The sequence below is a fragment of the Amycolatopsis sp. NPDC054798 genome (genome assembly GCF_053611505.1).
The window spans coordinates 1-54921 of sequence record NZ_JBSHAM010000034.1 but is presented as its reverse complement, the minus strand read 5'-3'; the positions used below and the strand labels follow the sequence as shown (position 1 = coordinate 54921).

General features: G+C 71.1%; 56 protein-coding genes (1 of these 56 only partly in view). 17 read left to right on the top strand and 39 right to left on the bottom strand.

Features of this window, described 5'->3' with window-relative positions; genetic code table 11:
* A protein-coding gene (locus ACWGIC_RS21855; RefSeq protein ID WP_452077784.1) for a heavy metal translocating P-type ATPase crosses the window boundary here: on the bottom strand, positions 1–639 show its beginning. Its footprint begins 1635 nt before the window's first position; only the first 639 of its 2274 coding nucleotides appear in the window; its start codon is at positions 637–639; its stop codon lies off the left edge, out of view.
* A gap of 121 nt (positions 640–760) precedes the next feature.
* Positions 761–1756 carry a zinc-binding alcohol dehydrogenase family protein gene (locus ACWGIC_RS21850; RefSeq protein ID WP_452077824.1) on the bottom strand — a complete coding sequence of 332 codons (996 nt, stop codon included), beginning with the start codon at positions 1754–1756 and terminating at the stop codon, positions 761–763.
* Between the two features lie 177 nt (positions 1757–1933).
* Between ACWGIC_RS21850 and ftsH the strand changes: the two genes are divergently transcribed.
* From ftsH to ACWGIC_RS21830, 4 genes are all read left to right on the top strand, one after another.
* Complete coding sequence (gene ftsH / locus ACWGIC_RS21845; RefSeq protein ID WP_452077783.1) at positions 1934–3865, top strand: ATP-dependent zinc metalloprotease FtsH; 1932 nt, start codon at positions 1934–1936, stop codon at positions 3863–3865.
* Between the two features lie 145 nt (positions 3866–4010).
* Positions 4011–4487, top strand: coding sequence for a hypothetical protein (locus tag ACWGIC_RS21840; protein WP_452077782.1), 477 nt, complete (start codon positions 4011–4013; stop codon positions 4485–4487).
* A gap of 50 nt (positions 4488–4537) precedes the next feature.
* Complete coding sequence (locus tag ACWGIC_RS21835) at positions 4538–5176, top strand: ANTAR domain-containing protein (protein ID WP_452077781.1); 639 nt, start codon at positions 4538–4540, stop codon at positions 5174–5176.
* Positions 5177–5463: 287 nt separating this feature from the next.
* A complete protein-coding gene (locus ACWGIC_RS21830) occupies positions 5464–5904 on the top strand; it encodes a DUF6292 family protein (protein ID WP_452077780.1) in 441 nt (146 codons plus the stop codon).
* 33 nt (positions 5905–5937) lie between these two features.
* Here the strand turns inward: ACWGIC_RS21830 and ACWGIC_RS21825 are convergent, their stop codons facing one another.
* The 10 genes from ACWGIC_RS21825 to ACWGIC_RS21780 all read right to left on the bottom strand — a co-directional run bounded on the left by ACWGIC_RS21825 (position 5938) and on the right by ACWGIC_RS21780 (position 14064).
* Entirely contained in the window at positions 5938–6201 is a 264-nt protein-coding gene (locus ACWGIC_RS21825) for a dsRBD fold-containing protein (RefSeq protein WP_452077779.1), read from the bottom strand.
* Positions 6202–6219: 18 nt separating this feature from the next.
* A complete protein-coding gene (locus ACWGIC_RS21820) occupies positions 6220–7845 on the bottom strand; it encodes an NAD(P)-binding protein (protein WP_452077778.1) in 1626 nt (541 codons plus the stop codon).
* 1 nt (position 7846) lies between these two features.
* Complete coding sequence (locus tag ACWGIC_RS21815) at positions 7847–8842, bottom strand: thiamine pyrophosphate-dependent enzyme (protein ID WP_452077777.1); 996 nt, start codon at positions 8840–8842, stop codon at positions 7847–7849.
* Positions 8843–8852: 10 nt separating this feature from the next.
* The gene (locus ACWGIC_RS21810) at positions 8853–10094 is read right to left on the bottom strand and encodes a hypothetical protein (RefSeq protein ID WP_452077776.1); all 1242 of its coding nucleotides are present in this window, start codon (positions 10092–10094) and stop codon (positions 8853–8855) included.
* Positions 10078–10668, bottom strand: coding sequence for a 2-oxoacid:acceptor oxidoreductase family protein (locus ACWGIC_RS21805; RefSeq protein ID WP_452077775.1), 591 nt, complete (start codon positions 10666–10668; stop codon positions 10078–10080). The genes ACWGIC_RS21810 and ACWGIC_RS21805 overlap by 17 nt, the downstream gene beginning before the upstream one ends.
* An 11-nt stretch (positions 10669–10679) precedes the next feature.
* The gene (locus ACWGIC_RS21800; RefSeq protein ID WP_452077774.1) at positions 10680–11573 is read right to left on the bottom strand and encodes a class I fructose-bisphosphate aldolase; all 894 of its coding nucleotides are present in this window, start codon (positions 11571–11573) and stop codon (positions 10680–10682) included.
* Positions 11574–11601: 28 nt separating this feature from the next.
* Positions 11602–12060 (bottom strand): DsrE/DsrF/DrsH-like family protein, encoded by a 459-nt coding sequence (locus tag ACWGIC_RS21795; protein WP_452077773.1) that lies wholly within the window; start codon positions 12058–12060, stop codon positions 11602–11604.
* Between the two features lie 12 nt (positions 12061–12072).
* Positions 12073–12390: a TusE/DsrC/DsvC family sulfur relay protein gene (locus tag ACWGIC_RS21790; RefSeq protein WP_452077772.1), complete on the bottom strand. Its 318-nt coding sequence runs from the start codon at positions 12388–12390 to the stop codon at positions 12073–12075.
* A gap of 15 nt (positions 12391–12405) precedes the next feature.
* Positions 12406–13653: a type III sulfide quinone reductase, selenoprotein subtype gene (gene sqr, locus ACWGIC_RS21785; protein ID WP_452077771.1), complete on the bottom strand. Its 1248-nt coding sequence runs from the start codon at positions 13651–13653 to the stop codon at positions 12406–12408.
* Between the two features lie 75 nt (positions 13654–13728).
* Complete coding sequence (locus tag ACWGIC_RS21780) at positions 13729–14064, bottom strand: hypothetical protein (RefSeq protein WP_452077770.1); 336 nt, start codon at positions 14062–14064, stop codon at positions 13729–13731.
* 318 nt (positions 14065–14382) lie between these two features.
* Between ACWGIC_RS21780 and ACWGIC_RS21775 the strand changes: the two genes are divergently transcribed.
* Entirely contained in the window at positions 14383–15009 is a 627-nt protein-coding gene (locus ACWGIC_RS21775) for a hypothetical protein (protein ID WP_452077769.1), read from the top strand.
* 105 nt (positions 15010–15114) lie between these two features.
* Here the strand turns inward: ACWGIC_RS21775 and ACWGIC_RS21770 are convergent, their stop codons facing one another.
* From ACWGIC_RS21770 to ACWGIC_RS21745, 6 genes are read right to left on the bottom strand one after another with little or no spacing between them, the layout of a single operon-like run.
* Positions 15115–15684, bottom strand: coding sequence for a DUF2231 domain-containing protein (locus ACWGIC_RS21770; RefSeq protein ID WP_452077768.1), 570 nt, complete (start codon positions 15682–15684; stop codon positions 15115–15117).
* 54 nt (positions 15685–15738) lie between these two features.
* Positions 15739–15963, bottom strand: a complete 225-nt coding sequence (locus ACWGIC_RS21765) for a ferredoxin (RefSeq protein WP_452077767.1) — start codon at positions 15961–15963, stop codon at positions 15739–15741.
* Entirely contained in the window at positions 15960–17288 is a 1329-nt protein-coding gene (locus ACWGIC_RS21760; protein WP_452077766.1) for an NADH-ubiquinone oxidoreductase-F iron-sulfur binding region domain-containing protein, read from the bottom strand. The genes ACWGIC_RS21765 and ACWGIC_RS21760 overlap by 4 nt, the downstream gene beginning before the upstream one ends.
* Positions 17288–17848: a ferric reductase-like transmembrane domain-containing protein gene (locus ACWGIC_RS21755; RefSeq protein WP_452077765.1), complete on the bottom strand. Its 561-nt coding sequence runs from the start codon at positions 17846–17848 to the stop codon at positions 17288–17290. Before ACWGIC_RS21755 ends, ACWGIC_RS21760 begins: the two co-directional genes overlap by 1 nt.
* Positions 17845–18789 (bottom strand): FAD:protein FMN transferase, encoded by a 945-nt coding sequence (locus tag ACWGIC_RS21750; RefSeq protein WP_452077764.1) that lies wholly within the window; start codon positions 18787–18789, stop codon positions 17845–17847. The genes ACWGIC_RS21755 and ACWGIC_RS21750 overlap by 4 nt, the downstream gene beginning before the upstream one ends.
* The gene (locus tag ACWGIC_RS21745) at positions 18786–19091 is read right to left on the bottom strand and encodes a hypothetical protein (protein ID WP_452077763.1); all 306 of its coding nucleotides are present in this window, start codon (positions 19089–19091) and stop codon (positions 18786–18788) included. Before ACWGIC_RS21745 ends, ACWGIC_RS21750 begins: the two co-directional genes overlap by 4 nt.
* 119 nt (positions 19092–19210) lie before the next feature.
* Here ACWGIC_RS21745 and ACWGIC_RS21740 point away from each other — a divergent pair, with 119 nt between their 5' ends.
* The 5 genes from ACWGIC_RS21740 to ACWGIC_RS21720 all read left to right on the top strand — a co-directional run bounded on the left by ACWGIC_RS21740 (position 19211) and on the right by ACWGIC_RS21720 (position 22794).
* Positions 19211–19900 (top strand): response regulator transcription factor, encoded by a 690-nt coding sequence (locus ACWGIC_RS21740; protein ID WP_452077762.1) that lies wholly within the window; start codon positions 19211–19213, stop codon positions 19898–19900.
* Complete coding sequence (locus ACWGIC_RS21735) at positions 19897–21132, top strand: sensor histidine kinase (protein WP_452077761.1); 1236 nt, start codon at positions 19897–19899, stop codon at positions 21130–21132. The genes ACWGIC_RS21740 and ACWGIC_RS21735 overlap by 4 nt, the downstream gene beginning before the upstream one ends.
* Positions 21133–21325: 193 nt before the next feature.
* Positions 21326–21721, top strand: coding sequence for a DUF302 domain-containing protein (locus tag ACWGIC_RS21730; RefSeq protein ID WP_452077760.1), 396 nt, complete (start codon positions 21326–21328; stop codon positions 21719–21721).
* On the top strand, positions 21718–22302 hold the full coding sequence (locus ACWGIC_RS21725; RefSeq protein WP_452077759.1) for a mycothiol-dependent nitroreductase Rv2466c family protein: 585 nt from the start codon (positions 21718–21720) through the stop codon (positions 22300–22302). The genes ACWGIC_RS21730 and ACWGIC_RS21725 overlap by 4 nt, the downstream gene beginning before the upstream one ends.
* A gap of 222 nt (positions 22303–22524) precedes the next feature.
* On the top strand, positions 22525–22794 hold the full coding sequence (locus tag ACWGIC_RS21720) for a metal-sensitive transcriptional regulator (protein ID WP_452077758.1): 270 nt from the start codon (positions 22525–22527) through the stop codon (positions 22792–22794).
* 15 nt (positions 22795–22809) lie between these two features.
* On the opposite strand, the gene ACWGIC_RS21715 is transcribed toward ACWGIC_RS21720, so the two are convergent.
* Both ACWGIC_RS21715 and ACWGIC_RS21710 read right to left on the bottom strand, forming a co-directional pair.
* Positions 22810–23358 carry a hypothetical protein gene (locus ACWGIC_RS21715; protein WP_452077823.1) on the bottom strand — a complete coding sequence of 183 codons (549 nt, stop codon included), beginning with the start codon at positions 23356–23358 and terminating at the stop codon, positions 22810–22812.
* Between the two features lie 97 nt (positions 23359–23455).
* Positions 23456–24028, bottom strand: a complete 573-nt coding sequence (locus ACWGIC_RS21710; protein ID WP_452077822.1) for a TetR/AcrR family transcriptional regulator — start codon at positions 24026–24028, stop codon at positions 23456–23458.
* A 329-nt stretch (positions 24029–24357) separates the two neighbouring features.
* On the opposite strand from ACWGIC_RS21710, the gene ACWGIC_RS21705 reads away from it, so the two are divergent.
* Both ACWGIC_RS21705 and ACWGIC_RS21700 read left to right on the top strand, forming a co-directional pair.
* Complete coding sequence (locus ACWGIC_RS21705; protein ID WP_452077757.1) at positions 24358–24789, top strand: nitroreductase/quinone reductase family protein; 432 nt, start codon at positions 24358–24360, stop codon at positions 24787–24789.
* Positions 24790–24864: 75 nt separating this feature from the next.
* On the top strand, positions 24865–25863 hold the full coding sequence (locus tag ACWGIC_RS21700) for a DUF998 domain-containing protein (protein WP_452077756.1): 999 nt from the start codon (positions 24865–24867) through the stop codon (positions 25861–25863).
* A 49-nt stretch (positions 25864–25912) separates the two neighbouring features.
* Here the strand turns inward: ACWGIC_RS21700 and ACWGIC_RS21695 are convergent, their stop codons facing one another.
* Positions 25913–26782 (bottom strand): ATP-binding cassette domain-containing protein, encoded by an 870-nt coding sequence (locus ACWGIC_RS21695; RefSeq protein ID WP_452077755.1) that lies wholly within the window; start codon positions 26780–26782, stop codon positions 25913–25915.
* Positions 26783–27343: 561 nt separating this feature from the next.
* On the opposite strand from ACWGIC_RS21695, the gene ACWGIC_RS21690 reads away from it, so the two are divergent.
* A complete protein-coding gene (locus ACWGIC_RS21690; RefSeq protein ID WP_452077754.1) occupies positions 27344–27811 on the top strand; it encodes a hypothetical protein in 468 nt (155 codons plus the stop codon).
* 32 nt (positions 27812–27843) lie between these two features.
* On the opposite strand, the gene ACWGIC_RS21685 is transcribed toward ACWGIC_RS21690, so the two are convergent.
* The 3 genes from ACWGIC_RS21685 to ACWGIC_RS21675 all read right to left on the bottom strand — a co-directional run bounded on the left by ACWGIC_RS21685 (position 27844) and on the right by ACWGIC_RS21675 (position 29631).
* Positions 27844–28065, bottom strand: a complete 222-nt coding sequence (locus tag ACWGIC_RS21685; RefSeq protein WP_452077753.1) for a hypothetical protein — start codon at positions 28063–28065, stop codon at positions 27844–27846.
* 284 nt (positions 28066–28349) lie between these two features.
* Complete coding sequence (locus ACWGIC_RS21680) at positions 28350–29132, bottom strand: phosphoribosyltransferase (RefSeq protein WP_452077752.1); 783 nt, start codon at positions 29130–29132, stop codon at positions 28350–28352.
* A gap of 163 nt (positions 29133–29295) precedes the next feature.
* Positions 29296–29631 carry a hypothetical protein gene (locus tag ACWGIC_RS21675; RefSeq protein WP_452077751.1) on the bottom strand — a complete coding sequence of 112 codons (336 nt, stop codon included), beginning with the start codon at positions 29629–29631 and terminating at the stop codon, positions 29296–29298.
* 241 nt (positions 29632–29872) lie between these two features.
* Between ACWGIC_RS21675 and ACWGIC_RS21670 the strand changes: the two genes are divergently transcribed.
* Entirely contained in the window at positions 29873–30505 is a 633-nt protein-coding gene (locus ACWGIC_RS21670) for a DUF2267 domain-containing protein (RefSeq protein ID WP_452077750.1), read from the top strand.
* Positions 30506–30842: 337 nt separating this feature from the next.
* On the opposite strand, the gene ACWGIC_RS21665 is transcribed toward ACWGIC_RS21670, so the two are convergent.
* Genes ACWGIC_RS21665 through ACWGIC_RS21650 form a run of 4 tightly spaced genes read right to left on the bottom strand, consistent with a single transcriptional unit; the run spans position 30843 to position 36077 of the window.
* Positions 30843–32015: a serine hydrolase domain-containing protein gene (locus ACWGIC_RS21665; RefSeq protein WP_452077749.1), complete on the bottom strand. Its 1173-nt coding sequence runs from the start codon at positions 32013–32015 to the stop codon at positions 30843–30845.
* Positions 32012–33334: an MFS transporter gene (locus ACWGIC_RS21660; protein ID WP_452077748.1), complete on the bottom strand. Its 1323-nt coding sequence runs from the start codon at positions 33332–33334 to the stop codon at positions 32012–32014. Before ACWGIC_RS21660 ends, ACWGIC_RS21665 begins: the two co-directional genes overlap by 4 nt.
* Complete coding sequence (locus ACWGIC_RS21655) at positions 33331–34521, bottom strand: acyl-CoA dehydrogenase family protein (protein ID WP_452077747.1); 1191 nt, start codon at positions 34519–34521, stop codon at positions 33331–33333. The genes ACWGIC_RS21660 and ACWGIC_RS21655 overlap by 4 nt, the downstream gene beginning before the upstream one ends.
* An 11-nt stretch (positions 34522–34532) precedes the next feature.
* Entirely contained in the window at positions 34533–36077 is a 1545-nt protein-coding gene (locus ACWGIC_RS21650; RefSeq protein ID WP_452077746.1) for an AMP-binding protein, read from the bottom strand.
* A gap of 110 nt (positions 36078–36187) precedes the next feature.
* Here ACWGIC_RS21650 and ACWGIC_RS21645 point away from each other — a divergent pair, with 110 nt between their 5' ends.
* On the top strand, positions 36188–36817 hold the full coding sequence (locus ACWGIC_RS21645) for a TetR/AcrR family transcriptional regulator (protein ID WP_452077745.1): 630 nt from the start codon (positions 36188–36190) through the stop codon (positions 36815–36817).
* A gap of 3 nt (positions 36818–36820) precedes the next feature.
* On the opposite strand, the gene ACWGIC_RS21640 is transcribed toward ACWGIC_RS21645, so the two are convergent.
* A complete protein-coding gene (locus tag ACWGIC_RS21640; protein ID WP_452077744.1) occupies positions 36821–37810 on the bottom strand; it encodes a helix-turn-helix transcriptional regulator in 990 nt (329 codons plus the stop codon).
* Between the two features lie 85 nt (positions 37811–37895).
* Between ACWGIC_RS21640 and ACWGIC_RS21635 the strand changes: the two genes are divergently transcribed.
* Complete coding sequence (locus ACWGIC_RS21635) at positions 37896–39104, top strand: FAD-dependent oxidoreductase (RefSeq protein WP_452077743.1); 1209 nt, start codon at positions 37896–37898, stop codon at positions 39102–39104.
* Between the two features lie 132 nt (positions 39105–39236).
* Here ACWGIC_RS21635 and ACWGIC_RS21630 read toward each other — a convergent pair whose 3' ends face one another.
* The 10 genes from ACWGIC_RS21630 to ACWGIC_RS21585 form a co-directional block, all read right to left on the bottom strand.
* Positions 39237–39740, bottom strand: a complete 504-nt coding sequence (locus ACWGIC_RS21630; protein ID WP_451989418.1) for a hypothetical protein — start codon at positions 39738–39740, stop codon at positions 39237–39239.
* Between the two features lie 36 nt (positions 39741–39776).
* On the bottom strand, positions 39777–40508 hold the full coding sequence (locus tag ACWGIC_RS21625) for an alpha/beta fold hydrolase (RefSeq protein ID WP_452077742.1): 732 nt from the start codon (positions 40506–40508) through the stop codon (positions 39777–39779).
* Positions 40509–40760: 252 nt separating this feature from the next.
* On the bottom strand, positions 40761–45704 hold the full coding sequence (locus tag ACWGIC_RS21620; protein WP_452077741.1) for an RHS repeat-associated core domain-containing protein: 4944 nt from the start codon (positions 45702–45704) through the stop codon (positions 40761–40763).
* Between the two features lie 166 nt (positions 45705–45870).
* Positions 45871–46461, bottom strand: coding sequence for a TetR/AcrR family transcriptional regulator (locus ACWGIC_RS21615; protein ID WP_452077740.1), 591 nt, complete (start codon positions 46459–46461; stop codon positions 45871–45873).
* Positions 46462–46542: 81 nt separating this feature from the next.
* The gene (locus tag ACWGIC_RS21610) at positions 46543–47364 is read right to left on the bottom strand and encodes an ABC transporter ATP-binding protein (protein ID WP_452077739.1); all 822 of its coding nucleotides are present in this window, start codon (positions 47362–47364) and stop codon (positions 46543–46545) included.
* Positions 47361–49187 carry a dipeptide/oligopeptide/nickel ABC transporter permease/ATP-binding protein gene (locus ACWGIC_RS21605; protein ID WP_452077738.1) on the bottom strand — a complete coding sequence of 609 codons (1827 nt, stop codon included), beginning with the start codon at positions 49185–49187 and terminating at the stop codon, positions 47361–47363. The genes ACWGIC_RS21610 and ACWGIC_RS21605 overlap by 4 nt, the downstream gene beginning before the upstream one ends.
* Entirely contained in the window at positions 49184–50125 is a 942-nt protein-coding gene (locus ACWGIC_RS21600; RefSeq protein WP_452077737.1) for an ABC transporter permease, read from the bottom strand. Before ACWGIC_RS21600 ends, ACWGIC_RS21605 begins: the two co-directional genes overlap by 4 nt.
* Positions 50126–50185: 60 nt before the next feature.
* Complete coding sequence (locus tag ACWGIC_RS21595) at positions 50186–51709, bottom strand: ABC transporter substrate-binding protein (protein WP_452077736.1); 1524 nt, start codon at positions 51707–51709, stop codon at positions 50186–50188.
* A gap of 271 nt (positions 51710–51980) precedes the next feature.
* Entirely contained in the window at positions 51981–52958 is a 978-nt protein-coding gene (locus ACWGIC_RS21590) for a methyltransferase (protein WP_452077735.1), read from the bottom strand.
* Positions 52959–53046: 88 nt separating this feature from the next.
* Positions 53047–54003 carry an aldo/keto reductase gene (locus ACWGIC_RS21585; protein ID WP_452077734.1) on the bottom strand — a complete coding sequence of 319 codons (957 nt, stop codon included), beginning with the start codon at positions 54001–54003 and terminating at the stop codon, positions 53047–53049.
* A gap of 86 nt (positions 54004–54089) precedes the next feature.
* Between ACWGIC_RS21585 and ACWGIC_RS21580 the strand changes: the two genes are divergently transcribed.
* Positions 54090–54827 (top strand): SDR family NAD(P)-dependent oxidoreductase, encoded by a 738-nt coding sequence (locus tag ACWGIC_RS21580; RefSeq protein ID WP_452077733.1) that lies wholly within the window; start codon positions 54090–54092, stop codon positions 54825–54827.
* Positions 54828–54921: the final 94 nt, after the last annotated feature.

Sequence of the window (54921 nt, the reverse complement as noted above, 5' to 3'; positions counted from 1 at the left end):
CCGGACCACCCCGGCGTACGTGCTCTCGTCCGCGCTCGCCGCCGCCGTGATCTCCGCCGCGGCCCCGGCGTTCACCACTCCGCTGCGGACGACGTCCCCGGCGGGGCGGGCGACCGGGAGCGGTTCGCCGGTGAGGGCCGACTCGTCGAACGCCCCGCCGGTGGCGAGCGTTCCGTCCACCGGCACGACCTCGCCGGGCAGGACGACCACCGTGTTCCCGGCGGCGACTTCAGCCGCCGGAACCTCGCGCAGGTCGTCTCCTTCTCGCACGTGCGCTGTCTGCGGCACCCGGTCCAGCAACGCGGTGAGGTCCCGCGCGGCGCGGCGCTGTGCCCTCGCTTCGAGCACCCGTCCGGTCGCGACCATCACCGCGACGACCGCGCCCGCGAGAAATTCGCCGACCGCGAGCGTCGAGGCGAGCGCCAGCACCGCCAGCGAATCCGCGCCCCAGCGCCGGTGCCGCAGATCCGCGACCACCCACCAGGCGGCGGGTGCCAGCGCCACCGCGGTCGCCGCCGCCCAGCAGCCGCCGGAACCGGGTTTCCCCCACCACCAGAGGATTCCTCCGGCTGCCAGCAACGCGGCCACCGCGACGAGCAACAGCGCTTCGCCCGGCAGCCGTTTCCCTTGACGTGTCATGACGCCTCCCGACCGCACGATGCGCCGGAGATCCCCGCCCGGAAAAAGGCCGAAGGACCCCGGCTCCGGATCGTCCGCGCCGCAGAGGATTCCGGCCCGGCCCAGTCCACAGTGGACGAACTCAGTCCGCGAGCAGGACGGCGGCTCCGGTGACCCGGTCCGCCGCCAGATCCGTCAACGCCTCCGCCGCGGCGGACAGCGGGTAGGCCATCGTCTGGACGTGCAGCCGATGCGTCCCCGCGAACTCCAGGAACTCCCGCGCGTCCGCCCTGGTGTTCGCGGTGACGCTGCGCACTTGCCGCTCCTGGAACAGATGCCGCTGATACTCGAGCACCGGGATGTCCGAAAGGTGGATCCCGGCGATCGAGAGCGTGCCGCCGCGGTCCAGCGCCGCCAGCGCGACCGGCACCAGTTCCCCGACCGGGGCGAAGAGGATCGCCGAGTCCAGCGGTTCCGGCGGGGCGTCGGCAGCATCGCCCGCCGAGGCGGCACCGAGTTCGAGCGCCAGCTTCCGCGCTTCGGGACTGCGGGTCAGCACGTGCACCGTCGCCCCCCGCGCGAGCGCGACTTGCGCGGCGAGGTGCGCGCTGCCGCCGAAACCGTAAATGCCGAGCCGCCCGCCGTCCGGGACCTCCGCGCGCTGCAACGCCCGATAGCCGATCACGCCCGCGCACAGCAAGGGCGCCAGTTCCTCGTCGGCGTAGCCGGCGGGCAGCCGGTGCGCGAACGCCGCCGGGACGACCGCGTATTCCGCGTAGCCGCCGTCCACGTCCCATCCGGTGTACTTCGACTCCGGGCACAAGTTCTCTTTGTCCGACCGGCAATAACGGCAGGTGCCGCAGGTGCCGCGCAGCCAGGCGATCCCGACCCGGTCCCCGGCCGCGAATCCGCCCGCCCCCGGCGCGACCACCTCGCCCACGATCTCGTGACCGGGCACCACTCCGGGGCGGTGCACCGGCAGATCGCCTTCCGCCACGTGCAGATCGGTGCGGCACACCCCGCACACGCGCACCCGCACGAGCAGTTCCCCGTCTCCCGGCTCCGGGACCGGCATCCGTTCCCGGACCAGCGGCCCGCCGGCCATCGGCCCGGGCGCGCGCACCCGCCAGGCTCGCATTTCCGCGGTCATCGCGGCTCCTCTCGTCCGCAGTGCTCCCGTCCAGGATGTCGGCGGGGCGGACCCGCGGCGACGTCCGCAGGTCCTGCTGGCCGGGGACGTTCGGCTCTTCTCCCCGTCGCCGCTGTTCCGCAGAGTCGTGCCATGACCGCACCCCTGTGTCCGGCGTAGGCCCGGATGTCCCGCACCGCCCGTCCCGGGCCTCCCCCGGACCCGCCCGCGCGCAAACCCGAAGAGCACCACAACGGCGGCCTCATCGGGTTCCTGCTCACTGCCGCCGTCCTCGTCACCGTGGTGCTCATCGCCGGCCCCTCGCTGTGGACCTCGTCGGTCCCGTCGCTCGCCTACACCGAGCTGCTGTCCAAAGTAGACGCCAATCAGGTCGCCGCGGTCACGATCGGCGGCGACGGCGCGGTCTCCGGGAACTTTCGCGACGGCGGCAAGTTCACCAGCCAGCTGCCCACCGCGCTCGGAGATCCGCGGCTCGACGCCACACTGCGCGAGAAGAACGTCGCCGTCACCGGCGCGAAGACCAGCAGCGGGGATTCGATCGTCACGCCGCTGCTGGCGTATCTGCCGATCCTGCTGGTCTTCGGCCTGCTCTGGTGGGCGGGCCGGCGAGCGCAGCGCACCCTCGCCGGCGGCGGGCCGGGCGGGCTCGGCGGCATCGGCGGGTTCGGCCGGTCGAAGGCCACGATCATCGAAGCGCAGCGACCGGACACGAGGTTCGCCGACGTCGCCGGGTACGAGGGGGTCAAACAGGAGATCGCCGAAGTGGTCGACTTCCTGCGCGATCCCTCGCGCTACGCCGCCGCCGGGGCCAAGGGGCCGCGCGGCGTGCTGATGGTCGGACCGCCCGGCACCGGCAAAACCCTCCTGGCCCGCGCCGTGGCCGGCGAGGCGAGCGTGCCGTTCCTGTCGATCACCGGTTCGGCGTTCGTGGAGATGTTCGTCGGCGTCGGGGCTTCCCGGGTGCGCGACCTGTTCTCCGAGGCCCGCGACCGCGCGCCGTCGATCATCTTCATCGACGAAATCGACGCCGTGGGCAGCCGCCGGGGCATCGGCGGCACCGGCGGGCACGAGGAACGCGAGCAGACGCTGAACCAGCTGCTGGCCGAAATGGACGGTTTCGACCAGAGCGGCGGCACCGTCGTCCTCGCCGCCACCAACCGGCCGGAAACCCTCGACCCGGCGCTGCTGCGGCCCGGCCGGTTCGACCGGCAGGTCACCGTCCCGCTGCCGAACCAGGCCGAGCGGGCGGCGATCCTCGCGGTCCACCTCGACGGGAAGCACGTCGACCCGGACGCGGACCTGACCGTGGTCGCCCGCGGTACGCCCGGTTTCTCCGGAGCCGATCTGGCCAACCTGGTCAACGAGGCGGCGATCAACGCCGTGCGGGACGACCGGACCGTGCTGACCGCGGCCGACCTCGCCGCGGCACGGGACCGCGTCCTGCTCGGCCGCCGCGACGCATCGAACGCGCTGCTGCCCGAGGAGCGCCGGTCCGTCGCTGTGCACGAGGCCGGGCACGCTCTCGTCGCGGCGCTGTGCGAACACGCCGACCCGGTGGCGAAGGTGACGATCCTGCCCGCGGGCATGGCGCTCGGCGTCACCGAACAATTGCCGGAAGCCGAACGGCGGCTCTACTCCGAGAGCTACCTCGCCGATCTGCTCGCGGTGCGCCTCGGCGGCCGGGCGGCCGAACTGGTCGCGCTGGGCGAAGCGTCGACCGGCGCGGCCAATGATCTCGCGAGCGCCACCGCGATCGCCGCGAAAATGGTCACTGAGTTCGGTCTCTCTCCCGCGCTCGGCCCGATCGGCTACAGCCGCGGCGGTGCCCCTGCGGTAGGCGACGACGGCCCGGAACTGCTCGGCCGGCCGTACTCCGAGCAAACGCAACGCGTGGTCGACCAGGAAATCGCTCGCCTCGTGCGCGAGGCCGAGGCTCGGGCCGTAGCCCTGCTCGAACAACACCGCGACGCGCTCGACCGGCTCGCCGAGCGGCTGCGCGAAGAAGAGACCGTGGACGGCGCGGCCGTCCAGGCGGCTTTGGCAGCTGCTGGTGACGGAAGCGCGGCGGCCAGAGCGCGGAACGCAGTGGCGCAGTAAGTGCCGATCCGGTGCCGAAAGTCCCCGGCTGGCACGGAAAACCGGCGTGTACCGCGGGACTGCGGGCATTCGGGATCGGGCTGTGCGGCCCTCGTTTCCCGGTGCGGCGAAGCGAAAGCTGAAACGCAACGAAAGCGAGGCCACCATGAGCATCGAAGGCAGCTCTCCCGACCACCGGACCGCGCCCGCGACGGCGGCGCCGGCCGGACCCCGCCGCAACCGCCACGACCGGCTCGCGTTGCGGCACGGCGGCCGAATCGACGCCCGGTACGCCGATCTCGCCGACCTCCGCCTCGCGCTCGCGCTGACCGAGGAGGACGCCCGGGAGGAGACCGACCTCGACCCGTTCGACCGGATCACCTGCCGGACGCATCGACGCTGGCTCCACCACTGCGTCTCCTCCCCGCACCACGCGGTGCCGGTCAGCGGCCACCGCTGGTGCCGTCCGTGCGGCCGCCCGCTCGACACGGCCGTCGACGAACTCGCCGGCGACGTGCGGTTCTCCTGCCCGCGCTGCGGGCAGACCCCGGAGAACCGGGCCACCCGCCAGCTGACCCGGGCGTGCCGCGCGAGCATCGCCGCGGCCGTCGACCGCTGGTCCGACCGCGATCTGTGTGCGTGACACCGCGGTCCGGCAGTCCCGTTTCAGTCCACTTCCGACGGAGGCCGACGATGAACGAACGGCACGCGCCCGCCCCGGAATCAGACCTCCTCCGCGCCTGTGTCGACCTCGCCGACACCCTCGCCGACGACTACACCCCGGCCGGGCTCCTCGATCGGCTCACCGGGCATTGCGTCACGCTGCTCGGCGCGACCGCGGCCGGTCTTCTGCTCGCCGAGAGCCACAACGAACTTCCCCTCGTCGCCGCGTCGGGCGACGCCGCCGCCCTGCTCAAGGCGCTCGGCACCGGCGATCCCGCGGGAGACCACTGCGTGCACACGTTTCCGTTGCGCCTGCGCCGCGAAACGCTCGGCACGCTCGTCCTGCTCAGCCCGGAGCCGCTGTCCGAACCCCAGCTCCACTCCGTCCGCGCGCTCACGGACGTCGCCGCCATCGGGATGCTGCAGGAACGAGCCATCCGCCGCGGCGACGCTCTCACCCGGCAGCTGCAGCAAGCCCTCGACAGCCGGATTGTCATCGAACAGGCCAAAGGCGTGCTCGCCAACGCCGGTGCCATCCCCGTCGAAACAGCTTTCGAACGGCTGCGTGCCTACAGCCGCCGCAACAATCTCCGGATCGGGGCGGTGGCGGAAGCGGTCGCCCGCGCCCTGCTGCCCCCGGCACAGATCCTGCTCGATCCCGCCCGGTGAATTTCCACGCCGGCCGACGAAGTCCCGCCCGGCGCGCAATTCCGGGAAACGCTTCGCGAAGCGTGCGGGCAATCCGTCGGCGAATACCGGGGAAAACGGCTGCCACGCGGAGATCCGCCGAGGCCGGTCCGTCCACAAAGCCCTAGGCCGGGGACTTTCGGCCCTTTCCGCTGCGCTGTCCGGAGCAGAGCCTGGACTAGGCGGCCGGGAACCGCAGCCGGGGTCCGGCCGCCGCCAGCCTGTCCCGTCCACGCCCGCCGCAGCAGGCGACGACAGATTGAGAGCTGATGACAGTCCAGCCGACGACCACCGACCACGAATACCGCCTGCTCTGCGGAATGAGCGCTTATCTCGACGCGGTAAGCGCCGCCGCGGGCGTCGGCCCGGAATCCTGCACCATGGATCTCGACGCGCCGGTTTCGGCCTATGTCGCGCTCGACGGCCAGCTCGCCGCGCACCCCGGCCGCGACACCGCGCTGGTGTGGGACGAGCGCCACGGCTGGTCCCTGACCATCGAAACCCACTCCGGCGAAGACCTCATCGTCGTGGATTGCCTCGGCGGCGAGCTGGTGCCGTCCCCTTCCCGGGTCCGCGACTTCGTCCGCTCAGTCCGCTCCAGGACCGAACGCACCACCCCGCCCGCGCCGCCGGACCTGAGCCGCGAACGGACCGAACTGATCACCCGGTTGTTCGGCTACTGGACCCCGCAGGCGCTGTCCGGCCGGTGACCGGAGTTTCCTTCTGCGGCGGGGATCACCGCGTCAGCCGTCCAGCCGCGCCGGGCGGTGGGTGACGCCCTCGATGTCGTCCGTCGCCGTCTCGAGCAGCCGGTGCGCGAGCGCGCTGAGCGCCCGTGCCGCGGCCAGTTCGTCACCGATCTCGGGGACGCCCTGGTCAGCCGGGTTCCGCCGCGCGGTGCCGTCAGCGCTGAGTTCCCCAGCCGCGGTGCGCAACCGCGCGACGGCGTGCGTGCGGTTCTCGTCCTCGCTCAGGAAAACGTCCACTCGCCACTGTCTGGCATGCATGATTTCCTCCGTTGCCGTTCACGTTTCTTCGGGCACCATTTCGATCGCACCGCACGGGCATTCCTGCGCGCACATCCCGCACCCCTTGCAGAAGTCCAGATCGATTTCGTAACCGGGGTCGAGTTTTAACACCGCGTTGTCCGGGCAGACGCCGAAGCAATTGTCGCACTGGAAACAACTGCCGCAAGACAGGCAGCGGCGGGCCTCGTACAGCGCCGTGGCCGGGTCGAGCCCGCCGGTCACCTCGTCGAAGGTCGAAGTCCTCCGGGCCGCTTCCAGGCGGGGCCGCACGCTCGCTTCCGCGTCGCTGTAATACCAGGTGTTGAGCACGTCGAAATCGGCGTCGCGGCGAGGCGCGGGGGCGGCGGGAACGGTGCCGCGCAGCCACGCGTCGATCGCCCGGGCCGCCCGGGCTCCCTGGCCGATCGCCGCGGTCGCGGTGTGTTCGGCCGGTGCCATGTCGCCGCCGGCGAACACGCCGGGGCAGCCGGTTTCCTGGTCCCGCCCGACCCGGACGGCGCCGTCCGCGCGTTCGATTCCCGGCACGCCGTCCACAAGGGACAGATCGGATTCCTGGCCGAGCGCCAGCACGACGGTGTCCGCCGCCAGCTCCTCGAACTCCCCGGTCGGCTGCGGGAAACCGGTGTCGTCCAGTTCCATCCGCTCGACGGTGACGCCGCCGCGGTCGACGTGCGCGATGGTCGACAGCCACCGCAGCACCACGCCCTCCTCCTCGGCTTCCACGACTTCCGAATCGTGGGCCGGCATCCGGTCCCGGGTGCGCCGGTACACCACCACCGAGTCGGTGGCGCCGAGCCGCCGGGCCGTGCGGGCGGCGTCCAGCGCGGTGTTGCCGCCGCCGTAGACCGCGACCCGGCGGCCCAGCATCGGCCGCTCGCCTTCTTCGAGGTCGTGCAGGAGCGACACCGCGTCGAGGATGCGCGCCGAGTCCCCCGCCGGAAGGTCGGCGCGACGGCCGACGTGCGCGCCCACCGCGAGAAACACCGCGTCGAATCCGCCGTCCTCTTTGGCTGCGCGGACATCGGCCACCCGGCTGTGCGGTTCGAACGTCACGCCGAGGTCGAGCACGCGCCGGATCTCGGCGTCCAGGACGTCCCGGGGCAGGCGGTAGCGCGGAACGCCGTAGCGCAGCATCCCGCCGGGTTCGGCTTCCGCGTCCCGGACAGTCACCGCGTGGCCAAGGGACCGCAGGTGGAAGGCAGCCGAAAGCCCGGCGGGCCCGGCCCCGACCACGAGCACCCGGCGTCCGCTCTCCTCGGCCGGAGACGCGAAGGCCCAGCCCTGCCGGATGGCTTCGTCGCCGAGGAACCGCTCGACGGAGTTGATCCCGACCGCTTCGTCCAGCTGGCCGCGGTTGCACGCGGTCTCGCACGGCCGGTAGCAGATCCGGCCGAGCACCGCCGGGAACGGGTTGTCCGCCACGATGGCGCGCCACGCGGCCTCGTACCCGCCGGATTCGGCGTGCCAGAGCCAGCCTCGGATGTCCTGCCCGGACGGGCAGGACCGGTTGCACGGCGGCAGCAGGTCGACGTAGACCGGCCGCTCGCTTCGCCAGGCCCCGGTGTGGTTGGCCCGGCTGGAGCCGACGTCGAGCGTGATCGCGAACGGTTTCTCCGGTTCCACTTCACTCGCCTCCGAGCAGGCCGAAACGGCGGACGTTGCGGTCGGCGATCGCCTGGATCTCCGCCACGACCTCAGGCCGCGGCGAGTCGCCGAACAGATGCGCGTACCGCTGCTGCGGCCGCAGGTATTCCTCGACCGGCACCCGGCGGCGGATCTTCGCCACCGCCGTCACCTCGCCGCCCTCGGCCTCGAACACCGGGAACAGCCCGCTTTCCGCGGCCAGCCGGGCCAGCCGGATCGTGTCGCGCGACGCGCTGCCCCAGCCGAGCGGGCACGGAACCAGCACGTGCAGGTACCGCGCGCCGCGGAAATCCATCGCCCGCCGGACTTTCGCCTCCAGATCGCGCAGGTTCGCGACGGTCGCCGTGGCCACGTACGGGATCTCGTGCGCCATCGCGATCAGCGGCACGTTCTTGCCCTTGCCGAATTCCGCGCCGGGTTCCGGTCCGGTCGCCGGGGTGGTCGCGGTCCGCGCGGCGGGCGGCGTCGCGCCGGAGCGCTGCACGCCGGTGTTCATGTAGGCCTCGTTGTCGTAGCAGACGTAGAGCACGTCGTCGTTGCGCTCGAACATCCCGGACAGGCAAGCGAAGCCGATGTCGACGGTGCCTCCGTCGCCGCCCTGCCCGACCACCCGGACGTCACGGCGGCCCTTCACTTTCATGGCGGCCGCGACCCCCGTCGACACCGCGGGCGCGTTGCCGAACAGCGAGTGCAGCCACGGGATCCGCCAGGACGTCTCCGGATACGGCGTCGAAAACACCTCGAGGCACCCCGTCGCGTTCACCGCGACGATCCGGCCCCCGGTCGCCGCCATCGCGGCGTCGAGCACGTACCGGGCGCCGAGCGCTTCGCCGCAGCCCTGGCAAGCCCGGTGTCCGGAGTCGAGGGAATCGCTGCGCCCCGGATCCGACTGGACAGTGCGGTCCTCGATCGGCAGCAGCCGATTGCCCACCGCGAAGCTGCCGGTTTGGTAGAACTTGATCGGCTGGACAGCCATGGCTTCCCTCTCAGATCCGCGAGGCGACCGCCCCGAGGTCGCGCAGGATGTTCTCGGCGGTCGGGCCCGAACGGCGGTTCGCCGCGAGCCGCGCCAGTTCCCGGTCGATCAGCGAACGGTCGAGGTCCAGGAACGTCAACGCGGGCAGGCCCTCCGCCGGGAGCGCCCGGACCAGCGAGGCCTTCGTGATCGCGCGCCCGCCGAGCCCGGCCACGAACGTCGCCACGTCCGGTCCGTCCTTGGGCAGCGCCGCGCGCACGTCGGCGGAAACGATCCCGCCCGCTCCCGGTTCGAACGCCTTCTCCAGCACGATCACCCGCCGCGCGTGCCCGAGAGCGGCCGCCACCTCCGCGGCCGGGAAGGGCCGGTAACAGGTGAGGCCGAGCGCGCCGATCCGGACGCCCGAGACCCGCAGCTCGTCCACCGCGTCTTTCACCGTGCCCAGCACCGAGCCGAGCGCGACCACCACGATGTCCGCGTCCTCGGTGCGATAGCGCCGGAGCAGCCCGCCCGACGCGCGGCCGAACGCCTCCGCGAACCGGTCCGCGATGTCCGGGACGACGTCGAGCGCGCCGAGCTGGCGGACGTGCGCGAGGTAGCGCACCTCGGTGAACGCCTCCGGGCCGACCATCGCGCCGATCGAAGCCGGGGCGTCCGGGTCGACCGACTGCCGGGGAGCATACGGCGGCACGAACCGGTCGACCTCGGCCTGCCCGGGCACGTCGACCTCCTCCCAGGCGTGGGTCAGCACGAATCCGTCCATGCACACCATCACCGGGGTGGAAAGCTCCTCGGCGATCCGGAACGCCTGCACGTGGAGGTCGGCTGCCTCCTGGTTCGTTTCGGCGTACAGCTGGATCCAGCCGGAGCCGCGCAACGCCATGCTGTCGCTGTGGTCGTTCCAGATGTTGATCGGCGCGCCGATCGCCCGGTTGGCCACGGTCATCACGATCGGCAGCCCCAGCCCGGACGCGTTGTAGACGGCTTCGGTCATGTACAGCAGGCCCTGGCTCGCGGTCGCGGTGTAGGCGCGCGCCCCGGCGGCGGACGCGCCGATCGCGACCGACATCGCGGCGAACTCCGACTCCACGTTCACGAACTCGCACGGTTCGAGCTGCCGGGACTTCACCAGCCCGGCGAGCGTTTCGACGATGTGGGTCTGCGGGGAGATCGGGTAGGCGCAGACGACCTCCGGCCGGGCCGCCGCGACCGCTTCGGCGACCGCGCGGGACCCTTCAATCTGGCGGCGCACTGAGCAGCTCCTCCCGTCCGGAATGGATTGCGTGGTAAGCGGCCTTGGCCGCGGAGACGTTGCCCTCGGCCGCCGCGCCGGCAAACCTGCCGCGGATCGCCGTGAGCACCGAACCGAGGCCGACCGCGCCGGTCAGCGCGGCGAACCCGCCCAGCAGGGCCGCGTTCGGCTTCGGCAGGCCGAGGCGCGCCAGCGCGATCTCGGTCGCCGGGACCACCGCGACCCGTCCCGGACGCAGCCGCGCGGCGACGTCGCCGAGGCCGAGCGCGGCCGGCGAGCGGGCGGAGTTCAGCAGGAGGTACCCGTCCGGGCGCAGGCCCTCGAACAACCGGACCTGATGCGCCAGCGTCGCGTCCTGGACCACCAGCGCGTCCGGCCGCACGACCGGTTCCCGGGAACGGATCGGCGCGTCGCCGATCCGGCAGTACGCGACGACCGGCGCACCGGTGCGCTCCGACCCGAAACTCGGGAAGGCCTGGGAGTGTCGGCCCTCGACGAACGCCGCTACCGAAAGCAGTTCCGCGGCGGTCACCGCGCCCTGCCCGCCCCGGCCGTGGATCCGGACCTCGAACACGCGAACCCTCCTCACTCCGTCGGGTGCTTGGCGAGGATGTCGCGCAGCTCGGAGACGAACCGCAGGGATTCGGCGTGCTCGCGCTGCCAGACGTTGCGTCCGAAGATCAGGCCGGTCGCCCCGGCTTCCATCGCCGAACGCGCCTTGTCGAGCATCGCTTCGTCGCCTGCCTTTCCGCCGCCGGACACCAGCAGCAGCGTCCGGCCCGCCGAGCGCACGACCGCGTCCATCGCCTCTTGCACCGAGAACTGCCTGGCGTAGGCGGTCGGAACGCCTTCGGTTTTCTCCGGATGCGGGTAGTTCACCTTGACCACGTCCGCGCCGAGTTCCGCGGCGGTGCGGGCGGCGTAGTCGACGGCGTAGAACGAATCCCGGCCGCCCTTCGCGTCGATCGCCGAGCCGCGCGGGTACGCCCAGACGATCAGCGGCATCCCGAACCGCTCCGCGTCCGCCCGCACCTTCCGGTACTGCTCGAAGTCCTTTTCCTGAACCGGAGTCCCGACATACAGCGTGTAGCCGACCGCGTCCGCGCCGAGCCGGACCGCGTCCTCGACGGTGGCGTGCACCGGCGACAGCGCTTCCGCGTCGGAGGGGATCTCGGTCTTGCCGTTGAGCTTCAGCACCAGCGGGACCTCGCCGGCGTAGTCCCAGTAGAACTTCTCCGCGAGACCGACCTGGAGCACGATTCCGTTGAACCCGCCTTCGAGCGCGAGCCGGACGATGTAGCGCGGGTCGGCCGCTCCCGGGTTGGCGAAGAAGTCCCGGGGGCCGTGCTCCAGCCCCTGGTCGTAGGGCAGGAAGAACGCGGTCCCGTTGCGCAGCCCGTGGTCGTGGAGAATCCGGTGCAGCCGGGCTTTCTTGCCGGTGCCGAGGCCCAGTTCGCCGAGGCGGGGACGAGAGTGCATGGTTTTCCTCCCTGATCGTCGGGGGCGCTCAGGTGAAGATGATCTGGCCGCCCGCGGCTTTTCCGTAGAATTCGCCGACCGTGATGATGTCCTGCACCTGCTCGATCAGATCGTCCTTTTCGAGGCCGAACAGATCGACCGAGGCCTTGCACGCGTACAGCCCGGCCCCGGTGTCGGAGATCATTTCGAGGAATTCCGGGATGGGCGGGATGTCGAGCTTTTCCATCTTCCGCTCGAGGTACTGCGTCATCACCGACGAGACGCCGGGCAGGCCGCCCGCCCAGGTGGCCAAGTGCAGGCCCGGATTGCCGACGGTCGCCAGCTTGATGTGGTCGTGCCGGGCTTTGTGCACGGCGTCCAAGCCGAAGAAGGTGAAGAACAAGTCGGCTTCGATGCCTTCGGCGCGCGCCCCGTTGGCCATGATCAGGCCGGGGTAGATCGCTTCCAGCGAGCCTTTCGAGATGATGATGGAAACTTTTTCGATCATGCCGGTTCCTCCTCAGATGCAGCCGCGCGGTTTGGGGATTCCGGCTATTTTCGCGGCGAGTTTGGCCGGACCCTTGGGGAAGAGCCGGTACAGGTCTTTGATCGTGACGCCGGAAGTGCGCCCGAGCGCCCGGACGGTCGGGCCGGTGCCCTTCTCCGCGTACTCCCGCCGCATGAACCCGATGACCTTCCAGTGCTCGTCGGTCAGCGGGTCGATGCCGGATTCGCGGGCGATCTCCGGAGCCATCCGTTCGGTCCAGGACTCCGGGTCGGTGAAGAAACCCTCGTCGTTGACAGGCACCTCGGTGCCCGCGTAGGTCGCGGTGGGCATGGGCGTCCTTTCTGGTCAGTGCTCCGCCGCCGCCGGGAATTCCTTGCCCGCACGGGGCATTTCGGCGGAGATGCCGGGGATTTCCCGGCCGGGAAGCAGGCTGTGCCAGTACAGCCAGGAGAACATCAGCTTGCCGAGGTGGTTCAGCCGCGACTCGCGCAGCAGCGGCAGCCCGGCCGCCGCCGGGAAGTGCCCGGGAAGCGGCTCGGTGTCGTAGTTGAAGTCGATGAGCATCGCCTTGTGGAAGCCGCTTTCGATGAAGCAGTTGGTGTGCCCGTCGAATCCGGGGTCCAGCGGACGGCCGGCGAGGTACCGCGCGACGTTGCGCGCCAGCACCGCGCCTTCGAAGTGGGTGACCGAACCGGCCTTCGACGCCGGCACCCCGGCGGCGTCGCCGAGCGCGAAGATGTCGGGGTAAGCCGTGGATTGCAGGGTGTGCGGGTCGACGGAAACGAAGCCGAACTCGTCGCCCAGCCCGGGCGATCGGTCCACATAGGACGCACCGCTGTGCATCGGCACCACCACGGCGAGGTCGAACGGGACCTCGCGGCCGTCGTAGGACACCAGCCTTCCGCCGGCGCCGTCGACCTCGCCGGTGTTGAACTCGGTCACCAGCTCGATGCCCTTGTCCTCAAGCAGACCGGCGAGCGTCTTCGCCGCCACCGGCTTGGTGAACGCGGAATCGAGCGGCGTGACATAGGTGATCCGCACTTCGTCGCGGATTTCCTGCTCGGTGAAGTACCAGTCGGCGAGAAAGCAGAACTCCAGCGGGGCGACCGGGCATTTGATCGGCAGGTCGACCACGTTCACCACGAGGTGCCCGCCGGTGAAGTCGTCGAGCGCGGACGCGAGCGCCATCGCGCCGGCGTAGTCGTAGAAGGTGTGCACTGTCTCCCGCCAGCCCGGACCGGTGAGCCCTTCGGTCTCCTCGGGCACGAGCCGGGCCCCGGTCGCGATCACGAGCGCGTCGTAGGAGAGCGTCGTGCCGTCCGTCAAGCGGACCCGCGCGGCGTCGGCGTCGACGTGGTCGACCGCGCTGCGGTGGTACTCGATCCCCCGGTGCAGCTGCCGCGGCCGGGACCGGACGAGGTCTTCCGGCTGGGCCAGGCCGAACGGCACGAACAACAGGCCCGGCTGGTACACGTGGTCGTTGTCCTGGTCCACCACGGTGATCCGGACCTGCTCGCCCAGCCCGCGCCGCAGCCGGTTCGCGGCCAGCGTGCCGCCCGTTCCGCCGCCGAGAATCACGATGTGCTTGCTCACCGCTCCAGTCTCGAAGCGGCCCGCCGGTCCGGTTAGGGTCTTCGGTCACCGGCGGAGGCGACCAAGGAGGGCCGGTTACCGCAGGGCGACCGTCAGCAGCACCACCGCGTCCTCGAACGCCGTCAGGCCGTGGCGTTCCGGCGGGACGACGGCGAGCTGCCCGCGTTCGAGCGTCCATTCCGCGCCCTGCGTGTGCAGCCGCACAGTTCCCGCGACGACCTGGAGGGTGGCCGCTGGCGGCGAGTCGTGTTCGGCCAGCTCTGCGCCCTCGCTCAGCGCGATCAGCGTCGCCCGCTGAGAGGTTCCGGAAACCAGCGTCCGAGCGGCCCGCCGTGATGCGTGCGCGCGGGCTTCGGCCTGCAGTTCGGCTGCTACCGCGTCGATCGAGGACACTGCCGGGTGCTCGGTCATCACACGTGCTCCCCTCCCCGGCGGACCCGCCAGGCTCGCAGCCGCGCGGTCGCGCCGCTTCGGTACACGATATCGGGCCGGGACAGAAACCCGGGCGACCTGGAAAAGACCTGCCCGGGAGGACTGGGACCGGAACGCGAAGAGCACCCCCGTGATCTTGGCGCTTTCCCAGGAACGCCCCGGATCGCACGTGCGGCCGCCAGCGCAGGATTGGCCGCGAGTGCCTGGTTCCGGTGGGCCGTTCGGATCCCATCGCTGACAAGCCGTCGCTGGCATTTCTGCCGTGGCCGACGCGGCAAGGCTCGGGAGGGGACAGCGATGGTACGTCGGACAGCGAGATGGTGCGCCGTAGCGGCCGTAGCCGGAACCACGGCACTGACCGGTGCGACGGACGCTTCGGCGGCGGACACGATGAACTGGGTCTACCGGGACTACGGTTCGACCGTGGACAAAGCAGTGTCGGCCGTCCAGGCGCCGAAGGCGACGTACGGCGGAACCCGCTGCACCGGTGTCTCCGCCGGGGGCACGCCGGCCGGATTCGGGTACGAGGCCACGATGACCTGCCAGATCCCGACGTTCAGCACCGAGAACATGGTGTACTGGGGCTTCTCGGCCAGCGGCGTCACCTCGGACTCCGCGCAGGCCGCCGCGCTCGAGATCGCCCGCAAATCAGGCGGACCCGGCACCACGATGTGCTCCGCGTACGGCAACTCGATCACCGTCGACGGCGGCTTCGCGATGTCCATCAGGTGCTACGTGCCCAAGATCGACGTCAACCAGTACCTGATCTGGCCCTATCAGGGAGCGGGCACCACCATCGACTCCGCGATGAACTCCGCGGTCGCCAGCATCGGACCCGGCGACCGCTTCTGCACCGGTACCGGCGCCGCCGCCACCCGAGACGGCAACTGGCGAACCGGGATCCAGTGCTACACCCCGAAATAGCCCGCCCGCGAGGCGTCCTGCCGCGCCGGTGTCCCCGATGACGTCGGCGCGGCAGGCTCCCCTGCTCGGAACCGGACAGGATCGACGGCGATCGCGGGGTTCTCGCTAACGATCCCGGCGCGGGGCGGCGTTCTGGCTGAATTTCCCTTGCCAGCTGGCCTGTGCGCCGGAATCGCCGATGCGGTAGACGTCGTAGACAGCCGCGCCGGCCACCAGGATCGCGACGATCGCGAGCACCGTCGTGACCTTCGTCGACGCGGGCGCGAGATAAGTCCTGCGCCGCGCCGCGGTGGGGACCGGCGCCCCGGCGGCGTTCTCCTCCGCGACCTCAGCGTCAGCCTTGTCCGCCATGGTGTTTTCGCGCTGGCGCCACCACACCACGAGCGCGAGCAGAGCGACCGGGATCGCGACCCAGAGCGCCGTGTCGCCCAGTTCGGTGTGATCGTGCAGCAACGGCGTCGGCGCGACCCGGCGCTCAAGCCACTCGCCGGCGTCGGTGGTGATCGGAACCATGATCACCACGAGCACGGCCAGTACGGCATTCGGCCCGGCGAGCTTGCCGCGCGCTTTCGGCCAGACGCTGCTCAGCACCAGCAGCAGCGCGCTTAACGGCAGCAGCACGACAATCGCGTGCACGAGCAGGATATGGGCAGGCAAACCGTTGAGGGTCGTCATGATGTCCTTAATGTGGTGGAGTTTCCCAATTCGGACCGTCCGTGAGGGGAACGGTCACCGGCGCTCGCCGGTCATCCGTAACGCCAAGGCCGGGCAGGCGGCGACGGCCTGGCGTGCGTCGGACCGCACCGAGCCCGGCACCGGCCGTTCGGCGAGCACGGGATAGCCCCACTCGTCGAGGTCGATCAGTTCGGGAAGCAGTTCGGCGCAGATTCCGTGGGCTCGGCAGGCGATCGGGTCGACCCGTAACCGCTGGGAACGCCTTCCGGTCATGGTCATGTCCAGTCTCCGCTTCGGTTGTTCCAGTCCGGCAACGGCAGTACGGCGCGCGCCGCCCACGCGCACGGATGTCCGGCGAGGTGTGCGCGCAGATCCTGCGCGAAGCAGCGCATCGCGCTGGCGGCCAGCCGAACCGCACCGTCGGGATGGGCACACGCTCCACGCCCGGCAATGACCGAGAGCCGGGTACGAAGCCTTTCTCCGGTCTCGGTCGCGGCCTGGCCGCCGAGCACGAGAGCGGTGAAGTCGTCCGCGATCGCGGGCAGGCCGAACATGCACGGCCCACACTGCCGTGCCGATTCGCCCGCCAGGTAGCGCAGCACCCGGGCAGTTTCGGCGAGACCGCAGGAACGCTCGGGCAACACGGTCAGCGTGGCGACGCCCAGTGTCGCGCCCGCCGCGCGGAGGTCCTCATCGGACAGTCGCGCGCGGGTCGCGACGGGCGCCGGCAGCCAGGCGCCGCCGTATCCGCCGAACAGGATCGCCTGGGGTGTTCCGGCCGGTCCGCCTGCTTGCCCGAGAACCTCGGCGACCGGAGTGCCGAGCGCGGTTTCGTACACCCCCGGCCGGGCGACGCCTCCGCCGACGGTGGTCAACGCGGTGCCAGGCGAATCCCAGGTGCCGCATCCGCGGAACCATTCCGAACCGTAGCGGGCGATCAGCGCGAGATGGGCGAGAGTTTCGACGTTGTCGACCAGGGTCGGACGTCCGCGCACGCCGCGTTCGAACGGGCGGGGCGGTTTCGCGGTCGGCCGTGCGTCGCCGGTCTCCAGGAAGTTGACGAGGGCGGATTCCTCGCTAGCCACGTACCGGCCGGGCACCCGCGCCAACCGCAGCGGGATGTCTCCGCCGGCCCGCTCGGCCAGCGCCTTGGCAACCCCAGCTGCGATCGGATCGTCGCGGTGCACGCACAGGATGATCTCCGTCGCGTCGGTCGCCGTCGCGGCCAGCACCGCCCCGTCGATGACGAGGTGCGGCGCGACGAAGAGCAATGCGCGGTCCTTGCCGCTGGCCGGCTCTCCCTCGCATCCGTTGGCCACGACGACGGGGCGGCGGCCACGGCAGACGGCGCGCAGTTTGCGGCCGGTGGGAAAACCCGCTCCGCCGCGCCCGCGCAGGCCGGACGCGTCCGCTGTGTCCAGGAGCCGCGTTCGGCCGTTCCGTCCGGTGTAGTGCTCGACCGGCAGCGGGCCGTATCGAGCACTGTGCTCGGCCAGTCCGGCGGGCCGCCGCGAGTCCAGCCAACCCGCGAGGAGGCGGCGCGGGCGGGCGGGGTCCGGCGGCGGCTGCCCGATGGGCGGCTGGGTGCGGCGAGCTGTGGTCATCACAAGCCTCCCCAAGTTCCTCGCCGGGCCTCGGTGTCGGGATGTCGCACCGTCGCGCGCCACGCCACGGCCGCCGCCGCGGCGAGCACGCAGGCCACGAGCAGCACCCGGACCCAGGCCAGCCGCGAATCGGCACCGCCGATCTCGAAGCCGTGCACCACAGCGGCGGGCCACGACAAGTAGGCGGCCCAGTGCACGGCCTTCCAGATCCGGGCGTTGATCCGCGGGCGCAGCAGGCTCGACACGACCACCGCCGCGAGCAGGTCGAACGCGATGGCCCCGATGCCGAGGGACACCGGGTGATACGTCGAGACGAACGGGACCACCGCGCTGATCCACCGGATGCCCGCGTACGTGTCGATGATCGCCGTCGCGACATGGACCGCCAGGAAGGCGAGCGTGACCAGAGACAGATTCCGGTGGAGCGCGGCGATCGCGAACCGCGGCCACCGCGGCGACGCGAGCCGGGCGCTGGAGACCGCACCGAGAACCACCACCGCCGTGAACAACACCAGCGCGACCAGCCCGGTCGCCCGGCTCACGTACCACAGCCCGTTCACACCGACGCCTCCTCAGCCTGGTCCGGCCATCCGGCGACCCGCACGACATCTCCGTCAACGGCGACCAGGCGGGCGGGCAATCCGCGTTCCGCCAGCCACACCGGTGCCTGTTCGCCGAGCACGACGGCCGCGGTGCTGGCGGTGTTCGCGTCGGCACAAGTGGCCGCGGCCACGGTCACGGTCCGCCAGCGGGAATCCGGAATGTCCCCGGTGCGCGGATCGACGATGTGGTGCACAGTCCGCCCGGCACGCCGCCAGATGCGGCACCCGGTGCTGGAGGTGGCCAGCCCGCCGCCCGCCAGCGCGATCACCGGATCGCGCACGGTGCCGGCGGCGTGGTCGTCGCCAACCGCCACCTGCCATCCCCTGGCCGGCGCGGGTCCCGCGACGGCGAGATCTCCGCCGAGCCCGACCAGCACGCCACAGCCGAGTTCGCGCGCGACGACGGTGCTGGCGCGGTCGGCCGCCCATGCTTTCGCGGTGGCGCCAAGATCCAGCCGGACACCGCGCGGCACGACCACCTCGCCCCGGGACCAGTCCGCGGTGATCCGCCACCAGCCCGGAACCCTGCCCGCGGGCTCGACCGGCCCGGCGAGATCCCGGGCGACCAGGCCGAAGTCCCGGTCGTAGCCGAGATCGCACACCGCCTGGCCGACCGTCGGATCGACCAGTCCGCCGGTCACCTCGGCAGCGCGCAACGCGACCCGCAGCGCTTCGGCGAGCAACGGGCCGACGCGCACCGGGGATCCGGCGTGCCGGTGCAGCGCGGCGATCTCCGCGTCGTCGCGGAACCGGCTGCACGCCTCGTCGACGGCCCGAAGTACGGACCGCAGCAGGTCCGCGGCAGCAGGCAGCCGCTCAGGGTCGGTGACGACGAGTTCGGCAGTGGTGCCGAGCGCGCGGAACCGGGTGCACGCGAGCGGCTCGGCGGCCGTAATCACGACCCGCCCGAACGCGCGACGGCATGGTGCCGGTGGCCGGTCACCGGCGGCTGCGCGGGCGGGCGGATGCCCGGGGGCGCGGCGGCGTCGGCGGGTGCCTGCGGCGGCGGGACCACCGACGTCGAGGAAGTGACCGGCGGAGCGGCAGGCGCCGGCTCGCCCGGGTCGGCGGTCGCTTGCTGGGCGAGCGTCGCGCCGAAGACCGTGGCCAGCGCCGCGCCGCCCAGTCCCGCGGTCCACGTCGCGACCGCGGCGCTGCGCCGTCCGCGGGCGCGGGTCCGGATGCGTTGCCGGTGATTCACGCGGATCTCCTTCTGGCCGGGACGGTGCTGCCAGTCTCGACGGGATTCCTGGGGAAAATCTGGGGGATCCGGACCGGGCCGCGGATGCCGCGCACCGCCGGGGCGGGCACGATTGCGGGATGGACACCGCGCACCCCGGCTCCGGCCGGGTCCTGCTGGTCGAGGACAACGCCGAACTGGTGGCGCTCCTGACCGAACTCCTCTCCGAAGAGGGCTACGAGGTGGAAACCGCCGCGGACGGGCATCGCGGACTGCACCTCGGCCTCGTGCGGCAGTACGACGTGGTGATCCTGGACCGAGGCCTGCCCGCCCTCGACGGCCTCGACGTTCTCGCCCGGCTGCGCGGCAAGGGCGTCACGACACCGGTGCTGGTCCTTTCGGCGCTGGGCAACCCCGCCGACCGGGTAGCGGGCCTGGACGCGGGCGCCGAGGACTATCTGCCCAAACCGTTCGATGTGGACGAACTGCTCGCCAGGGTGCGCGCGCTGCGCCGCCGGCACCTCGACGTGGCGCGAGTGCTGCCGGTGGGGTCGATGCGGCTGAACCTGGACACTCGCCAGGTGGGGCCGGGTCCCGGCGCCGGCCTGGGCGAGCCGGTCCGGCTGTCCGAACGGGAATGCGCGCTGCTGGCCGCTCTCGCGGGCAGGCCGTCTCGCGTCTTCACCCGGCGCGATCTGCTCAGCTTGGTCTTCCCCGAGGCCGACAGCGAGGCGGTGGTCGACACCTACGTGTCGTACCTGCGCCGGAAGCTCGGACGCGCGGTGGTCGCGACGGTCCACGGACGCGGATACCAGCTGGGCACGCCGTGAGCCGGGCTCCGGCTTCCACCGAAGCGAGACTGCTGCGGCGCGCGACGTGGCGGCTGGGGCTGCAGGCCGGGTTGTCCGTCGCGGCGATCGTCGTGCTGTTGTCGGGCCTCGCGGTATTCATGGTGCTGCGCAGCCAGCAGAACGATGTCACCACGCTGCTGCGGCAAGCCGCCTCGCAGGCCGACGACGTAGAGGATCCGCCTGCCGGGGTCTGGCTCGCCATCCAAGGACAAGACGGCCTGACCTCGACGCCCGGCACGCCGGGCGTCCTGCCGGACCGGACGGCACTGGCAAGCGTCGCCAAAACCGGGGTGGCGCGAACCGACGAGGTCCGCGGCGGCGGCGCGGTCTACCAGGTCTACACGCAGCAGCGAAACGCGCAGACCGTACAGGCGGCGATGGACCTGCGGTCGAACAACGACGAACGCGAGCGGCTTCTCGCAGCCATGCTCGTCAGCGGCGGCCTTGGCCTGGTGCTGGCCGTGGGCGCGGGCGTGTGGCTCGGACGGCGGGCGGTCGCACCGATGGCCACGGCGCTGGGCATGCAACGGCGGTTCGTGGCCGACGCCAGCCACGAACTCCGCACCCCGTTGACCCTGCTGTCCACCCGCGCACAGGTGCTGCGGCGGCACCTGCGGCGAGGCGACTCCCGCGAGCGCCTGACCGCCGAAATCGACGGAGTCGTCGCGGACGCCGGGCATCTCACCGACATCCTCGAAGACCTTCTGCTGGCCGCCGACGTCCGCGCGGACGGGCTGACCGCGACGATCGACCTCGTGGAACTCGCCGCCAGCGCAGCTGCCGCCGGGATTCCGGCCGCGGCCGAACGTTCCGTCGTCATCGAGGCACGGCCGACAGTGCCGACGCTGCTCGTGCGCGGCACCCGCGGCGGCCTCCTGCGCGCGGTGACCGCGTTGGTCGACAACGCCGTCGCCCACGCCCGTTCCTCAGTCACCATTGCGATCAGTCAAGCCGGGAGCACCGGTGTCGTCGAGGTTTCCGACGACGGACCCGGCATCGACCCCGCTGTCCTGCCTGGCCTGTTCGAGCGGTTCTCCTCGACCCGCGCCGGTTCCGAGCCCTCGCCTCGGCGGCACTACGGCCTCGGACTGGCCCTGGTGAGCGAGATCGCCGAGCGGCACGGCGGCCAGGTCTCCGCCGGAAGCAACCCCGGCGGTGGAGCGCTGCTGACCCTGACCCTGCCGTTGGCCGCGGCCGATCCCGAACGATAAGCCATCGCGCGGCCGGACCCGTTGCGGCAGAACACTTTTCCGCAGGGCCTGGCCGGCCGCGACGTCGTGCCCTTTCCGGGTTCGCGGTGCTGGAAACTCCTCCCAGGTGTCCGGCTCGCTCGGGTGAGCGATACCCCCGGGGGCATAATCAATGCCCCCGGGGGTATCCTGGAGCTCCAGGAAAGGAGCAACCATGCAGCTGAGCCTGTCCCGCACCTACGAAGGAGCGGGCTTCGACGACGTCATGGCCAAAACGCGGACCGCGCTCGCCGACGCCGGGTTCGGAGTGCTGACCGAGATCGACGTGCAAGCGACCATGCGAGAGAAACTGAACGAGCGGATGGAGCGCTACACCATCCTGGGCGCGTGCAATCCGCCGCTCGCCCACCGCGCCCTCACGGCCACCAGGGAAATCGGATTGCTGTTGCCCTGCAACGTAGTCGTCCGCGAGAACGGAGCCGAGGGCACGATCGTCGAGGCGGTCAATCCCGCGGTCATGGCCGAGGTCGCGGACGTCACCGAGGTGGCCGAGGAGGCTGCCGAACGGCTCGAGTCCGTGCTCGACGCGCTCGATCGGGAGCTGGCATGACCGAAGTGGTGCTCTACGGGGATCCGGTCTGCCCGTTCGCCTGGCTCGCGTACCGCTGGCTCGCCGACGCGGACGTGGAGTTCTCCTTGCAGCCGATGAGCCTCGCTGTGCTCAACGAAGGAAACACTGTGCCGGAGGCGCACCGCCAACGGGTCGAGGACTCGCTGCACGCGGGCCGGGTCCGCGCCGCGATCGAAGACCCGGCCGCTGCCGCCCAGTTCCACCTCGCACTCGGCCGCCGCCTTCACGAGCAGCGGCAACCGTTGGACGACGCCTTGCTCCGCGCGGCCTTGCGCGAAGCGGGATTGCCGGAAGAGCTGGCGGACAAAGCGAATTCCGCCGCCGCGGACCCGGCCGTGCGCAGCGCGCACCAGGCAAGCCAGGACGCGCTCGGCGAAACCGCGGGCAGCCCGATCCTCAAGATCGACGGCCGCGCCTTCTTCGGCCCAGTGCTCACCGAACTGCCCTCCCCCGCCGAAGGCCGCGCCCTGTTCGACGCCCTGCGCGCCGTCGCGGCCGTACCAGCCTTCGCCGAACTCCGCCGCCCGCGCTCCGGCGCGCCGACGATCCCGGAAGGATGACCATGTGCCGTCCCGTTCCTTGCCGCACCTGCGGCAAAACCACCTGGGCCGGATGCGGCCAGCACGTCGACCAGGTCAAAGCCGCCGTGCCCGCCGGACAGTGGTGCCCCGGACATCCCGCCGAACCCCGGTCGCGCTCCTGGCCGTGGCGCAAACGCCGATCTTGAGCACATACCCGCCGGGGTATCGTCGATTCCGTAGGCCAGACAGGAAGAGGACACCATGATCGGCGACCAGGACACCGTCACCCAGGTCCGCAACCGGCTCCGCCGCGCGCAAGGCCAGCTGGCCGGGGTCATCGCGATGATCGACGAAGGCCGGGACTGCAAGGACGTGGTCACCCAGCTCGCCGCGGTCTCGCGCGCGCTCGACCGGGCCGGGTTCAAAATCATCGCCAGCGGCCTGCGCGAATGCGTGTCCGCCGACAGCGAGGGCAACGAAACCGCGATGACCGAGGAACAACTGGAGAAGCTCTTCCTCACCCTCGCCTGAACCGGCCCGACGACGTCAGCTCGCCGCCGTCGCGCGCCCGAGCCGGATCGCCGAGACGAGGAAGAAGATCCCGCCCAGAACCGCGTAACCGGCCACGTTCGCCAGCGACGGGTTGGGCGCCGCGGCGCCGATGATGAAGCTCGCACCGGCCAGCACGGAGATGCCGCCGCTCAGGATCATCGGCCACTGGCCGCCCATCGTGTGCCGCCCGATCGCCACGATCAGCTGAACAAGACCGGACACGATCGCCCAGGCGCCCCACACCCGCAGCACCACCGGAATCCCGGCCGCACTGGCGATCGCGAGGCCGATCCCCGCCGCCAGGCTGATCGCGATGTTCACGTACAACCCCGCCGCACGGGAAGAGCGCGCGTCCACGACCGCCGCGGCGACGTCGAACAGCGGGTACGCGACAACCAGGACGACCCCGATCGGGCCGACGTGCGATTTGGCCGTGAGGAACAGCAGCGCCGCCCAGACGACAGCGAACGCGAACCGCACGAAATACAGGCGGCGCAAGGCGCTCGCGGTTCCGGCGGCGGGCGAGTCAACGAGGGTCACGATGATCCTTTCGAAGCTCAACGAGATAGAACGTTCGTTCTCCCATTGAGCTTGTCGACACCCCCGGGCAGCGTCAAGACAGGATGGTCTTTCCGAATTGTTACGGGTCGGCCGGGGAACCGAGGCGGAACCGGAGGATGCCGTCGACGCCCTGAAGGAACGTCTCGCCGACCCCGGCCGAGTCCGTCAGGCAGCCCGACGCCATCGCCCCGTCGCGCAACAGCACGAAATGCCGTGCCGCCGGTTCCGGCGGGGTGGCGCCGATCTGGGAGAGCAACTCCGTGACTGTGCGGAGGAACCATGCCCGGTGCGTCAGGACGGCTTGGTGCACAGGATGTTCGCGGTCCGGGTATTCCGCTGCCGCGTTGAGGAAGGCGCAGCCGCGGAAGTGCGCCGACTGGATGCTCTCGGCGATCGACCCGGCGATGGCGCGCAAGGCGTCGGCTGCGGGCGGATCGCCGGCGAGGATCTGGCCGATCCCGTCGCGCTCCATCTCCGAGACACCCTGCAGATACGCGACGACGAGGTCTTCCTTGCCGGGGAAATGCCGGTACAGCGTGGCCCGGGTGACCTTCGCCTCCGCCACGATCCGGTCGATCCCGACCGAGTGGAGGCCTTCGGCATAGAAGATCCGGGTGGCCGTCGCGAGCAGCCTCGACCGTGCTTCGGACACCCGGATCTTCTGCACCACAAGGGCAACGCTAGCAGAGAGAACGGTCTGCCTCCCCGGCTCGCGCTGCCTGGCCAGCAAGCCGGACCGAGGCGGCTCCGGGACCAACGGTGGCAGCAGGCGCGCTCGGCAACGCGCGACGACCGGCTCCCGGCCGCTCCCCCAGCCGACGCTCAGCCCACCCGGAATGTCGCGCTCGTTCAGGGGCGCCGCCATGCCTGGCGAGGAACCAAGGTCCACGGCAGGCATGGCCTTGTCCTCCTGCCCGGGACAGGGCCGCCGCACAACCATGGACTGGATCCGGCGATCCGACCCGGGAGGACCCGATGGCCATGAAGAACCGCGTCCTGGCGGCAGTCCGGCAGCGCACCGGCAAAGACGCGCTGCGCACGTTCAACAAGCACATCCTCAACCCGGCCATGCTGCTCATCGCCGGGCGCCGGTTCTGGTACGCGGCGGTGCTGCGGCACACCGGACGCCGCACCGGCACCGCGTACGCGACCCCTGTGGTCGCCGACCGCGTCGAAACCGGCTTCATCATCCCGCTGCCTTACGGGACACGAACCGACTGGATCCGCAACGTCCAGGCCGCCGGCCACGCAGCCCTCGAGGTCCGCGGAGAAACCTACCAGGTGGCTGCGCCGGAGATCCTCGACGCGGCAGCCGCTCTCCCGCAGGTCCCACCCGCACATGCCCGGGTCTGGCGGCGCCTGCGCATCGAGCACTACCTCAAGCTGACCGTCGACACCGGTCGGCCCGGCTGAACCGGCATCCGGCCGCGCGGCGCGGCAGCGCCGCCGCAGCAAGAAATCGGCGCTCCGCAGCGGGGAGGAATCGCGATGCGCGACTCTGCCCAACTCACGCGGGCGGTCCGCGCTTCGCGAAGGACTGCCCGTCGCGCCGCCGCACCGGGCGAACGGCGACGACTCGCTGGCTGGCTGCTGCTGGCGGCTGGAGCCGCGTACGCGGCTTGGCTGCTCGAATTCCTCCTGCCGACCGGGTTGTCGCCGGTCAGCGGCTTCGTCAGCGAACACTACCCGGTTTTCCAGCCCTATCAGCAACTGTTCCGGGCCGGGGACCTGGTCGCCGGAGCCGGTTACCTCGCCGCGGCCTGGCTACTACGGCGGGTCTTGCCGTCGAGCGGCGCGGCCGCAGTGACCTGGGGCAGCCTGATCGTCTTCGGTGCCGCCACCATTGCCGACGCGGCCTTCGTCCCGGACTGCGTGTCCACTGTGGATCCCGTCTGCGAGCGTCGCGAATTCGCCGGACAGGTCTCGTGGCACCACCTGACGCATCTCGCGGCCAGTGCGACCGCGCAACTGGCGGTCATCGGCGTCGCCTTCGCGCTCAGCCGTCTCGCCGCCCGAACCGGCTCCCGGCGGGGCCGCGCGCTCGTGCGTGTGCTGTTCGTGCTCTGGGCCGTCGCCGGAATCGGGTGCCTGGCGTGCTACCCGTTCGGCCTGACCGGCGTCCCGCAGCGGATCCAGCTGCTGGTCATGTCCGCAGCCACGATCGCGGCGGCGGTCCGTTGCCTCCGCGGAAACGGCCGGGGGCCTGGCGGTCGCAAGCCCTCCGCACAGGGGCCGGCTGCTCTCGCCAACCGCGGCCGCGCGGCGCGAACCGGGCGTACAGACATGCACCGCGACGAAGCGGACAGGCGAAGCGCCAAGGCAGGCAAAGCCCGAGCCAGTCGTGAAGCCCGGCCACATCAGCGTCGTCGAGCTGACGGATTGCCCGCGGGCGCCCCGCGACCCCGGGCTCGACACCGCGTGGCGAACAGCCGAACGGCGCGCCACCGGTTCCCGGCGAAACCCGGCACTGCGCTGGATCCGCCGTGACGGCCGCGCCAGGGACGTCGCGCCCCGGTCGGCGGGCCGGCGAAGCCCGTCACGCTCGTGCGTCCACTGTGGACTCGAACGTCGTCTTCCCCGCCGCCGGGCACTCCCTCGGCGGCGGGTGCGTCCCAGCCTGGTTCCGGATCGACCTGCCGGAGGTCATCAGCTCGACGAGTGTTTCCTTGTCGGTCTCGGCCGCCTGCCGGACCCCGGCGAGCCGCCCGAGGTACAGCACGGCGACCCGGTCTGCCACGCGGAGCACGTCGTTCATGTTGTGGGACACCACGAGCACCGCCGGGCCGCGGTCGGCGAGGCTGCGCACCAGCCGCAGCACCACCTCGGTCTGATGGACTCCGAGCGCGGCGGTCGGTTCGTCCATAATGACGAGCTTCGACCGCCGCAGGAGGGCTTTCGCGATTGCGACCGCCTGACGCTGCCCGCCGGACAGCAGGCCGACCGGCTGGCGCACCGACCGCAGCGTGGTCACCCCCAGCTCCGCCAGCGTCTTCCGCGCGGACAGCTCCATCGTGTCCTCGTCGAGTACGCCGCGGCGGCGGAGTTCGCGGCCCAGGTACATGTTCTGGACGACATCGAGGTTGTCGCAGAGGGCGAGATCCTGGTACACGGTCTCGATGCCGAGTGCCGCCGCGTCGCGCGGCGTCCGCAAGGACACCGGCACGCCCTCCCATCGAAATTCCCCGCTGTCGGGCGGATTGATCCCGGCGATGCACTTGACGAGGACCGACTTCCCCGCGCCGTTGTCGCCGACGAGGGCCGTGACGCGGCCTCCCGGGATGTCGAGGTCAACGCCGGCGAGCGCTCGCACCGGACCGAAACGTTTGGCGATCCCCCGCAACCGGAGCAACGGCGGTGCGTCCCCGGGCGGCGATCCGGCGACGCTCCGTTCCGCCGCGGCGGTCACCGCGGCCCCCTGGCTCGCCCACCGCCCGTTTTCCCGCCGGAAGGCGCTTTTCCGGCCGGTTCCCGCCGGACCCCGGTCACGGTTCGCGCTTCCGCGCCGTCGCCTGGCTCGGCCCGCCCGCCGCTCGATTCTCCTGCGCGCTCATCGCCGGTCCCTTTCGCCGCAGCTGTTTCCGGACTCCAGCAGACCGGTTCCCCGCCGGGCCGGGAAAGGGTCCGCGTGCCCCTGACCGGACGACCAAGGCCCCGGTCGCTGGCGGTCGGTTGCCGCAGGGCCGGACCAGACGACATTCGGCCCTATCCGGTCACCGCCCGGATTCCGCAAGCTGGACGCGCTGGCGGGGTACCGGCGGTACCGGTCCCTGAGGATCTCCGCGGCGAGGTGTCCGTGTTCGCTCGTGTGGTGTGGTCTGCGACCGTCGGGTGTGCAAGCGTGATCTGCGCGCTCGCCATATTCTTGGTCCCGGCCGCGGTCCTGGCCGGGACCGCCGGCGCGATTCTGCTCGTAGCGTGCTTCGGGTGGCTGTGCGCCGAAGGCACCCGATGGGGGCGGCAGTGGCTCATGCCGCGCCTCTCCGCCCGGACGGCCGCCGCGTGCGCGGCGGCGCTGACCGCATCCTGTCTGGTGACAGCTACCGTCGCGATGCTGGCCGGACCCGCGCTGGCGTTCACTGCCACGGGCGCGCTGCTCGCGGTCGGGGTCTGGTCAGGCCGGCGGAGGACGCGCACCCGCCCGCAGCCGGCGGTCCGGTGCCGTAAACCGGCGGGGAAGAAACCTGCCGAGGAGATCCGCGCCTGCCCGGTGCCGGTCGATTCGCTGCCTCTCGACCAGCTGTGCCTGCTGTGGCGCAGGAGTTTCGTCCAATTGCAGCGCGCCGCCGACGAGCGGGCGCGCCACGCGGTGGTCGCGGCCCGGCAGGCATACCTCGACGAACTGGAACGTCGCGACCGGCCGGGATTCGCGCGCTGGCTGGACAGCGGGGCCCGCGCCGCCGGGGATCCGAGCCGGTACGTGCGTCCAGTCGAGTAGAACGGCCCGGACGTCCGCGGCAGCGAGCGGGGTCAGCTCTCCGCATCCGCCGGCTGCGGAGCGAAGCGACGGAGGAACCAGTCGCGAGCGAGTGCCTCGAACTGTGCGAGCGCACCCAGTTCCTCGAACAGGCGGGACGCCCCTGGCGCGACGACGAGCTCGTTCGGGCAGCGCAACGCTTCCCGCGCTCGCCGGTTGAGGTCGAGCACGACACTGTCGCTGCTGCCGACGATCAGCAGCGTCGGACAGGTCACCAACGCGAGGCGGGGCGCGGCCAGACCAGGACGGCCTCACAGGGAGGCCACCACCGCGACATCGCCGGGAGAACCGGCCGCCGCCCACAGCGCGGCCGCCGCACCCGTGCTGGCGCCGAAGTATCCGAGCGGCAGCGCTCTAGTGTCCGGCTTCGTCTACTTCAGCCACCGCGTCGCCTCTGCCAGCCGGAGGCCGAGCAATCCGGCGTCGAACACCCGGGTGCGGTCCCGTTCCTCCCGCGGCGTGCGCAGATCGAGCAGCAGCGTGCCCAGTCCTGCGTTGTTCAGGAACGCGGTTGCGCGGGCTGTGCCTGCTGCTGCCGTGTGCGAAGACCACCAAGCCCGGCCGGATCGGGCGGCAGTGCCAAGCTGCCCGCCAGCCGGACGTCCCCGGCGGAAAGCTCGACGTCCTCTTCGCGAGACGGCGGCGGGCCACGATCCGCCCGGTCGAGGAGATCGGCGACCTCGTCTTCGGAGACCTGCTCGAAATGCCGGTACCACTGGCCGACCGAGCGGAACCGAGCCGGAGCTTCCAGGCAGGCCACGGCATCCGCTTCACTCCGGAGCGAACGGATCGCCTCCCGCGAAGCCACTGGAACGGCCAGGACCACCCGCTTCGCGCCCTGCGTGCGAGCCATCCGGCACGCGGCTCGCGCAGTGGCTCCCGTCGCCGCGCCATCGTCCACGATCAGCGCGACCCGGCCGCTCAGCGCGATCCGCCCCCGGCTGGAACGCAGCCGCTGCGCGCGGCACGCCAACTCGGCGCGCGCGACCCGCACGGAATCGTCCAGATCTTCGGCGCTGAGCCGGGCGCCGCGGACCACGTCGTCGTTCACGACCTGGATTCCGCCCTCGCCGACCGCGCCCGCGGCCACCTCGGGCCGGCCCGGGACCGGGACCTTGCGCACCAGGAGCACGTCGAGCGGAGCTGCCAGGGTCCGCGCGAGCGCGAACGCGACCGGCACCCCGCCCCGAGGCAGCCCGAGTACCACGACATCCTCGCCGCGCAGTGCTGCCAAGCGCTGCGCGAGCCGGCGTCCGGCGTCCGCGCGATCGATGAACAGCATCACGGACCTCCTCTCCGCCGCACCCGTTTCCCCGCGAAACCCGGTTGCCGGTCCAGGCGGTTCGGACAAGCACCCGCACCTCGAACGCGGTGCCGCTCCGGACCGCCCTCGGGCGACCGGGTCCGCGGCGAAGGCGGCCGGTCGTGACCGGCCGCCTCTCGTCTCACGCTGCGCGACGCAGGTTCTGGGACCGCTCGATCGTCTGTGCTTCGTCGGTGTGCTTGCGGGACAGACCTTCGAAGTACAAGAGGATCTCGCGCCAGAAGTAGGCCGCGCCGGCGACGGCGAGGCCGGTGAACACGATTCCGAGCCCATGGCTGCGGACCGCGATGCCCCACGCGCCGAACAGGTCGAAGTCCGCGATCCACGCGATCGCGATGCCCAGCACGACGAACGCAACCGCCCAGAGTTCCCTGGCCAGGGTCAGCCAGCGGGCCGCGACCGCGGACAGCGCCACGATCCCGAGCCCGAGCATGACGAGCATTCCGAAGGCTTGCATGACAATCCTCCTGGTTTCCGCCTTCCGGTCGGGCTCAGGATGCCCGGCCGCCGCGCGGGGCAATAGGGTCCAAAGCCGTCTGCCGGCCCCGCCGACGACCAGTTCCGGACTGCCGAATGACCCTCGGGCCGCCGATCCGGCGCGGGCGAGGGCCAAAGTTCCGGCCCCGGGCCCTTCTCCTCTTTCGCCGGAGCGGTCGACCCGGCGAAGGTGGGGTTGCCAGCTCCGGAAGGAGGGCCCCATGACCCGTCATCCCGATCCGCTCGCCCACGCGCACCAGACCGCGCGGCGCTGGTACGCCACGATCGCGCACCACCTGGGGACCGACGATCTCCCTTACGTGCACCGGGCGGTCCGCACGTGGCTGCATCTCGTGCGCGACCGGCTCCCGGTCGACAGCACCGTCCACTTCGGAGCCCAGCTGCCGGAGTTGCTGCGCGGGATCTACTACGACGGGTGGACGCCCAGCAAGGCGCCCGTCCGCTACGACGCCACCGTGTTCGTTTCCCGGTTCGCCGCCGAAGCCGCCATCGGAGCGGCTGACGTGCCCGCGGCGGCCGGAGCCGTCTCGGCCGGACTCGAAGCGCTGTGTTCGCCCGGCCAGCTCGACCATGTCTTCGCGCTGCTGCCGGAAACCCTCCGGGGCGAACTCGACGGAGCGCCGCAGGCCGCTCCTCCCCGGCCGCCCGCCGCGCGCGACCGTTTGCGGATCACCGCGCTGGAGGACAAGCTCGAATCGCTGGCCGACGCGGTCGGCGCACTCGCCCGAGGCCTCGAACAGCTGCCGGACAGCGAACCCGGCACGGGCGCCCCGGCGAAAGCGGCGCAGGAGGCCCATCGCATTCTGCTCGCGCGGGACGGGCCGCGTACCTGAACGCCGCTGGCGGCAGACGTCCGATCTCCGCTGGGGCCGCGGCAATGCTGTCTCCGGCGTATCTCGCGGAGGCGGACGATGCCTGCCGCGCGACGGCGTCCACCTCGCGCTGGACGCTGCGAAGGTGTCCTGAGATCGCCGCCGACTTCGCCCGGCTCAAGACGGCCTCCGCACCGGTCCGCCCAGAATCGCGCGAAGAGGCCGGCAGTCGGCCGGGTCGGCGGAGCACCGCGACGAGATAGCCGCTCTGGACGTGGCCAGACCGGCTCCGAAGCGGGCTACTGCACTGTTTGGCCCCCGCCGTCCGGACCGCTGGGCATTTGCGGCCCGGGTCGGGCTACTCGGCCACGCGGTCGCCGATCTGCGCGAACACCGCTTCCAACGGCGGCACCGGAACCGACGGCGACATTACGTGCGAGCCGTAGTGTGCGATCACCAGCTCCCGCCCCGGGCTCACCTGCAGCCGTTGGCCGTGGATGCCCCGCGCGCCGAACGTGCCGTGGCCGTCGCCGGGGACCCACCAGAAATTGTGGTAGCCGATCGGCCGCGCGGCACCGGTCGGCAAGGCGCGCTGAGCGGGTCCGGGCGGCACGTTGGTCAGGTCGGCGACGACGCGTTCGGGCACTATCTGCCGGTCGCCGGCTGTCCCGCCGCGGCGCAGCATCTCCCCCACCCGAGCCAGATCGCGCAAGGTGGCGCTGTAGCGGCCGCAGGCGATCTCGGTGCCGGTGGAATCCACGCAGTAGGCGCCGTCCTCGTCCGCGCCGAGGCGGGCCCACACCCGTTCGCTCCACAGGTCGGCGAGGCTGATGCCGGTGACCCGGCGAAGGGCTTCGGCCACGGCCTCGGTGTTGCCGTTGTCGTAGCGGAATTCAGTACCTGGCGGCGCGACGGCCTGCGCGGTGGCCAGATGTTCCTTGACGCTCGTGGGACCGGTGTAGCCCACGGGGCGGGGCACGATGCCGACGGCGGCGAAATAACGTTGTGCTTCAAGGGGTTTGCAGAACGGCCGGCCGCCGTAGTCCATCACGGTGCCCATGTGCAGCAGGTGGTGGATCGAGGCGTCGCCGAACGCGGTCCCGCCGAGGTCGGGCGCGTAATGGGACAGCGGCCGATCGGCGTCGAGCACGCGTTCGTCCAGGAGGATCGCGGCGAGCAGCCCGGTCCACGACTTCGCGACCGACGCGGACAGGTGGACGTCGTGGCCCCGCATGCCGTGGAAGTACCGCTCGTAGACGATCTTTCCCCGGTGTGCCACCAGGATGCCATCGGTTTCCGCGCTGGCCAGGAATTCGGCCAGTGCGACTGACGGTCCCCCGGCGCGCGGGGTGACGAGCAGGTCGTCGAGGTCGCGGGCATCCTCGGGCAGGTCCCAGCGCGGGCCGGAGCCGCGCCAGGCCCGCCGGGTCGGGCCGGTTTCCCTGGCCCGGGTCATGCCGAGGCGGACGAACGCCGGGTCGACGTAGCCGCGGCTCCAATAGGCATTGTCCACTGTGTACGGGTCGGTCATGGAGTCTCCTTGGCCGCGGCGAGCGCCGCGATGCGCCGGGCGTCGTGTTCGGGACGGACGAAGAACAGAGCGGCCACCCCGCCCGCGATCATCAGGACTCCCGGAATGGCGAACGCGGTGGCGAAACCGGCTGCCGGCCCGTCAGCGGTCTCGACGAGCCTGCCGGTGACGTACGGCGCGAGCAGCCCGGCGACGGTGACCAGCGCGACGCTGACCGCCAGCACCGCGCCTCGCTGCGCGGGCGGGCTGATTTCGCTGTTGACCGTCTGGCCGTTGGCGAACGTGACGCCGTGGAAGCTGAACGCCAGAGCGATCAGGACGATCCGCAGCGCGGGCTGCGTCACGGTCGGCAGCAGCACCATCGCCAAGCCCGCCAGGATCAGCACGCAGCCGCCGAGGATGCCGCGCGCGATCCGGCTGGGCACGCCGAGATGCAGCAGCCACTGGGTGATCGCGCCGTGCGTGAAGGTCAGGATGAGCCCGGCCAGCCAGGGAATCGTCGCGATCGCGGCCGCCTCGCCGGTGCTGTAGCCGAGCGCCGTTTCGAGGTAGGACGGCAGCCAGGCGACCATCAGCGTGGAAGTCCAGTACGCCCCGAACGCACCGGTGAACCCGCCGAGCCAGGTCCCGGAGAGCAGGATCCGCCGGTACGGAACCTTTTTGGCCGGGACTGGCGGCGCACCGGCCGGGGCCTGGTCGACCGGGCCGTCGCGGCCGATCACCAGCCACAGCACGCACCACACGCAGCCCACCAGGAACATCGCCAGGAACGCCGCCCGCCAGCCGAAATGCACGATCACCACGGTGAGCAGCGGGGTCGCGATCGCCCCGCCTAGCGCACCGCCGCCCACGATCAGGGCGCTCGGAATGTTGCGCTTGGCGTTGGGAAACCAGCTGTGCGCGGCGTGCAGCGCCATCGGCTGCGCGGGCCCTTCGGCAGCGCCGAGCACGATCCGGCTCACCAGAAGCAGCCCGATCCCGCCCGCGGCCACGACGGACACCTGCGTCACCGCCCACACCAGCGCGAGCACGAGCAGGATCCACCGCGTCGAAATCCGGCTCGACGCGAAGCCGACCGCCAGCGCGCACACGCTGAACAGAAAGAAGAACGAACTCGACAGCAAGCCGTACTGCGACGGGCTCAGCCCGAATTCGTGCATGATCGGGCGCGCGGCCAGTCCGAGGACGGTCTTGTCGCCGTAGTTGATCAGCATGAACAGCAGCAGCATGCCCACCACCGACCAGCGGCGCAGCCAGCTGCTCCCCGCGCCGCCGTCCGCCGCCGCGGCGGACCGCGGCCGGGTCCCGGCGGGCTTCATCGCTGCGTCCCGGACGGCTGGAGCAGGGCTTTGGCGATGCCGTTCTTCTGGATCTCCGACGACCCGGTCAGCACGCGGAACATCCGCAGCCGCCGGAAAAGCCACTCCACCTCGGCCCCTCGCACGAGCCCGGCCTTGCCGTGGATCTGCACCGCCTCGTCGGCGATGCGGAAGGCGTTCTCCGCCACGAACAGCTTGCACATGAACGCCTCCGTGCTCGGTTTGGCCCCGGAGTCCAATCCGGACAGTGCGTCATAGGTCATCGCGCGGGCCGCGTAGTACGCGGTGGCCATGTCGGCGATCTTGTGCTGAATGGACTGCAACGCCGCCAGCGGCCCTCCGAACACCTGACGGGTGCGCGCGAACTCGATGGTGAGTTCCAGGGCGCGACGGGCGTGGCCGAGCACAGTGGGACAGTGCAGCAGCCGGTTGGTGGTGACCCGGCCGAGCCCGATGCGCAGGCCGTCGCCCACCTGGCCGAGCAGCTGCTGCGGGCCGACGTAGCAGTCTTCGAGGATGATGTCGGACTCGATGTGCTGGCCGGACATCGGAACCTCGCCGTCGGCGACGCTGCAGCCCGGCGAGTCCAGGTCGACCAGGAAGGCCGAGTAGCTCTCTTCCTCCCCGGCCATCCGGGCGACCAGCACAGAGAAGTCGGCGATCGGGCCGGCGGAGGAAAACACCTTGTGCCCGCTGATCCGCCAGCCGTCGCCGTCCGGGGTCGCCGTGGTGCGCATGGCCCGGACGTCCGATCCGGCATTGGTTTCGGTGAGCGAGAAGCAGCACGCTCGTTCTCCGCGGACGACCGGCAGCAGGTACCGCTCGCGCTGGTGCTCGGTGGCCGTCGAGAAAATCGCGCCAGCGCGCAGCGGGCCGCCGAAGTCGCCCAGCACGCAGTGGTAGAGGATCCGGCCGGACGCACCGACTTCCTCTTTCAGCGCGGCGAGTTCCGTGTAAGTCAGATCGAGGCCGCCGTATTCGGCGGGCAGGTGGACTCCATAGAAACCCAGCTCCCGGCAGCGTTTCCACACCGGTTCCACCATGGCCCGGGTCAACGGGGTCTCCGGGGTCAGCCCGAGAGCCGCCTCGTAATCGGCGAGTTCGCCCGACAGGTATTCGCGCAGCCGGCCGACCAGCTCCGCCAGCCGCGGATTGCCGTCGTACGCCGGGGTGAGAGTGAAGGACATGCCGGGTCTCCTCAGTGGACTTTCCGGGCTTCGCCCGCCCAATACCGGTCCCGCACCGCGCGCCGGTCGATCTTGCCGTTGCGGTTCACCGGGAGTTCGCCGGCGAAATCCACCGAGCGGGGTTTCTTGATGCGCGCCAGCCGATCCGCGCAGAACCCGATCAGGTCCTCGGCGGTGACGTCGGACCGGCGGACGACGACCGCCTTCACCGCCTCGCCCCACTGCTCGTCGGGGACCCCCACCACGCACGCCTCCGACACCGCGGGATGCTCGTAGAGCACGGATTCCACTTCGGTGCAGAAGATGTTGTAACCGCCGGAAATGATCATGTCCTTCTTGCGGTCCACAATGAACAGATAGCCGTCGGCGCGCAGGTAGCCGATGTCGCCGGTGTACACCCAGCCGTCCCGGAACGTCTCCGCGGACAGGTCCGGCTCGTGCCAGTACTCGGTCACGCAGTCCGGACCGCGCACCACCACCTCGCCGAGTTCCCCGGCAGGCACCGGACGTCCCTCGTCGTCGACCACCCGGACCTCGGAGTCGAACAACGGCCGCCCGGCCGAGGACAGCAGCTCCGGGTCCTCCTCGATCCCGCGCACCACGTCCTCGCAGGTCAGCACCGTCACGCCGCTGGTGGTCTCGCCCTGGCCGTATCCCTGCATCACGACCGGGCCGAACGCCGCCACCGCATCGCGCAGCCGCTGGGGCGACACCGGCGCGCCACCCACCCGCAGGCAGCGAAGCGACGACAGATCGGCCTTGCCGACCTCCGGGTGGGACAGCACCATGTTCAGCATCACCGGCACCAGGAACGTCGAGGTGATCCGCTCCGTCTCGACCGCCCGCAGGAACTCCTCGGCAGTGAACCGCGGCAGCACCACCACGGTCGCGCCACGAGAAAACGCTGCCAGCAAACCCATTCCGGTGGCGTGCGTGATCGGACCCGCCGCGAGGTACTTCTCCGCGGCCGACGGCGCGCCTTCCGGGCTCATCAGCCGCTTGCGCATGTTCGCCAGCCGGTTTCCGGTCGTCTGCACCGCTGCCTTGAGCTTCCCGGTGGAGCCGGAAGTGAAGTGCAAGACCGACGGGTCGTCCGCGCTCACTTCGATCGCGACCGGCTCGGGCGACCCCGCGGCCAGCACGTCGGCGTAGGACCGGGCCTCCGGCGTACAGCCGTCATAGTCGATCAGCGAGCACGAGGTGCCAGCAGCCGCCTTGCTTGCCGCCTCGGCGTGCTCGGCGTCGACCAGCAGCACCCGGACGTCCGCGTCCGCCAGGATGTGCTCGACCTCGCCCGCGGACAGCCGCGCGCTGATCGGCACGCGCAGGAAACCGCCCTTATAGCAAGCGATCTCGGTCTCCACGAGGTCGGCGCTGTTGCCGGCGAAGGTGGCCACCGCCTGCCCGGGCTCGACGCCGGACGCGAGCAGCGCCGACGCCAGCCTGTTCGTCCGCTCCTCCAGCTCGCGGTAGGACCACCGCCGCTGCCCGCACGCCAGCGCCTGCTGATCGGGCCAGAACGTGCTGGCACGGGTGACATAGCTGCCCAGGTTCACGCCGACTCCCTGTTTTCCGTCAGATTGACCAATGCTGAACACTGTGTCTATTAACGGTCGTGGTGTCAACAGTTCGCTAAACTCGGGCCGCCGACGACCGAAGGGGGCCCATGCCGACCACTGACCGACGTACCCGCCGCACCCGCGGCCTGCTCCGCGACGCACTGGTGTCGCTGGTGCTCGAACGCGGATACGCCAACGTGACGGTGGAGGACATCACCGAACGGGCCGACCTCGGCCGCGCGACCTTCTACAGCCACTACCCGGACAAGGACGCGCTGCTGCGGCACGTCGTCACCGAACTGCAGGAGGAACTGGACGAACGGCTGCGCCCGCTGGTCCCGGCGTCCTCGGTGGGCTTCACCGGAAAACCGGCGCTGGAGTTGTTCCGGCACGCCCGCGAGAACCGGGATCTCTACCTGCTCATCCTGCGCGGCGAAGGCGACGGCCGGGCGCTGCGGCAGTTCACCGACGCGCGCATCGACGCGGTGTGCTCGGTGTTCAAGTCCCGGGCCGACCACCACGACGTCCGACCGCGCATCGACCTCGGCGTGCTGGCCCGGGCCTGGGTCGGGGAGCAGCTGGCGGTCCTGCGGTGGTGGCTCGAAACGGACCCCGCGCCGATGTCCGCGGAAGAGGCCACCGGCATGCTGCAGAACCTCTCGCTGCGCGGGCGGTACTGGGCGAACGGCTTCGAGGGCGACCCGCCCGATCCCGCGCCTACCGGGCCGGAGTCCTGACGCTTACCCGGCGATCGTGGCCCACCGCCGGGCAAGCCGACGGCAAGCTTCGACGAGTTCCGGTGGGCGGACGTCGGTCGTTTCGGCGTCGAAAGTGGCCAGAATGCCCGCGATCCCGGCCCACGACCAGGCGCCGAGCGTGAGCCGCGAATGCTCGGCGTCGAGGTGTTCCACGACCGACCCGCCCGGTGCCCAGCGAGCCACGACGTCCGCGGGCAGGTTGAGCCGGGCCGAACCCGTGCACGGCCACTCCGCTGGGGTGTCGCCGCGGTCGTGGGTGCTCATCACGAACTGCGCCAGGTCGTCGGCTGGAAGCTCACGTGCGGAGAACTGCTGAGTGGTCGGCCGGGGGTGCAGCCGGTCCACCCGATGCACTCGCCAGCGGCTTTCGGTGCGGTCGTAAGCGACCAAATACCACCTCGCCGCCCAGACGACCAGATGATGCGGCTCGATCCGGTGCGCGGACTGGAAGTCTGCGTCGCCGGGTTCGGGGCGGGTGCCGTCCGGACGGAGGGTTTCGGCGATGAGCACCCAGCGCTGCCGGACCGCGGTTCCGACGGCGGTCAGGGCAGCCGGATCAATGGGCGGTCCGGGGAATTCCCAGTAGTTCCGCAGCCGGGTCAGGCGCAGGGATTCCATCGACGCCCGCAACGCGGGCGGCATGACCTGATGCAGGGTCGCCAAGGCGCGCGAAGCGTCGTCGCCGAGGCCGAACATCGTGCCGGGTGCGGTTTGCAACGCCACCGCGACCGCGAGGGCCTGATCGTGGTCGAACAGCAACGGCGGCAACGTGTTTCCGGCACCGAGGCGGTAGCCGCCGTCGGGACCGTGCACGGTCGCGATCGAGTAGTCCAGTCCGCGCAAGGTTTCGATGTCGCGGCGGACGGTGCGCTCGCTGGCCTCGAGCCGGGCGGCGAGTTCGCGCAGCGGCCACACCCGGCCGGAGCCCAGCAGAGACAGCAGCCGCAGCGCCCGGTGCGAGGTGTTCGCCATCGCTCCATTGTGTACTGGCCACTCGGTGTCCACTTGCTCGGGCAAGGTCGGTTCCGTTCCAGAAAGAGCGGAAGGACAGTCAGGCATGCGGGTTCTTGTGGTCGGCGGCGGAATCGGCGGGCTCGCGCTCGGCGCGGGGTTGCGCAGCCGGGGATTCGAGGTGACGGTTTTCGACCGCGACACCGACGTGACTGCGACGGGCGGCTACCACATCACCTTGGACCACCGGGCGCAATCGACCCTGGCGGAACTGGTGGAACCAAAGATCATGCGGCGATTGCTGGCCTCGGGTTCAGCGCTGCGGCTTCGCGAGCGCGATGCGTTCTGGGACCGCCGCGGCCGGCTCCTCGGACACGGGCCGGATCTGAGCGACAGCGGCAGTGTGGACGTCGATCGGATCACCCTGCGGACCCTGCTGGCCGAAGCTGTCGGCGACGACCTGTGCTTAGGCCGCACCGTATCCGGCGTCAGCCACGACGGCCCCCAAGTGCTGTTCGCCGACGCCGCACCGGTTTCCGCCGACCTGGTGGTAGGCGCGGACGGTGCCCACTCGGTAGTCGCGCAGCAGTTGGCGGGCGGGCCGACCAACCGTCCGGCAGGCATCGTCGGATTCTCCGGCCGCGCCCTCCGCCGAGACCTCAGCGAGGCCGAGCAGCAACGGTTGCGGTCTCGCTCCGGCACCGCGATCGCACCACACGGAGCCGCGCTGTACATCGGTTTCCTCGACCCAGTCGGCAACGCCGCGCTCGACGCTCCCGAGCTGCGGATGTCCGTCACCACCGGCCCCACCTACATCTGGGGCGCGATGCTCCCCGAACCTGCCGACGCCCTCCGCACCCTGCGCGGCCGCGAACTGCAAGCCGCCCTCCTGGATACGTTCCGCGAACGGCGCTGGGCCGAGCGCACGCTGGAGGTCATCGCCAAAGCCGACCCAGACAGCGTCGCCGCTTTCCGCTTCAACGCCGCTTCCACCCGGGCGGCTGATCTCGCACCGTGGCCCGCTGGCCGGATCACCGCCCTCGGCGACGCAGTCCACGCCACCCCGCCCACGGCGGGAATGGGCGCGGGGGCGGCGATTCGCGACGCCGCCAGCCTGGTGCGGCACCTGACCGAAGGCGACAGCGCCGCTGCCGTCGGACGGTTCGAGGCCGAAATGCGCCAGCGCGGCAGCGAGGTCCTGACGTCGGCGATGAAGACCGTTCGGTGGATCCTCGCTACCGACACCGTGTTTGGAGCCGCGGCCACCGCCGCGGCCACGCCGGTCCTGGCAGCGGCGGCCCGGCTGCGTCGCTGACTTGACGGGCAGGGCCGGGAGGCACCTCGTGGGATTCGCGGGCCCTGCCCGATCGAGGCCCGCCGGAACGGCCTGTGCGCACCGCGACAACTGTCCGCCGCCGACCGAAGCCGGCTCAAGTACTGCGGCGGGTCAGCCCTGAGCCTCGCGAAGAATCCGCACCGCTTTCGGGCCGACGCCGTGCAGCGCGAGGAGTTCCGCGTCGGTCCGCTCGGCAGTGTGCGCGAGGGTCGTGAGCCCGGCCGCGTGGAGGGCCCGCGTGGCCGGGCTTCCGATCGCCCTCGGCAGGTCGCCGACTTCGCCCGCCACTGCCGTGCCCGCCGCGGCCACCGGGGCGGCCAGCCGCTTCGGCGCGCGGGCCAGCCACGCCCGCCGTACCCAGTGGTTCAGCTGCTGTCCGTCGAGATCCCCGATCGGCAGCCGCACCCCCGCCCGGGCGACCCGGCGCGCAGTCGGGTGTTCGGCGCGCAGTTCGTCCGCGTCGGGGCCGGTCATCCGGAGCACGACCTGCCGATCCGGACGCAGGGCGGCGAATTCCTTGCCCCGCACGGCGAACGCGACCGTGCCGTCGACGGTCAGCTCGGCCGTTTCCGGGTAGGACAGGGCAGTTCTGCGAAGCTGGGCCAAGGTCGTCACCAGCACAGGCTGGCACGGACGCGGCTGTTTCGCCGGTCAGGCCGCGTCCGGCGCGCCGAGGAAGTCGAGCACGGCCTCGCGCAGCTCCACCCCGACGAGCGCGCCGCGGTGATCGCCCGCGACGTGCCGCATCCGCGCGCCCGGCACCTGCGCTGCCAGCTCTTCGATGCCGTGCGCCATCAGGTCTTCCCGTCCGGCGAGGAACAGCGTCGGGACGGCCGGGACGCCCGCGCTCGGATCGAACGGCTCGGCCGCCAGGCCCTCGACGAGGTTCAGCAGCGATTCGGCGTCCCCCGCGCTCGCCATGGCGGTGATCGCGCCGGTGAGCGGATCGGCGGGCGGCGGTCCGCCTTGGACAGCCGCCCGCGCGGCGGCGAGATCGACCGCGGCGAACGGTTCCCGCGGGCTCAGCCCGCCGAGAACGAGGCGGCGCACCGAAGTCCGGGGATGCCTGGCGAGATCCCAGGCGAGCCGCGCGCCGAGCGAGTAGCCGACGATGTCGACCTCCTCCGCGCCCGCGCATTCGGCCAGCGCGTCGACGACCCGGGCAGCGGTGACCTCTCCGGCCTCGGCGACCTTCGGACCGCCCGCGTGGCCGGGCAGGTGCACCACGATCGTCTCCCGGCCCGCGGCCGCCAGCGGGTCGGCCCAGCACTCGGCGGGCCAGTCCGCCGCGGCGGAGGACGCGAAACCGTGAATCAGCACGACCGGAGGCCCAGCGGCGGGACGGGAGGACAGCGTGCGGGTGACCGGGAACGCGGTTGTCATTCTCCAAGCGTAGACAAAACCTGCCGTCCGGTCCAGGCCGATGCCACGCGGAGAACGCGCACGGACCGGAATCCCGCCGAACGGCCGGAGAAAGGCCGCGAACCGGCTGATCCCGGCGGAAATTCCGGCACGCGCGCCTGCGAGATCCGGCGCGTTTCCGCCGGATTCGCCGCTCCGGCGGAGCCGCGCCCCGGAGCCGGTCCCGCCGCGGCAGGACGACGCCCAGTGCCGCCGTCCTGCCTTCTCCCCCGCCTAATCGAGCCGCGGGCGCTTGGCAGGCCGTCCGTCGGGAGCGGGAGGATCCGGCAGCTTCGGCGCGGTGGGCGTCGTCGGCGCGTCGGGCGTCCACTCGCCTTCCTTGTAGGACGGCCACGGCCCGCCCTGGTCCTTGAACCTCGGGTTGTCCCGGTTCCAGTACTCGGGCAGCGCGTGGTTGTTCGGTCCGGGCGCTTCGTACCGGTCCTCTTTCGACCCGCTGCCCGACGAACGGCCCGAGGACTCGATGCCGTGGTAGGTGTCGGTCTGGTTGTTGTGCTCAAGGTTGTCCTGGCGCGGCCGCTTCATCCCGTTCTTGTTCCAGTCGGTGCCCGCCGCGGTGTCGTGCCCGAGCACGCCGCCCTGCCGTTCGGGGTCGTCCTTGAACGCGGGGTTCTTGCTCTTGCTGTGCCCCTTGATCTCGTTGCCGGGCTGGCCGGTGTAGGACTCGCCGGGCTGTTTCGTGTCGAACCGCCGGTCCGGGTGGCTCAGCCAGTTCTTCAGCTTCGTCTGGTCGGCCCGCTTCAGGTCGCCGAGATTGGTCTTGTCCAGGTGCGACAGTTCGGGAGGCAGCGGCGATTTCGCCGCCTTCGCCCAGAGCGGGATCATGTTGCCGTGCATGTGGTCGGGGTTGACGTAGCCCGACGCGGTGCGGTTGCTGTACTTGGGCACCATCTTGCCCGTTTTCCGGTCCAGCTTCTTCGCCCCGTACTTGCCCGCGGGCGACATCTTGTCGTACCAGGCGGGCCCGCCATGGGGCACGTCGGTGTTGATCCGGAGGTCCGGCCGGCCCCGCGTGGTGGTGCCCGAGGGACCGGCTCCCGCGGGCGTGGTCCCGGTGCACGACTGCGGGGTGAGCCCGTACGGGTCGGTGTACGCGTGCGGGTTGCCCGCGAAGGCGTACTGGTGGGAGCCGCCGTCGAGGCCGATCGGGTCCGGGCTGAGATAGCGGGCCAGCGCCGGGTCGTAGTAGCGCGCGAGGTTGTAGTGCAGCCCGGTTTCGGCGTCGTGGTACTGGCCCTGGAACCGCAGCGGCGTGCTGGCGCCGGCCGCGGTCTCCTGCACTGCCGTGCCCCACAGACCGGTGCGCGCGTACCAGGTCACGCGGCCGTCCGGGGCCACCAGTTCCGCCGGGGCTCCCGAGAGGTCCGCCACGATCAGGCTGAACTGCTCGTCGGCCGGCTCCCGCGGTCCGCGCGGCGCCAGTTCCCGTTGCAGCAGCGGGCGGAAGCTGCCCGGCTCGTAGTCCCACGCGGTGACCCGGCCGCGTGCGGCCTGTTCCACCAGGACGCGGTCGTCCCAGGTGAAATCGATCCGCTCGACCAGCGAGACGCCGTCCGCCGCGAAGTGCTCCTTCGCGATCCGGCGGCCGAACGGGTCGTACGTGTAGTGCCAGCGGGTGCCGTCCGGGGTCAGCACGTCGGTGAGCTGGTCGCCGGGATTCCACGAGAACTGCCAGACCGCGCCGGGAGCCTCCCGCCGGACCATGCGCCCGCGTTCGTCGTGGACGTAACGGACCGCGCCCGCGCCGTCGACGACGTTGCCGCGGAACATCCGTCCGCCGAGCGCGTGCCGCTCGGTTTCGGTCGGCCAGTACGCGTTGACGAGGTTGCCCGCGGGGTCGTAGCCGTAGCGCTCGGTCCACTGCGGCGAACGCACCGCCGTGACGCGGCCAGCGGCGTCGAGGGTGAACTCGCGCGGTCCGGTGAGCCGGTCGCGGAGCGCGCCGAGATGTCCGTCCGGGCGGTACTGGTACGCGCGTTCCTGCGCCAGCTGCCCGGCACCGGTGCTGATCGTCTGCGCGAGCAGCTGCGCCGCGGGCGACCAGGCGGACCCGACCGTGACGCCGCTGTCCAGCGTCCGCCGGATCTCCCGGCCCGCCGGGTCCCGGTCGAAGCGCAGCGTGCGCCCGCCCGCGTGCAGCGCGGCCGGTTCGCCGCCTTCGTAGTCCCACGTGCTTTCCGCGCCGGACGGCGTCCGCCGCCAGATCCGGCGTCCGGCCGCGTCGTAGGCCGACCGGATCGTGCGGCCGTTCACGGTCTCGGCGACGACGCGTCCGGCGGCGTCGCGTTCCAGCGTGACCTTGGTGCGCCCGTCGTCCGCGCCGGTGATCCGGCCGTCGGGGTCGTAGCTGATGCGCGTGGTCACGTCGCCGACGGTCTGCTCGACGACGTTCCCGGCCAGGTCGTAGCGGTACGTCGAGGCGCCTGCCGGGTCGGTCCGCTCCACCAGCTGTCCGGCCGCGTCGTAGCGGTACCGCACGGTCACGCCGCCGAAATCGGTCTCCCGCACCAGATATCCGGCGGCGTCGTACTCGTGGCTCCAGACGAGGCCCTGCTCGTTGGTGACCGCGATGAGCCTGCGCTCGGTGTCGTAGCCGAACGAGACCCGGCTGCCGTCCGCGCGGTTCTCCGCGGCGAGCAGGTCGAAGTGGGTGTACTCGCCGGTGCTGACCCCCGCCCCGGCGTCGGTGTGGGTGCGGGCGTTCCCTTCGCCGTCGTAGGTCCACCTCTCGAGCGCGCCGTCGGCGTCCCGGTGCCAGACGAGCCGACCGTCCACTGTGTACCCGAACCGGTCCTGGGCCCCGGCTGGGGTGGTGATCGCGACGATCCGGCCGAAGCGGTCCCGGTCGTAGCGGGTCGTGCCGCCGCGCGCGTCGGTGACCGCGACCGGGAGCCCGCTTTCGTCGGACTCGATCCGCGTCGTGGCCCCGAGCGCGTCGGTCACCGACGTCAGGACCCCGCGGTCGTCGTAGGTGCTGGTGGTGGTCGCGCCGTCCGGCTCGGTCTCCCGCAGCAGGTTGCCGGACTCGTCGTACTCCCACCGCTTGACCTGGCCGGACGGTCCGGTCATCGACACCGGCAAGCCGGACTCGTTGCGCTCGTAGGTGGTGCGGGCGCCGTCCGGGGCGGTGACCGACAGCAGCTCGCCGAGGCCGTCGTAGGTGTAGGAAGTGGTGCGGCCCAGCGGATCGGTCTCGCTGAGCAGCCGGTCGCGGGCGTCCCACTCGTAGCGGGTCGTGCGGCCGAGCGGGTCGGTCTCGGCGATCACCTGACCGGCCTCGTTGAACCGGAACTCCGTGGTGTGGCCCAGTGAATCGACCGACCGGGTGATCCTGTTGCCCGGGTCGTACTCCATCGTGCCGCTGAGGAATCCGCCCGAGCCCTCGGTGCGCACGACGCGGCCCTCGGCGTCGTAGTGGTAGCGGTACCACTCGCCGTTGCGGTCGGTCCACGACACGATCCGGCCCGCATCGTCGTACTCGTAGCGCATGGCCGTGCCGGACGGGTTGACCACCTCGGTGAGCAGGCCGTCGGTGTAGCCGAACCTGGCGAGTTCGACGTCCGGGCCGGCTCCGACCGAATGGTAGGCGGTGACCCGGCCGCCGGACGTGGTCACGCGCACGCGGTACCCGGCGCTGTGCCGCAGCTCCACCGGGGTTCCGTCGGCGTCGCGCAGGAAGTCGACGCGGTGGCCGTGGCGGTCGCTGAGCGAGAGCAGCGCACCGGTGTCCCCGGCGAACCGCATCGCGAGGGCCGTCACCTGGTCCTCCACCAGGTAGCCGCCGTCGTCCAGCCGGGTCAGCGGGCGCAGCGGGCCCTGTTCGGCGACGATCCACTCGCCGACCCGCGGATGCGGGTAGTGGGCCACGGTGCCGTCGGCGACGGCGAGGCTGACGCCCGCGTCGTGCACCTCCAGCCGCTGGTCCACAGTGGACATCCAGCTCGCGCCGAACAGCCCGCCGGTGCGGAAACCGGAGAAATGCGTGCGTTCCAGCCGCAGCGGCAGCGTGCCGAAGAACTCGGCGTCGACCTCGGCGAGGATCATCTGCCCGGTCGAGACGTCGATCGGGTCCTTCTCGCAGCGCACGTTCTCCGGCGAGCGCGGGTTGGGGCCCTGGTCCTTCAGCGGCGGCGATTTCGGTTGCGCGGCAGGGGGTTTCTTCGGCGCCGGCGGCGGGGACTGCATGCCGCGGGAAGCGGGCGGCGGGACCGGGCCGCCGCCGTGGCCTCCGCCCGGCGAGGAGTCGCCTTTGGGCGGAGGCGGCGGCGGGTCGCTCCGGTGCGGCGGGGGCGGAGCCGCGGACGACGTGGTGGTGGACTCGTCGGCCTTGCCGCCGCCCTTCCCTCCCGGGGAGCCCTTCGGCGTCGAGATGTCCTTGGGCTTCGGCGCGGCGGGCGGTTTGCCGCCCTTGATGCCCTTCAGCGCCTTGGCGGCGTCGCCGAACAGCGTCCCGGCCTTCTTCAGCAGCGGCAGCAACGCCTTGAGCGCCTGCACCAGGCGGGTCGTGAGCTTCGCGATCTGCGCCGCGGTCTTGGCGACCGCGGCGGCGACCTGCGGAACCACCCACGCCAGGCCGATCCCGGCCGTCAGCAGGACCTGCAACGCCCAGCTGATCATGTGCCCGACCAGTTGCGCGATGATGTCGCGCACCAGCATCCGCACCGCCGCGACGACCTCGCCCGCGGTCTTCACGCCGGACGCCGCGCCCTCGGTGCCCTTCTGCGCCGCGCCCAGCAGGTTCGCGACGTCCTTGGTCCGTTCCCGGTAGGCGTCGGCCGCCTCGCCGGTCCAGGACTGCAGATCCCGTTCGACCTGCTCCGCGAGGTCGGCGCCGATCGACTCGAGTTCCTTCGCGACGTTCGTCCAGGTCTCGGCCTGGGCCTTGATCTGGTCCGCGTCGCCGGTGAGCGCGTTGAGCGCTTCCTTCAGCGGGCCCACGTGTTCCATCAGCCAGGCGACCCCGGCGGCGAGGATCGCGCCGAACGGGTCGAGCGCCGCCGACAGAGCGTCCAGCGCGACCCCGACCGCGCCCATCGCGACCGACGCCCACGACCCGCCTTCGATCGCCTCTTTCAGGCCCGCGGCGCCCTCGAGAAGGCTGATCCCGGAATACGCCGTCGTCGAATCCTTCGTCGGCGCAATCAGCGGATTGCTCAAGAAGCCCCCCTCGGCTCGTCGCTCGCCCGGGCACCCGCCGCCCGGCCGACAATCGACGTTAGCAGTGGACTTCCCGGGCATTCGGGGCAACCGGGCCAGACGCGCGCGGGCTTGCCCGCGCGTGCCTCGGAACCGCCCTTCCGTGCCCTGCGCCCTGGGCGCGGGTTCAGAGAGCGACCCTGGCCATCAGTCCGTCGATGTAGGCGCGGTACCGCCCGGCGACCTTCCCCACCGGATGCATCAGACTGGTCACGTTGGCTCCGATGGACACCGCGACGATTTCGTCCGCCAGCACCGTGATCGCGGGCGCGCCGGGATCCTCCCCTCTCCCCCGGGCAGCCGCGATCCGCGTGGTCAGCTCCGCGCGCCAGCTGGTCAGCAGATCCCGGTACTGCCGGGCGAGATCCGGGTTCGCGACCGAGTGCTCCCACAGCACGAGCAGCACCCGCGCCGACGCGATCTGGTGCTCGTCGAACGGAATCGCCGCCTCGACGAACCCGCGCAGCGACTCCATCGGGCCGAGCGCGGGGTCGAGTTCGGACATCCGTTGCGAGGTCTCTTGCAGCACGCTTTCGAACGTCGCCGCGATGATGCTGTCCTTGCTCGGGAAGTAGTGCTTGAGGGCACCGTTCGCGAATCCGGCCGCGGTGACGATGCTGCGCATCGTGGCGGCTTCGAACCCGCCTTCGATGATCAGCTTCTTGGCGACCTCGACGATCTCCCGTCGTCGCTGATCATGATCGATGACCTTAGGCATGGCTACAGACTCTAACTCGTATTCTCGCGCGGCGGAGGTGACCCTGCGGGCGCCGATTCGGGGCGGCGGACCCCGGAATCGTCACCCGAGCCCGAGCCGGGCGGCCCGGCGTTCCGCCTGCCGGGCCGGGTCCGCCACCGGCGCCGCCAGCAGGAGCCGCTGCGTGTACGGGTGTTCCGGCGTGCGCGTAACGGTCGACGTCGGGCCGGATTCCACGATCTCTCCCTGGTACAGCACGGAAACCCGATGGCAGATCCGGTGCACCACACCCAGGTCGTGCGACACGAACAGGTAAGACACGCCCGTCTCCCGCTGCAATTCCAGGAACAGGTCGAGGATCGTCGCCTGGGTGGTCAGGTCGAGCGCGCTCACCGGCTCGTCGCACACGATCAGCCGCGGCCGGCGGACCAGCGCCCGCGCGATCGCGATGCGCTGCCGCTGGCCGCCGGAGAATTCGCCCGGGTAGCGGTGCACCGCGTCGGCGGGCAGGCGCACCCGATCGAGCATGTCGGCGACCACGGTCCGGGCGTCAGCCCGCGAAGTCCCCGCCACTACCAACGGCTCCGCGAGGACTTCGCCGACGGTCATCGTCGGGTCCAGCGAACCGTACGGATCCTGGAACACCACCTGGATGTCGCTGGCCAGCCGCCGCCGGGTCGCGCCCCGCGCGTGGGTGATGTCCTCGCCGTCGAAGGTGATCCGGCCGGACTCCGGCGCGGCGAGGCCCAGCACGGCTTTGCCCAAAGTGGACTTTCCCGACCCGCTTTCCCCGACCAGGCCGACGCATTCGCCCGGCCGCACGTCGAGCGAAATCCCTTTCAGGGCCCGGAATCGCACCCGGCGGCTGAGCCGGTAGTCGACCACCAGGTCCTCGATCGCGAGCAGCGGCGCGGCGGCGGTCATCGCCCGGCCTCCTCTCCGGTCGCGTGGGCAAGGCCGCGCCGTTCCCAGGCTTCGTCCAACTCGTCCCGTCCTTCGGTGTCGTCCAGCGAAGCGCTGATCAGCTCGGCCGTGTAGGGGTCCCGCGGCGAACGGAAGATCTGTTCCACCGGGCCGGTTTCCACGATCCGGCCGTCCTTCATCACCACGACGCGGTCGCAGATGTCGGCCACGACGCCGAAGTTGTGCGTGACGATCACCAGCGCCATCCCGTACTCGGCCTGCAGTTCGCGCAGCAGCTCCAGCACCTCGGCCTGCACGGTCACGTCCAGCGCGGTCGTCGGCTCGTCGGCGACCAGCAGCGACGGCCGTCCGGCCACCGCGCCGGCGATCAGCACGCGCTGCGCCATGCCGCCGGAAATCTGGTGCGGATAACTCGCCATCACGCGGTCCGGATCGGTGAGGCCGACGCGCTCCAGAACCTCGCGTGCCCGTTTCTTCGCCGCGGCCTTGTCCAGCCCGTGCACGCGGCGCAGCGGCTCGACGAGCTGGTGCCCGATCAAGTAGCACGGGTCGAGGTTCGTCATCGGCTCCTGCGGCACGTACCCGATCTCGCGGCCGAGCAGTTTCGCCCGCTCCGCCGCGTTCCCGGCCTCGCGTCCGCCGACCCAGATGCCGTCCGCGACCGCGGTGCCGCCAGGAGGCAGCAGGTTCAGCACCGAGAACACCGTCTGCGTCTTACCGGACCCGGATTCGCCGACGATCCCGAGCACTTCGCCCGGAGCCGCGTCCAGCGACACCCCGCGCACGACCTCCTTGACGCCCTTGTCGGTCGCGTAGCCGACGCGCAGGTTTTCGATCCGCAGCGCGCAATCCGCCGCCGCGTGCTCGTGCGAGCCCGAAGCCGCACCCCCGCCCAGCGCATCCGGTGCAGGAGCCTCGAGCGCTTCCCGCACCCGAGCGCGGCGTCGGCGGGTCGGCTGTTCGGCGCGGACGCTGACCAGGTCGGCGAGCGTCGAGCCGATGAACGCCAGCGCGGCGATGGTCACGCCCAGCGCGATCGACGGCCACAGCAGGATCAGCGGGTAGGTCAGCATGTTCACGAAGCCGTCGTTCATCGCCTGGCCCCAGCTGGGCGTCGACGCCGAGCCGATGCCGAGGAACTGCAGACCGGCCTGCATGCCGATGGCGAGCCCGGCGGTGAGCGCGGTCTGCACGATGATCGGCGCGTACACCGCGCGCAGCAGGTGGGTGCGCAGGATCCGCAGCGTGCCGACCCCGGCCACGCGCGCGGCGTCGATGTAGGGCTCCCGGCGCACCATCAGCGCGCGGGCGCGGGTGATCCGGTAGTAGCCGGGCGAGAGGAAAACGCCGAGCGCGATCATCAGCACGGTGAAGTCCTGGCCGGTGCCTGCCGCGACGACCAGCAGGACGATCATGCCGGGCACCGACTGCAGAGCGTCGCTGATCCAGGAGCAGATCCGGTCGGTCGCGCCGCCGAGGTAGCCGGCGACCACGCCGGTCGGGACGCCGAGCACGATCCCGGTCACGCAGGTGATCACGCCGCCGTACAGCGTGGTCCGCGCGCCGTAGAGCAGCCTGCTGAGGATGTCGCGTCCGGCCGAGTCGCCGCCGAGCAGGTGCCCGTTGCCGGGTTCGGCGTGGGTGAGCGCGAAGTCGACGTGGTTCGGGTCGTAGGGGGCCAGCCACGGCGCGAACACCGCGGCCAGCACGACCAGCGCGAACACGACCAGCGCGACGACGCCGACCGGACGGCGGAAGTACCGGCGCAGCAAGGAAATCCGCTTCACCGGGGCGAGCGTGGCGGGGAACGGGGCAGCGGTCATCGGTCGCGCACCTTCGGGTTGACCCACCCGAGCACGAGGTCGAGCAGGAAGTTGACGATCACGACGAACACGACGGTCACCGCGGTCAGGCCGAGCAGCACCGGGATGTCCCCGATCTGCGACGCCGACTGCGTCAGGCTGCCGATCCCCGGCAGGTTGAACACGATCTCCACCACCACCGCACCGCCGAGCAGCCCGACGAACATCAGCGCCAGCACGGTCAGCGCGGAGGGCGAAGCGTTGCGCAGCACGTGCGTCGTGACGCGGCGCGACGACAGGCCGCGCGCCCGCAGCGTGCGGACGAAGTCCTGATTGGCGACCTGGAGGAAGCCGTTGCGCAGCTGTTCGGCGATCATCACGATCGCGCCGAGCGACAGCGAGATCGACGGCAGCGCGATCGACCGGAGCCAGCCGGCGACCGACTGGTCCGGCGACACGTAGCCCACCGCGGGGAACCACTGCAGCTGGATCGCGAACCAGGTCACCAGCACCAGGCTGACCCAGAACCCGGGCAGCGCGAACAGCACCACCGACGCGAGCTTCAGCACGCGGTCGACGACGCCGCCGGGACGGAGTCCGCAGACGACCCCGACGAGCACGCCCAGGATCGCGGCGAGCAGAGTCGCGGCGACGACGACCGACAGCGTCACCGGCACGCGCAGCGCGATCTGTTCGCCGACCGGCTGGAAATTCCGCCAGGAAGTCCCGAAATCGCCGGTGGCCGCGTGCGACAGCCAGTCCCAGAACTGCACGAGCAGCGGCCGGTCGTACCCGATCTGGGCGCGCAGCGCCGCCTGCTGCGCGGGGGTCGCGCTGTTGCCGAGCAGCCCGGCGGTCGGGTCCCCCACCGCCGTGTGCGCCAGGAAGAACGTGCCGCTCGTGACGAGCACGAGCAGCAGGATCCCGGACACCAGGCGTTTGACGATGAATGTGAGCATGTCGTTCGGCTCCTCCCCCGGGCCCGTCCGGACAGGACGGACCCGGGGACGACGGGCGCGTCAGCCGCGCTGGATGAACCGCAGCGTCGGGAACATCATGCCGGTGATCGGCGTGACGGTGATGCCCTTGACGCTGAAGTAGAGGTTGTCGGCCTGGTACCAGACGTTCCACCAGGCGAGGTCCACGAGCTTCGTGTTGAGCTGTTTGAGCGCCGCGGTCTGCGCCGGGCCCGGCTCGGCCTGTTCCGCCTGCTGCACGAGCGCCTTCACCTCCGGGAAGGCGTCCACCGACGGTTTCGGGTTGTACCACTGCGACGAGGTGACCTGGTCGGTCAGCGTGGCCATGTCGTTGCCGTCCATCGCGATCACCGCGAGGAACATCGGGTACGTCGGCGCGTTCTTCTGGTAGTCCGGCATCGACATGTTCTGCCAGTCGACCTTGATGCCCAGCTGCCCGAACGTCTGCTCGGCGGCGGGCTGCCACGCCTGGAAGATCGTGGACATCGGCATCTTCAGGCTGAATCCGCCCGGGTAGCCCGCCTCGGCGAGCAGCTGCTTGGCCTTGGCGATGTCGGTCTTGTACTTGCCGTTGCCCGCCGGGTCGTACACCTGGCTGCCGCTCGGCCACAGCTGGTCGGTGACCGTGCCGGCGTCGTTGCCGACCGCCTTGAGGATCCCGGCCGCGTCGAAGGCGTAGGAGATCGCCTGCCGCACGCGCTGGTCGCCGAGCGCCTTCACCTGGCTGCCGGTGCGGTCGGCGAACTGGACGCCGACCCACGAAGCGGGCTTCTTCGCGACGTTCCAGCCGTTCTGCTGTGCCTTCGGCAGGTTCGCCGCGTTGGCGAATTGGACGTTCAGCTGACCGGACAGCATCGCGTTGAAACTGGCGGCCTGGTCGGTGATCGGGAACAGCCGCACGGTCGGGAACGGATAGGTGGCGCTGTCCCAGTGCTTCGCCCGCTTCTTGAACACGTACTGCGACTGCGGCTGCGAGGACGCCTTGTCGAAGGTGTACGGGCCGGAACCGTCCGGGCCGTTGGCGAGCGACTTCGCCTTGATCGCCTTGGGCGAGGCCATCCAGCTGCGCCCGAGACCCATGAAGTACAGCAGCGCGTCGTCGCGTTCGGACAGATGGAGCACGACGGTCGAGGAGTCCTTCGCCTCGACGCTCTTCACGTCGATGTAGGCCTGGCCGGACCGGGCGCCCGCCTTGAGGTGGTTCAGGTTCTCGACCGCCGCGGCGGCGTCGAACTTCTGTCCGTCGTCGAACGCGACGTCGTCGCGCAGGTGCATCGTCAGGCTCAGCCGGTCGGCCGACCAGTCCCACGACTTCGCGAGCGCGGGGATCGGCTTGGCGTCCTTGTCCAAGGCGACCAGCGGGTCGTAGACCGCCGACAGGTACGGGCCGTCGAAGCCGATGTCGGCGTTGGCCGGGTCCCACGACGTCACGTCGAGGAACACGCCCGCCTTCAGCTCGTCGGTGCCCGCGCCCGCCCCGGCGGCGCCCGAGCCGGTGCATCCGGCGATCGCGAGCAGCGCCGCGGCGGCCGCCGCGAACAACGCCGCTGTCCTTGTCCTCGTCATTGAGTCCCTCTCTCAGGGTGCTGGACCGCCGGCGGGATCGCTCGGCGCCCCGCCCGCAACGGCGGGCCTTCGAATGCGGCCCGGCTCGCCGTGGTGCGGGATAGTCTACGATTGTCGGCTAAAAAATCAACGGGCCGGATGCGTTCGTTACCAATCCGGCCGAAAGCAGGCCGCCCCCGCGCGGCACTAACCGTTGCCACGAAGCCATTCGGCGCGACTGCGGTCGGGTCGGCAGCTATCGGCACAGCATCTCCCGGCCCGGCCGCCGTTTTCAGACGGCGTCGGCGACCAGAACGCGCGGGCTTCCGGGCAGCGCGAGAACATCGCATACGCGCCATCCTGCACCGTCCAGCCATTCGCGGACTTCCGCCTCCGGATAGACGACGGTTCCGTCGATCACGAAGTACTCCCCCGCGTGCAGCGCGTCGATCGGCCGCTGCCGTTCGTCGTCGTCGAGGAAGAAGTCCAGCAGCAGCAACGTTCCGCCGTCCGCCGCGGCCGCGCGGGCATTGGCCAGGATTTTCCGGTTCTGCTCCGCGGTGAACCGGTGCACGACGTGGTTCACCATCACCAGATCGTGCTCTCCGCCCGGTTCGGCGGAATCGGTCGGCGCGGGGTCGATGCTCGTGCGATCCGCGAAGCCGGCCGCATTCACCGCGTCGGTGATCCCTTGCGTGGACTCCGGCGCGAAAACGAAGCGGGCGGCCAGTGCGGGATTCGCCCGCAGCGCGCCGATCGCGAATTCCGGCGACAATCCGCCCAGATCGAGCAAGCTGCGGTAGGGCGAGAAATCGAACGCGCGCGCGAGCATCGACGCGTGCAGCGAGTTGTAGCGCATCACGCCCGCCATGAACGTCGCCCAGCGGCCCTCGTCCATCTGCAGGTCGCCCGGTTTGCCACTGTCCACTGTGGTGTCGAACTGGAGCCAGTGGCCGTAGCTGATTTCGTTGAGGAAGGTCAGGAACGGCGCCAGATCCGTAGCGCCGTCCCCTCCCAAGTACTCCCGTGCGTCCTCGGCCAGCTCGTAGCGGCCTTCGGTGCGCTCCAGCAGGCCGCGCGCGTTCATCGCGTCGGCGAGAATCCGGGTCAGCTGCTCGCCGGTGCCGGTGGCGGCGGCGAGTTCCGGAGCCGTGCGCGGACCGTCGGCGAGCGCGCGGAACAGTCCGATCCGCGAGGCGGCGAACAACTGCTTCGCGCCCATGTACCCGATGGCGATGTCGACGATGCGGTCCGGCGCTGGTTTCGTCATGTGGCGGCTCCTCACGGCGTCGGGGGTGCCCCTCCGGGCACCCCGGGGAGCTTTAGTCTACGCACGTCGACAAAAAACACCAGCCCCTTCACCAGGTTCCGTCGGCGGCGACCTCGCGATCGAGCCACAACTGCTTGGTCAGCTCGCGGATCCGGTCCGCGCCGACGCGCTCCAGCACGGCGAGCGCGCCCGCGTTGTCCTCCAGCTGCGCCTGCCGCGATACGCCCACGAGGACGGTCGCGGTCGCGGGATTGGCCAGGCAGAAGGCAATTCCCAGCTGCGCGGGCGTCGCCTCCAGCTCGTCGGCGATCTTCTGCACCGTCGGCCAGGCGGCGGCGATCTTCTCCCGGATGCCGCCGACGTCCGCCCCGATTTTGCGATTCGGCTTCACATTCCCGACCAGCAGCCCGCCTTCGAAAATGTCCGACGCCTGCAGTGTGAGCTGCCCGGATGCGAAGAGCGGCGCGTAAAACTCGCCTTCCGCCATCGACCGGCGCGCCAGCCCGTACTTGAGCTGCGCGAAAACCGGCGGCGGCAGATCACGTTTGCGCGCGATGTCAAAAGCCGTGCGGAGATCGTCAATCCGCCAATTGTTCACGCCCCACGCGCGGAACCGGCCAGCTTCGATCTGCTCGGCGACCTCCGCGACGACTCGCTCGAGATCCACTTCGCCGAAGTAGTCGCCCACCACGACCAGATCGGCCGCTTCGACGCCGACGCGGTCCAGCGAGGTGTTCATCTGCTGAGCGAAACCGACCTTCGGGTAGTCCCACAGCCAGAGTTTCCCGCAGTAGAGCCAATCCTCGCGGGCAAGCCCCGCCTCGCGCACCGCGCGGCCGAAGATCCGGTCGGTCTCCGAACCCTCGGCGTGCGGGCCCATGTCGTAGTGCGCGACGTCGAAGAAGGCGTGTCCCAGTTCAGCCGCGCGAGCGATCAGCGCTACCGCCTCACCGAACTCCATCCGGTCCCAGGTGTTCCACGAGCCGAGCGACAACGCCGGCACGTGTGGGAACGCCGGGCCCAGTCCAGGTCGATCCGTCGCCACGATTCCTCCTGCGATTCAAGGGATTTATTTTCTACGCTTGTATACTATAAGCCCGCGTACCCCGCTCCCGGCGAAAGGAAACGACGATGCCCGCTGCCCGTACCGTGCTGATCACCGGAGGTGCCGGCGGAATCGGCCGCGCGATCGGCTCCGCCTTCGCCCAAGCCGGCGACGCGGTCGTGCTCGCCGACCTCGACGGCGCCGAAGAAGCCGCCAAATCCGTTGGCGGACGCGGAATCCGGCTCGACATCACCGACGAGGCCGCGATTTCCGCGGCGCTCGACGAGATCGGCCCGGTCGACGTCCTGGTCAACAACGCCGGTCTGCTCAGCGTCCACGGCCGGCTGCTGGACCTGCCCGGCGCGGATCTGCTGCGCATTCTCTCGACCAACGTGCACGGCACTTTCCTGATGACGCAACTGGTCGCACGCCGGATGGTCGCCCGCCGGACGGCTGGACACAGTGAGCCGGGTGTCGTGGTGAACCTGTCCTCGATCGGCGGACGCCAGCCGACGCCGGGAATGGGCGGCTACGAAAGCAGCAAGGCAGCGGTCGACGCCCTCACTCGTTGGGCCGCGATCGAACTGGCCGAACACCAGATCCGGGTGAACGCCGTCGCCCCCGGCCCGGTCGCCACGCCGATGCTCGCCGCCGCGATGCCGCCGGGTTCGCCCGCACACGACGCCTGGGTCGCCCGGATCCCGGACGGCCGGATGGCCTCCGTCGAAGACGTCGCCGCCGCAGTGGTATTCCTGGCGAGCCCAGCCGCCGCCCACATCACCGGCACGAGCCTTCCGGTGGACGGCGGCCAGCTGCTCACCTGAGCCAGCCGTCCGTGAAGGGCTCCTTGAGGGAATCTGAGTCCCTCAAGTAGCCCTTCACGGACCTTGCCCGGAGGTTAGGCGATGGTTCCGGGCG

What these genes read in the sequence shown, in the direction of transcription:
- ACWGIC_RS21850 (WP_452077824.1), bottom strand. Translation starts at nt 1,756, where the DNA reads ATGCGAGCCTGGCGGGTGCGCGCGCCCGGGCCGATGGCCGGCGGGCCG.
- ftsH (WP_452077783.1), top strand. Translation starts at nt 1,934, where the DNA reads ATGTCCCGCACCGCCCGTCCCGGGCCTCCCCCGGACCCGCCCGCGCGC.
- ACWGIC_RS21840 (WP_452077782.1), top strand. Translation starts at nt 4,011, where the DNA reads ATGAGCATCGAAGGCAGCTCTCCCGACCACCGGACCGCGCCCGCGACG.
- ACWGIC_RS21835 (WP_452077781.1), top strand. Translation starts at nt 4,538, where the DNA reads ATGAACGAACGGCACGCGCCCGCCCCGGAATCAGACCTCCTCCGCGCC.
- ACWGIC_RS21830 (WP_452077780.1), top strand. Translation starts at nt 5,464, where the DNA reads ATGACAGTCCAGCCGACGACCACCGACCACGAATACCGCCTGCTCTGC.
- ACWGIC_RS21825 (WP_452077779.1), bottom strand. Translation starts at nt 6,201, where the DNA reads ATGCATGCCAGACAGTGGCGAGTGGACGTTTTCCTGAGCGAGGACGAG.
- ACWGIC_RS21815 (WP_452077777.1), bottom strand. Translation starts at nt 8,842, where the DNA reads ATGGCTGTCCAGCCGATCAAGTTCTACCAAACCGGCAGCTTCGCGGTG.
- ACWGIC_RS21800 (WP_452077774.1), bottom strand. Translation starts at nt 11,573, where the DNA reads ATGCACTCTCGTCCCCGCCTCGGCGAACTGGGCCTCGGCACCGGCAAG.
- ACWGIC_RS21795 (WP_452077773.1), bottom strand. Translation starts at nt 12,060, where the DNA reads ATGATCGAAAAAGTTTCCATCATCATCTCGAAAGGCTCGCTGGAAGCG.
- ACWGIC_RS21790 (WP_452077772.1), bottom strand. Translation starts at nt 12,390, where the DNA reads ATGCCCACCGCGACCTACGCGGGCACCGAGGTGCCTGTCAACGACGAG.
- ACWGIC_RS21780 (WP_452077770.1), bottom strand. Translation starts at nt 14,064, where the DNA reads ATGACCGAGCACCCGGCAGTGTCCTCGATCGACGCGGTAGCAGCCGAA.
- ACWGIC_RS21775 (WP_452077769.1), top strand. Translation starts at nt 14,383, where the DNA reads ATGGTACGTCGGACAGCGAGATGGTGCGCCGTAGCGGCCGTAGCCGGA.
- ACWGIC_RS21770 (WP_452077768.1), bottom strand. Translation starts at nt 15,684, where the DNA reads ATGACGACCCTCAACGGTTTGCCTGCCCATATCCTGCTCGTGCACGCG.
- ACWGIC_RS21765 (WP_452077767.1), bottom strand. Translation starts at nt 15,963, where the DNA reads ATGACCATGACCGGAAGGCGTTCCCAGCGGTTACGGGTCGACCCGATC.
- ACWGIC_RS21760 (WP_452077766.1), bottom strand. Translation starts at nt 17,288, where the DNA reads ATGACCACAGCTCGCCGCACCCAGCCGCCCATCGGGCAGCCGCCGCCG.
- ACWGIC_RS21740 (WP_452077762.1), top strand. Translation starts at nt 19,211, where the DNA reads ATGGACACCGCGCACCCCGGCTCCGGCCGGGTCCTGCTGGTCGAGGAC.
- ACWGIC_RS21730 (WP_452077760.1), top strand. Translation starts at nt 21,326, where the DNA reads ATGCAGCTGAGCCTGTCCCGCACCTACGAAGGAGCGGGCTTCGACGAC.
- ACWGIC_RS21725 (WP_452077759.1), top strand. Translation starts at nt 21,718, where the DNA reads ATGACCGAAGTGGTGCTCTACGGGGATCCGGTCTGCCCGTTCGCCTGG.
- ACWGIC_RS21720 (WP_452077758.1), top strand. Translation starts at nt 22,525, where the DNA reads ATGATCGGCGACCAGGACACCGTCACCCAGGTCCGCAACCGGCTCCGC.
- ACWGIC_RS21705 (WP_452077757.1), top strand. Translation starts at nt 24,358, where the DNA reads ATGAAGAACCGCGTCCTGGCGGCAGTCCGGCAGCGCACCGGCAAAGAC.
- ACWGIC_RS21700 (WP_452077756.1), top strand. Translation starts at nt 24,865, where the DNA reads ATGCGCGACTCTGCCCAACTCACGCGGGCGGTCCGCGCTTCGCGAAGG.
- ACWGIC_RS21690 (WP_452077754.1), top strand. Translation starts at nt 27,344, where the DNA reads ATGCCGCGCCTCTCCGCCCGGACGGCCGCCGCGTGCGCGGCGGCGCTG.
- ACWGIC_RS21680 (WP_452077752.1), bottom strand. Translation starts at nt 29,132, where the DNA reads ATGCTGTTCATCGATCGCGCGGACGCCGGACGCCGGCTCGCGCAGCGC.
- ACWGIC_RS21675 (WP_452077751.1), bottom strand. Translation starts at nt 29,631, where the DNA reads ATGCAAGCCTTCGGAATGCTCGTCATGCTCGGGCTCGGGATCGTGGCG.
- ACWGIC_RS21670 (WP_452077750.1), top strand. Translation starts at nt 29,873, where the DNA reads ATGACCCGTCATCCCGATCCGCTCGCCCACGCGCACCAGACCGCGCGG.
- ACWGIC_RS21665 (WP_452077749.1), bottom strand. Translation starts at nt 32,015, where the DNA reads ATGACCGACCCGTACACAGTGGACAATGCCTATTGGAGCCGCGGCTAC.
- ACWGIC_RS21660 (WP_452077748.1), bottom strand. Translation starts at nt 33,334, where the DNA reads ATGAAGCCCGCCGGGACCCGGCCGCGGTCCGCCGCGGCGGCGGACGGC.
- ACWGIC_RS21655 (WP_452077747.1), bottom strand. Translation starts at nt 34,521, where the DNA reads ATGTCCTTCACTCTCACCCCGGCGTACGACGGCAATCCGCGGCTGGCG.
- ACWGIC_RS21645 (WP_452077745.1), top strand. Translation starts at nt 36,188, where the DNA reads ATGCCGACCACTGACCGACGTACCCGCCGCACCCGCGGCCTGCTCCGC.
- ACWGIC_RS21640 (WP_452077744.1), bottom strand. Translation starts at nt 37,810, where the DNA reads ATGGCGAACACCTCGCACCGGGCGCTGCGGCTGCTGTCTCTGCTGGGC.
- ACWGIC_RS21635 (WP_452077743.1), top strand. Translation starts at nt 37,896, where the DNA reads ATGCGGGTTCTTGTGGTCGGCGGCGGAATCGGCGGGCTCGCGCTCGGC.
- ACWGIC_RS21625 (WP_452077742.1), bottom strand. Translation starts at nt 40,508, where the DNA reads ATGACAACCGCGTTCCCGGTCACCCGCACGCTGTCCTCCCGTCCCGCC.
- ACWGIC_RS21615 (WP_452077740.1), bottom strand. Translation starts at nt 46,461, where the DNA reads ATGCCTAAGGTCATCGATCATGATCAGCGACGACGGGAGATCGTCGAG.
- ACWGIC_RS21610 (WP_452077739.1), bottom strand. Translation starts at nt 47,364, where the DNA reads ATGACCGCCGCCGCGCCGCTGCTCGCGATCGAGGACCTGGTGGTCGAC.
- ACWGIC_RS21605 (WP_452077738.1), bottom strand. Translation starts at nt 49,187, where the DNA reads ATGACCGCTGCCCCGTTCCCCGCCACGCTCGCCCCGGTGAAGCGGATT.
- ACWGIC_RS21600 (WP_452077737.1), bottom strand. Translation starts at nt 50,125, where the DNA reads ATGCTCACATTCATCGTCAAACGCCTGGTGTCCGGGATCCTGCTGCTC.
- ACWGIC_RS21595 (WP_452077736.1), bottom strand. Translation starts at nt 51,709, where the DNA reads ATGACGAGGACAAGGACAGCGGCGTTGTTCGCGGCGGCCGCCGCGGCG.
- ACWGIC_RS21590 (WP_452077735.1), bottom strand. Translation starts at nt 52,958, where the DNA reads ATGACGAAACCAGCGCCGGACCGCATCGTCGACATCGCCATCGGGTAC.
- ACWGIC_RS21580 (WP_452077733.1), top strand. Translation starts at nt 54,090, where the DNA reads ATGCCCGCTGCCCGTACCGTGCTGATCACCGGAGGTGCCGGCGGAATC.